General features: G+C 33.8%; 50 protein-coding genes, 1 tRNA gene and 1 pseudogene. 22 read left to right on the top strand and 30 right to left on the bottom strand.

The window, feature by feature from the left end; genetic code table 11:
• Window positions 1–382, top strand: a pseudogene (locus tag ACN4EE_RS02095) (peptidylprolyl isomerase); the annotation flags it as partial.
• A gap of 183 nt (window positions 383–565) precedes the next feature.
• Here the strand turns inward: ACN4EE_RS02095 and ACN4EE_RS02090 are convergent.
• Window positions 566–1768, bottom strand: a complete 1203-nt coding sequence (locus tag ACN4EE_RS02090) for a VWA domain-containing protein (protein ID WP_431704740.1) — start codon at window positions 1766–1768, stop codon at window positions 566–568.
• A 149-nt stretch (window positions 1769–1917) separates the two neighbouring features.
• Complete coding sequence (locus tag ACN4EE_RS02085; protein ID WP_431704739.1) at window positions 1918–3525, bottom strand: Na+/H+ antiporter; 1608 nt, start codon at window positions 3523–3525, stop codon at window positions 1918–1920.
• A 122-nt stretch (window positions 3526–3647) separates the two neighbouring features.
• Here ACN4EE_RS02085 and ACN4EE_RS02080 point away from each other — a divergent pair, with 122 nt between their 5' ends.
• On the top strand, window positions 3648–6530 hold the full coding sequence (locus ACN4EE_RS02080) for a DNA methyltransferase (RefSeq protein ID WP_431704738.1): 2883 nt from the start codon (window positions 3648–3650) through the stop codon (window positions 6528–6530).
• A gap of 65 nt (window positions 6531–6595) precedes the next feature.
• Here ACN4EE_RS02080 and purM read toward each other — a convergent pair whose 3' ends face one another.
• Window positions 6596–7618 (bottom strand): phosphoribosylformylglycinamidine cyclo-ligase, encoded by a 1023-nt coding sequence (purM, locus tag ACN4EE_RS02075; protein WP_431704737.1) that lies wholly within the window; start codon window positions 7616–7618, stop codon window positions 6596–6598.
• A gap of 196 nt (window positions 7619–7814) precedes the next feature.
• Here purM and ACN4EE_RS02070 point away from each other — a divergent pair, with 196 nt between their 5' ends.
• Both ACN4EE_RS02070 and ACN4EE_RS02065 read left to right on the top strand, forming a co-directional pair.
• Window positions 7815–7964 (top strand): hypothetical protein, encoded by a 150-nt coding sequence (locus ACN4EE_RS02070; RefSeq protein WP_431704736.1) that lies wholly within the window; start codon window positions 7815–7817, stop codon window positions 7962–7964.
• Between the two features lie 318 nt (window positions 7965–8282).
• A complete protein-coding gene (locus ACN4EE_RS02065) occupies window positions 8283–9191 on the top strand; it encodes a septal ring lytic transglycosylase RlpA family protein (RefSeq protein ID WP_431704735.1) in 909 nt (302 codons plus the stop codon).
• A 44-nt stretch (window positions 9192–9235) separates the two neighbouring features.
• Here ACN4EE_RS02065 and ACN4EE_RS02060 read toward each other — a convergent pair whose 3' ends face one another.
• The gene (locus tag ACN4EE_RS02060) at window positions 9236–10360 is read right to left on the bottom strand and encodes a beta-ketoacyl-ACP synthase (RefSeq protein WP_431704734.1); all 1125 of its coding nucleotides are present in this window, start codon (window positions 10358–10360) and stop codon (window positions 9236–9238) included.
• A 369-nt stretch (window positions 10361–10729) separates the two neighbouring features.
• A complete protein-coding gene (locus ACN4EE_RS02055) occupies window positions 10730–13504 on the bottom strand; it encodes an ATP-binding protein (protein ID WP_431704733.1) in 2775 nt (924 codons plus the stop codon).
• Window positions 13505–13699: 195 nt separating this feature from the next.
• Between ACN4EE_RS02055 and rlmD the strand changes: the two genes are divergently transcribed.
• The 6 genes from rlmD (at window position 13700) to ACN4EE_RS02025 (ending at window position 19159) form a co-directional block, all read left to right on the top strand.
• Window positions 13700–15049 carry a 23S rRNA (uracil(1939)-C(5))-methyltransferase RlmD gene (gene rlmD, locus ACN4EE_RS02050; RefSeq protein WP_431704743.1) on the top strand — a complete coding sequence of 450 codons (1350 nt, stop codon included), beginning with the start codon at window positions 13700–13702 and terminating at the stop codon, window positions 15047–15049.
• A 76-nt stretch (window positions 15050–15125) separates the two neighbouring features.
• Window positions 15126–15368, top strand: a complete 243-nt coding sequence (locus ACN4EE_RS02045) for a hypothetical protein (protein WP_431704732.1) — start codon at window positions 15126–15128, stop codon at window positions 15366–15368.
• Window positions 15355–15510: a hypothetical protein gene (locus ACN4EE_RS02040; RefSeq protein ID WP_431704731.1), complete on the top strand. Its 156-nt coding sequence runs from the start codon at window positions 15355–15357 to the stop codon at window positions 15508–15510. Before ACN4EE_RS02045 ends, ACN4EE_RS02040 begins: the two co-directional genes overlap by 14 nt.
• 16 nt (window positions 15511–15526) lie before the next feature.
• Window positions 15527–15649, top strand: coding sequence for a hypothetical protein (locus ACN4EE_RS02035; RefSeq protein WP_431704730.1), 123 nt, complete (start codon window positions 15527–15529; stop codon window positions 15647–15649).
• 624 nt (window positions 15650–16273) lie between these two features.
• Window positions 16274–17755: a DEAD/DEAH box helicase gene (locus ACN4EE_RS02030; RefSeq protein ID WP_431704729.1), complete on the top strand. Its 1482-nt coding sequence runs from the start codon at window positions 16274–16276 to the stop codon at window positions 17753–17755.
• Window positions 17756–17947: 192 nt separating this feature from the next.
• Window positions 17948–19159 (top strand): lipid-A-disaccharide synthase-related protein, encoded by a 1212-nt coding sequence (locus ACN4EE_RS02025; RefSeq protein WP_431704728.1) that lies wholly within the window; start codon window positions 17948–17950, stop codon window positions 19157–19159.
• Between the two features lie 81 nt (window positions 19160–19240).
• Here the strand turns inward: ACN4EE_RS02025 and ACN4EE_RS02020 are convergent, their stop codons facing one another.
• Window positions 19241–19669 (bottom strand): SufE family protein, encoded by a 429-nt coding sequence (locus ACN4EE_RS02020; protein WP_431704727.1) that lies wholly within the window; start codon window positions 19667–19669, stop codon window positions 19241–19243.
• Between the two features lie 80 nt (window positions 19670–19749).
• Here ACN4EE_RS02020 and ACN4EE_RS02015 point away from each other — a divergent pair, with 80 nt between their 5' ends.
• A complete protein-coding gene (locus tag ACN4EE_RS02015) occupies window positions 19750–20163 on the top strand; it encodes a hypothetical protein (protein WP_431704726.1) in 414 nt (137 codons plus the stop codon).
• Window positions 20164–20342: 179 nt separating this feature from the next.
• Here ACN4EE_RS02015 and psbM read toward each other — a convergent pair whose 3' ends face one another.
• Window positions 20343–20447 (bottom strand): photosystem II reaction center protein PsbM, encoded by a 105-nt coding sequence (gene psbM, locus ACN4EE_RS02010; RefSeq protein WP_015221999.1) that lies wholly within the window; start codon window positions 20445–20447, stop codon window positions 20343–20345.
• 302 nt (window positions 20448–20749) lie between these two features.
• Here psbM and acsF point away from each other — a divergent pair, with 302 nt between their 5' ends.
• Complete coding sequence (acsF, locus tag ACN4EE_RS02005) at window positions 20750–21826, top strand: magnesium-protoporphyrin IX monomethyl ester (oxidative) cyclase (RefSeq protein ID WP_431704725.1); 1077 nt, start codon at window positions 20750–20752, stop codon at window positions 21824–21826.
• Between the two features lie 169 nt (window positions 21827–21995).
• On the opposite strand, the gene ACN4EE_RS02000 is transcribed toward acsF, so the two are convergent.
• The 3 genes from ACN4EE_RS02000 to ACN4EE_RS01990 all read right to left on the bottom strand — a co-directional run bounded on the left by ACN4EE_RS02000 (window position 21996) and on the right by ACN4EE_RS01990 (window position 23999).
• Window positions 21996–22346: a HepT-like ribonuclease domain-containing protein gene (locus ACN4EE_RS02000; protein WP_431704724.1), complete on the bottom strand. Its 351-nt coding sequence runs from the start codon at window positions 22344–22346 to the stop codon at window positions 21996–21998.
• On the bottom strand, window positions 22336–22659 hold the full coding sequence (locus ACN4EE_RS01995) for a nucleotidyltransferase family protein (RefSeq protein ID WP_431704723.1): 324 nt from the start codon (window positions 22657–22659) through the stop codon (window positions 22336–22338). Before ACN4EE_RS01995 ends, ACN4EE_RS02000 begins: the two co-directional genes overlap by 11 nt.
• A gap of 221 nt (window positions 22660–22880) precedes the next feature.
• On the bottom strand, window positions 22881–23999 hold the full coding sequence (locus ACN4EE_RS01990; RefSeq protein ID WP_431704722.1) for a SpoIID/LytB domain-containing protein: 1119 nt from the start codon (window positions 23997–23999) through the stop codon (window positions 22881–22883).
• A gap of 296 nt (window positions 24000–24295) precedes the next feature.
• On the opposite strand from ACN4EE_RS01990, the gene ACN4EE_RS01985 reads away from it, so the two are divergent.
• A tRNA-Leu gene (locus tag ACN4EE_RS01985) sits at window positions 24296–24376 on the top strand.
• 218 nt (window positions 24377–24594) lie between these two features.
• Here ACN4EE_RS01985 and rsmG read toward each other — a convergent pair.
• On the bottom strand, window positions 24595–25320 hold the full coding sequence (gene rsmG, locus ACN4EE_RS01980; RefSeq protein WP_431704721.1) for a 16S rRNA (guanine(527)-N(7))-methyltransferase RsmG: 726 nt from the start codon (window positions 25318–25320) through the stop codon (window positions 24595–24597).
• Window positions 25321–25347: 27 nt separating this feature from the next.
• The gene (locus tag ACN4EE_RS01975) at window positions 25348–26022 is read right to left on the bottom strand and encodes a class I SAM-dependent methyltransferase (RefSeq protein WP_431704720.1); all 675 of its coding nucleotides are present in this window, start codon (window positions 26020–26022) and stop codon (window positions 25348–25350) included.
• Window positions 26023–26104: 82 nt separating this feature from the next.
• On the opposite strand from ACN4EE_RS01975, the gene ACN4EE_RS01970 reads away from it, so the two are divergent.
• The 5 genes from ACN4EE_RS01970 (at window position 26105) to ACN4EE_RS01950 (ending at window position 30357) form a co-directional block, all read left to right on the top strand.
• On the top strand, window positions 26105–27940 hold the full coding sequence (locus ACN4EE_RS01970; protein WP_431704719.1) for a bifunctional serine/threonine-protein kinase/formylglycine-generating enzyme family protein: 1836 nt from the start codon (window positions 26105–26107) through the stop codon (window positions 27938–27940).
• A gap of 192 nt (window positions 27941–28132) precedes the next feature.
• The gene (locus ACN4EE_RS01965; RefSeq protein ID WP_431704718.1) at window positions 28133–28771 is read left to right on the top strand and encodes a hypothetical protein; all 639 of its coding nucleotides are present in this window, start codon (window positions 28133–28135) and stop codon (window positions 28769–28771) included.
• 70 nt (window positions 28772–28841) lie between these two features.
• Complete coding sequence (locus ACN4EE_RS01960) at window positions 28842–29372, top strand: pentapeptide repeat-containing protein (RefSeq protein WP_431704717.1); 531 nt, start codon at window positions 28842–28844, stop codon at window positions 29370–29372.
• Between the two features lie 17 nt (window positions 29373–29389).
• Entirely contained in the window at window positions 29390–30082 is a 693-nt protein-coding gene (locus ACN4EE_RS01955; RefSeq protein ID WP_431704716.1) for a C40 family peptidase, read from the top strand.
• Window positions 30083–30162: 80 nt separating this feature from the next.
• Entirely contained in the window at window positions 30163–30357 is a 195-nt protein-coding gene (locus tag ACN4EE_RS01950; RefSeq protein ID WP_431704715.1) for a hypothetical protein, read from the top strand.
• A 75-nt stretch (window positions 30358–30432) separates the two neighbouring features.
• Here the strand turns inward: ACN4EE_RS01950 and ACN4EE_RS01945 are convergent, their stop codons facing one another.
• The 7 genes from ACN4EE_RS01945 to folB all read right to left on the bottom strand — a co-directional run bounded on the left by ACN4EE_RS01945 (window position 30433) and on the right by folB (window position 34182).
• Complete coding sequence (locus ACN4EE_RS01945; RefSeq protein WP_431704714.1) at window positions 30433–30819, bottom strand: RidA family protein; 387 nt, start codon at window positions 30817–30819, stop codon at window positions 30433–30435.
• Between the two features lie 79 nt (window positions 30820–30898).
• Window positions 30899–31273 (bottom strand): YccF domain-containing protein, encoded by a 375-nt coding sequence (locus ACN4EE_RS01940; RefSeq protein WP_431704713.1) that lies wholly within the window; start codon window positions 31271–31273, stop codon window positions 30899–30901.
• Window positions 31274–31352: 79 nt separating this feature from the next.
• Entirely contained in the window at window positions 31353–31775 is a 423-nt protein-coding gene (gene msrB, locus ACN4EE_RS01935; RefSeq protein ID WP_431704712.1) for a peptide-methionine (R)-S-oxide reductase MsrB, read from the bottom strand.
• Between the two features lie 124 nt (window positions 31776–31899).
• Window positions 31900–32469 (bottom strand): hypothetical protein, encoded by a 570-nt coding sequence (locus ACN4EE_RS01930; RefSeq protein ID WP_431704711.1) that lies wholly within the window; start codon window positions 32467–32469, stop codon window positions 31900–31902.
• 45 nt (window positions 32470–32514) lie between these two features.
• The gene (locus ACN4EE_RS01925) at window positions 32515–33084 is read right to left on the bottom strand and encodes a DUF3318 domain-containing protein (RefSeq protein WP_431704710.1); all 570 of its coding nucleotides are present in this window, start codon (window positions 33082–33084) and stop codon (window positions 32515–32517) included.
• Window positions 33062–33265, bottom strand: a complete 204-nt coding sequence (locus ACN4EE_RS01920; protein WP_431704709.1) for a hypothetical protein — start codon at window positions 33263–33265, stop codon at window positions 33062–33064. Before ACN4EE_RS01920 ends, ACN4EE_RS01925 begins: the two co-directional genes overlap by 23 nt.
• 560 nt (window positions 33266–33825) lie before the next feature.
• The gene (folB, locus tag ACN4EE_RS01915; protein WP_431704708.1) at window positions 33826–34182 is read right to left on the bottom strand and encodes a dihydroneopterin aldolase; all 357 of its coding nucleotides are present in this window, start codon (window positions 34180–34182) and stop codon (window positions 33826–33828) included.
• A 365-nt stretch (window positions 34183–34547) separates the two neighbouring features.
• On the opposite strand from folB, the gene ACN4EE_RS01910 reads away from it, so the two are divergent.
• Window positions 34548–36011 carry a M16 family metallopeptidase gene (locus ACN4EE_RS01910; protein ID WP_431704707.1) on the top strand — a complete coding sequence of 488 codons (1464 nt, stop codon included), beginning with the start codon at window positions 34548–34550 and terminating at the stop codon, window positions 36009–36011.
• A 471-nt stretch (window positions 36012–36482) separates the two neighbouring features.
• Here ACN4EE_RS01910 and ACN4EE_RS01905 read toward each other — a convergent pair whose 3' ends face one another.
• The 8 genes from ACN4EE_RS01905 to ACN4EE_RS01870 all read right to left on the bottom strand — a co-directional run bounded on the left by ACN4EE_RS01905 (window position 36483) and on the right by ACN4EE_RS01870 (window position 42459).
• Window positions 36483–36773 carry a hypothetical protein gene (locus ACN4EE_RS01905; RefSeq protein WP_431704706.1) on the bottom strand — a complete coding sequence of 97 codons (291 nt, stop codon included), beginning with the start codon at window positions 36771–36773 and terminating at the stop codon, window positions 36483–36485.
• A gap of 141 nt (window positions 36774–36914) precedes the next feature.
• Entirely contained in the window at window positions 36915–37610 is a 696-nt protein-coding gene (thyX, locus tag ACN4EE_RS01900) for an FAD-dependent thymidylate synthase (RefSeq protein WP_431704705.1), read from the bottom strand.
• A 64-nt stretch (window positions 37611–37674) separates the two neighbouring features.
• The gene (locus ACN4EE_RS01895; RefSeq protein ID WP_431704704.1) at window positions 37675–37995 is read right to left on the bottom strand and encodes a nucleoside triphosphate pyrophosphohydrolase family protein; all 321 of its coding nucleotides are present in this window, start codon (window positions 37993–37995) and stop codon (window positions 37675–37677) included.
• 114 nt (window positions 37996–38109) lie between these two features.
• Entirely contained in the window at window positions 38110–39390 is a 1281-nt protein-coding gene (gene ftsZ, locus ACN4EE_RS01890) for a cell division protein FtsZ (RefSeq protein WP_431704703.1), read from the bottom strand.
• A gap of 362 nt (window positions 39391–39752) precedes the next feature.
• Window positions 39753–40784 (bottom strand): anthranilate phosphoribosyltransferase, encoded by a 1032-nt coding sequence (gene trpD, locus ACN4EE_RS01885; RefSeq protein WP_431704702.1) that lies wholly within the window; start codon window positions 40782–40784, stop codon window positions 39753–39755.
• A 315-nt stretch (window positions 40785–41099) separates the two neighbouring features.
• Complete coding sequence (locus ACN4EE_RS01880) at window positions 41100–41468, bottom strand: 2Fe-2S iron-sulfur cluster-binding protein (RefSeq protein WP_431704701.1); 369 nt, start codon at window positions 41466–41468, stop codon at window positions 41100–41102.
• Window positions 41469–41597: 129 nt separating this feature from the next.
• Window positions 41598–42107, bottom strand: coding sequence for a ribonuclease toxin HepT-like protein (locus ACN4EE_RS01875; protein ID WP_431704700.1), 510 nt, complete (start codon window positions 42105–42107; stop codon window positions 41598–41600).
• A complete protein-coding gene (locus ACN4EE_RS01870; protein WP_431704699.1) occupies window positions 42091–42459 on the bottom strand; it encodes a nucleotidyltransferase family protein in 369 nt (122 codons plus the stop codon). Before ACN4EE_RS01870 ends, ACN4EE_RS01875 begins: the two co-directional genes overlap by 17 nt.
• A 403-nt stretch (window positions 42460–42862) precedes the next feature.
• Between ACN4EE_RS01870 and ACN4EE_RS01865 the strand changes: the two genes are divergently transcribed.
• From ACN4EE_RS01865 to dnaE, 3 genes are all read left to right on the top strand, one after another.
• Window positions 42863–43417 (top strand): hypothetical protein, encoded by a 555-nt coding sequence (locus tag ACN4EE_RS01865; RefSeq protein WP_431704698.1) that lies wholly within the window; start codon window positions 42863–42865, stop codon window positions 43415–43417.
• A 226-nt stretch (window positions 43418–43643) separates the two neighbouring features.
• Complete coding sequence (locus ACN4EE_RS01860) at window positions 43644–43904, top strand: hypothetical protein (RefSeq protein WP_431704697.1); 261 nt, start codon at window positions 43644–43646, stop codon at window positions 43902–43904.
• A gap of 141 nt (window positions 43905–44045) precedes the next feature.
• Window positions 44046–47867, top strand: coding sequence for a DNA polymerase III subunit alpha (gene dnaE / locus ACN4EE_RS01855; protein ID WP_431704696.1), 3822 nt, complete (start codon window positions 44046–44048; stop codon window positions 47865–47867).
• A 49-nt stretch (window positions 47868–47916) separates the two neighbouring features.
• Here dnaE and ACN4EE_RS01850 read toward each other — a convergent pair whose 3' ends face one another.
• From ACN4EE_RS01850 to ACN4EE_RS01840, 3 genes are all read right to left on the bottom strand, one after another.
• Window positions 47917–48276: a hypothetical protein gene (locus ACN4EE_RS01850; protein ID WP_431704695.1), complete on the bottom strand. Its 360-nt coding sequence runs from the start codon at window positions 48274–48276 to the stop codon at window positions 47917–47919.
• Between the two features lie 144 nt (window positions 48277–48420).
• Entirely contained in the window at window positions 48421–49323 is a 903-nt protein-coding gene (cdaA, locus tag ACN4EE_RS01845; protein WP_431704694.1) for a diadenylate cyclase CdaA, read from the bottom strand.
• Between the two features lie 202 nt (window positions 49324–49525).
• Window positions 49526–51295 carry a diguanylate cyclase domain-containing protein gene (locus ACN4EE_RS01840; RefSeq protein WP_431704693.1) on the bottom strand — a complete coding sequence of 590 codons (1770 nt, stop codon included), beginning with the start codon at window positions 51293–51295 and terminating at the stop codon, window positions 49526–49528.
• Window positions 51296–51400 lie beyond the last annotated feature (105 nt).

Here is a 51400-nt window from a genome sequence, read left to right as displayed (position 1 = left end):
GGAAGAAAAAGAATCTGTATTAACTAACTATAGTAATAACTTTGTAGAGGAGGGATTGGCTTTTTATGTTTCCCAGACAGAAAATGATGATTTAGTCGCCTTTAATCGTTTCCGTAATACTGATTTAATGGGGGGTTATATTTATGCAGGAGAGGCGGAAAGTGAGGCGATTCGATCGAACTATCCTCAGTTTATTGAGGAAGGTGTTGCCTTTTATGCCTACGGTGCAGGTTCACAAATGACTGATAGTATTACTCGTTTTCAAAGTAGTGGGGGAGGAGCGTATCTTTATACCGCACAACCAGAAACCCAAAGTGTAATTACTAATTATGCCAATAGTTTTAACCTTGAAGGTATCGCCTTTGAGGCTTGGTTAGCTTAGTTTTGATATTGAAAGGGTATTAGTAATTAACAATTAACAATTAACAATTCAAATCTTCCCCTATTCACTATTCACTATTCACTATTCACTATCAACTATTCACTATTCACTATTCACTATTCACTATCAACTATTCACTATCAACTATTCACTATCAACTATTCACTATCAACTATTCACTATTTACCGTTGAATTTGAAAACCTTTTGCTTCTAACTGTTTATATAAACTATCAATCATCAATCGATCGAGAGTAGCTTGTATATTATCTTTAGGAGTATTTTTAGCGATATAATCCAATCTTTTTTGGGCAAGTTCAGCAATTTTAGCTTTAATTTGCTCTCTTTTGAGCATCATTTCATCCACAATTTTTCTTATTTCAGCAGAGCTTAAAGAGCGTAAATTTTCAGGTAAAGTAGTTTTATCAACACTGTTTAAATCTACCCCATTTTCTGCCACTCCATCCACTAAATCCCAACTAGAATTACGATAACTACTTGTTGCTTTAGCTTCACTTCGAGCTAATCCAGCCGAAGGATTTGGGCTAGAAAAAGCATTCATATCTTGTGCTTGTTGCCTTTCAAAACTCGCCCTTCCTTGATTACCATAGGGGATATAAGTATCATTTAATTCTTGATTTAATCGAGCAATTTCCCCATCATAAGGAGTGGGAATTACGACAACTTTTTCATCTTGATTCAAATTAAAAAAATTCCCCTTGCCTTGACTCGCCCCCATTGCCCAAAGATTACTTTCTGTATTTTCTGATTCTCCACAATAAATAGTATTAACAATTATGTCTTTTTGAGTAGCAGAATTAATGGCTTTTTTCCAATCCACAGTACCTTGATCAAAAGGCTCATTTCCTGCGATAAAAATTACTCGAAAATCTTGGGGATTATTGCTCCATTTTAACTCATTAACTGCTGAATTAATAACCCATCCTGCGTATTCTTGTCCGCCATTAGTTTGGATACTAAACAAATTTTCTGAAACTTTATCCAAATCTGTAGAAAGTTCATTTAACATTCGATTAAAGCCTTCTGCTGATGGTAAACTATTATTGCCATAGTGATAAAGAGACACTTGAAAAACAGGAATTTTACCATTTTTTCTGACTTTAGAAACAGCGTTAATAACTGACCAAATTTGAGTGCGAGTTTGCTCAATTAAACCATCCATACTATTACTAGAATCTAGCAAAATTGCCACTTGAATTTTTGGTTGATTATCTGTGACATTATTTTGAATTTGGGCTATATTTTCTGGCAGTTTATTATCAATAATTTCGCCATTTTTAATATTGGCTTTCGCATAAATATTATTAGCTATAACAAAACAAAAATAAGCCCCTAATGTGATGAATAAAATATTAAATTTTTTCATGATGTAAATTCCTCTTTGAGAATTTTTGTTAAAAATAAAACGGCTCTTCTACAGTAGTTATGATAATGTGTACTTTTTGAAACAACAAAGCACTACTTTTAACGATCGAATCATCTAATATCTCTAGTGTACACAATATCTATAATTTTTTATTGTTCTTTGGCGATAATTTCCTGTAAAATGGGAGAGAGTTCCTTATTTAATTCCCCCTTTAAAATTAATTCTGCATAAGTATCCGCCTCAATATTAAGTAAATTTTCCTTTAATTTTTTTATAGAAATAGTTTTAAATTCGGGATTTTTTTGCTGTAAATCTACTATTTTTTCCTTGATATTTTCTAGTTGCCCTTCAATCAACTTTTGTTCATAACCATAAAATTCAGGATCAATTTCAGGAGTTTTATCAAGGGGAATAGATTTTAAATAATCCAAGACTTTATTTAAGGCAAATCTTCGGGCTAATAATTCAGAATACTCCTGTTTAAGGACTTGATTGCCAATTAAATTTAACTTCTCTAAAAATAATTTAGTGCTTAAACCTTGTACTAATAAAGTGAATAAAACTACCCCGAAAACTGTTTCAATTACTTCTTGACGTTGAGATAAAATTGTGGGTACACTTAAAGCCAATGCAATGGAAACTGAACCTCTTAAACCGCTCCACCAAAGAATAGTTTGTTCTCGTAAATTAACATCATTGACTGTGATTAAATTGCTAATATAAGATAAAGTAAAAATGGCAATAAATCTCGTGGTAACTAAAGCAATAATTGCCACAAAAATCACATCTAAATGAGTGATTAAATCAGCAAAATTAATCTGATCACCTATTAATAAAAAGATGATAGAATTAACTAAAAAGGCGAGAAATTCCCAAAACTCAGAAACGACTAAACGGGTGCGGGGATTCATGCCAATTCTTGAGCCAAAATTGCCCAAAATTAAGCCCACTACCACAACTCCAATTACCCCAGAACCTCCTAATTTTTCTGTTACTAAATATACCCCATAAGCGGAGACTAATGTTAATGATTGTTCTACTAAGGGTAAATCAAATCTTTGGGTTAAATAAGAAATTCCAAAGCCGATTAATAAGCCGACAGCAGTTCCAATGCCGACAAAAGTGGTAAATTGAATAATAGAATCAGTAAATGAAAATGTATCTTGTCCGAGGGGTATTCCTACCAGTAAAATGAAAGCAACAACGGCAACACCATCGTTTAATAAACTTTCCCCTTCTAACAAAGTTGTTAGTTTTTTACTAGCACCTAATTCCCTAAATAATGCTACCACAGCAACGGGATCACTTGCCGATAAACTTGCCCCTACCAAAAGTGCGATCGAAATGGGCATAGAAGTAAAATGACTTAGGGAAAAAGAAACCCCTATGATGCAAATAATTACCCCAATGGTAGCGAAAAGAATCACAGGGAGAAAATTCTTTTTTAACTCCTCCCATTTGATATTCCATGCCGCTTCAAATAATAATGGTGGTAAAAATATTTCTAAGATTAATTCAGGAGATAAATCGACTAATCTAATATTAACAAATGCCAATCCTAAACCCACTATTACTAAAAGTAAAGTGTAGGGAATTTGTCGAAACCAACTAGAAAAACGAGAGATAGTAGCAACGGATAAAGAAACAGATAAAACAATCAAAAACTGTTGCAAATTTTCTTCAATAGAAATCTCTGCGAAAAAAGTATTTAAAGTTAAATCACTGATAGTTAAGAGTTGATGAAGTGAAGAAGCCATATTAAGCCTATAACTTTAATTGAACCATTGCATTTTATCAAACTTTATGAAACTTTGAGAGTTTTGCACCTACGGATAAGTTATAATACAAAGTAGCTTACTTTATCATCGTTTTCTTTCCCATGACAAACAACCATCAAGATAACCTCGAAAAATTTATTGCCTTTTGTCAACAACACATTACAGGGCAAGAAAGGAAGGAAGCCCAAATATTTCTCGATCGATTCTTTCAGGCTTTCGGTTATGATGGTGCATTGGAAGCAGGTGCAAAATACGAAGAAGCCATAAAAAAGGGTAGTAAAAAGAAAAATACTGGCTTTGCGGATTTAGTCTGGAAACCCAAGCTACTGATTGAGATGAAAAAGCGAGGGGAAGACTTATCGAAACATTATGCCCAAGCCTTTGAATATTGGTCAAGACTTGTACCCGATCGACCTCGTTATGTGATATTATGCAACTTTGATGAATTTTGGATTTTTGACTTTGACTTACAATTAGATGAACCTGTAGATACAGTTTCGATCGAAGACTTAGGCAAACGCTACTCTGCCTTTAACTTCATGGCAAGGGTAGAAAGTAAACCCATCTTTAATAACAACCAAGTTGACGTTACCGAAAAAGCAGGAAGACGACTAGGGGAATTATTCCAAATCCTCCAACAAAGACTTAATTTTCGTACCCCTACCCCCAATTCTGGGGGAGAGACAACGGAAAAAGTCCCCACTCTTGGGGATTTAGGGGCAAACAATCTCTCCCATTCTCAAGGAAATCGCCCCCCTACCCCCAATTTTGGGGGAGAGACAACAGAAAAAGTCCCCACTCTTGGGGATTTAGGGGCAAATCCTATCCTCAAAATCCAACGCTTTATCCTCCAATGCGTCTTGGCAATGTTTGCCGAAGACAGAGGATTATTACCCGATAGCCTCTTTTTGCGTTGCGTAGAAGAATGCTTAGAAGGTGCGAGTAGTTACGATATATTAGGAGGTTTATTCCGTGAAATGAATCATCAGGGAGTCACTCCTGCCGGAAAATATCAAGGAGTGGAATACTTTAACGGTGGTTTATTTAGTATAGTGGATTCGATCGAACTTACCAAGCCAGAATTAGAGATATTGGCAACCGTTGCAAGGCAAGACTGGAGTAAAATTCGCCCTGCCATTTTTGGTAACATTTTTGAAGGTACAGTTAACGCTAAAGAGAGACATAGCTACGGGATGCACTACACTTCCGAAGCGGATATTATGAAAATTGTACGCCCGACTATTAGTAAATATTGGGAGGAATTAATCGACAGTGCAAATACCGTTAAAGAATTAACTAATTTACAACTTAAATTACAAGAATATAAAATACTCGATCCTGCCTGTGGTAGTGGAAATTTTCTCTACGTTGCCTATCAAGAATTAAAGAGAATTGAGCAATTATTATTAGACAAAATTAAGGAGAAAACTAAGGGTAAAAATCAACAAATTAATATCAGTTTTGTTACTCCAAATCAGTTTTATGGTATGGATATAAACCCCTTTGCGGTAGAGTTAGCAAAAGTTACTTTAATGATAGCTAGAAAAGTAGCTATTGACAAGTTTAATTTAACCGAACCTGCGTTACCTTTAGACAGTTTAGATAACAATATTATTTGTACAGATGCTTTATTTACAGACTGGATAAAAGCCGATGCAATTATCGGAAATCCTCCCTTTTTAGGCGGAAAACAGATAAGAAAAGAATTTGGAGATGATTATGCAGAGAAAGTTTATCGTAAATTTAAAGAAGTAAAAGGGCAACCTGATTTTTGTGTTTATTGGTTTAGAAAAAGTCATGATAATTTAGGTAAAAATCATAGAATTGGGTTAGTAGCAACTAATTCTATTTCTCAAAATATTGGACGTGATGCGAGTTTAGATTATATAGTAAATAATAATGGTTATATTTATGAAGCATTTACTCATCAAAAATGGTCAGGAGATGCAAAAGTTTATGTAAATATAGTCAATTGGTGTTATGAAAAACCAACAGAATATTATTTGAATAATCAATTAGTTAAACAGATAAATTCTTCCCTGACAATTTCTGTTGATGTGAGTCAAGCACAAAAATTAAATAGTAACAAAAATTTAGCTTTTAAGGGTGTTTCTCCTTGTGGAAAAGGTTTTATTATCACGGAAAAAGAGACTCAAAAATGGATTAATCAAAATAGTATTTATCAAAGAGTTATTAAGCCTTTTTTAGATGCCAAAGATTTAGCCAGAAATCCTAATGGAAAACCTAGCCGATGGATTATCGATTTTGATAATTTAACTTTAGAAGAAGCAAGTAACTATCCTTTAGCTTTTGAAAGAGTGAAAAAAACAATTCCCGAAGAAAGGAAAAATAATCGTAATGAAAAATTAAAAGTTAATTGGTGGCAATATGAAGGAAATCGCTTAAATATGAGAGATGTTATCAAAAATTTATCTTTTTATTTAGCTATTCCTAGAGTGTCTAAATGGTTTATTTTTTTACCCATTAATAGTGAGATATTACCTTCTGATTTAACGGTTATTGTTGCTTCGGATGATTTTTATATTTTAGGTATTTTAACATCAAATATCCATCGTCTTTGGGTTAAGGCTCAAAGTTCAACTTTAGGGGAAACTTTAAGATATACTAATACCACTTGTTTTGAAACATTCCCATTTCCCACTTGCCCCCATGCCCCCAATTCTGGGGGAGTCAGGAAAGAAAAAGTCCCCAATTTTGGGGATAAAGGGGCAGTAAAAATTATGCAACAAATAAGGGATAAAATGATAGAATTACACGATTATAGAACAGAACAAATGAATAAAAAATCATGGGGAATTACTCAGTTATATAATGCTTTTTTTAATGAGCCTAGTAGTAAATTATATCAACTCCATCAACAGTTAGATAAGTTAGTAATGAAAGCCTATAATTTCGATGAAAATGGGGATATTTTAGAGCAATTATTAAACTTAAATATAGCTATTTCTAAAAGAGAAAATTAATGATCCATTTTATTACAGAAAAAAACTAAGTAAAAAAAACCATCCTTCATTACCGTCATGAATTTTTAACAAAAAACGATCGAACTATCTCCTTCTATCACTCGACCGATCGAACTTGTTTCTATATTATAGTTAGTAAAATGATTTTGGACTGCGGTGACATCATCTTCTGAGACAATCACCACAAAACCTACCCCCATATTAAAGGTATTTAACATCGCCTCTTGATTGACATTGCCCGTTTTGGCTAACCATTGGAAAATTGGCGGAATCTTCCAACTATCTAATTTTACCTCGATCGAGAGGTTTTTGGGTAAACAACGGGGTAAATTTTCGGGAATACCGCCCCCCGTAATATGTGCCATTGCCTTAATTCCTAAACCCGATTGCAACGCCGATAACACGGGTTTGACATAAAGACGAGTGGGAGTTAAACACACCTCCCCTAAAGTTTGCCCTGCCAATTCTTCGGGTTTATCATGCCAACTAAAACCATTACTTTCAATAATTTTTCTCACGAGGGAAAAGCCATTACTATGGATACCACTGCTAGAAAGTGCGATCGCCACATCTCCTTTTTCCACTTTACTACCATCGAGGATTTTACTTTTTTCCACAATCCCCACGCAAAAACCAGCTAAATCATATTCTCCTAACTGATAAAACCCCGGCATTTCGGCAGTTTCTCCTCCTAACAAAGCACAACCACTTTCTTTACATCCTGAAACGATACCATTAATAACTTCTGCTAATTGATTACTCTCTAATTTGCCTGTAGCTAAATAATCGAGGAAAAATAAAGGCTCGGCGCCACTGGTTAAAATATCATTCACGCACATCGCCACTAAATCAATGCCTACCGTGTCATGGCGATTTAACTCATGGGCAATCTTTAACTTTGTACCCACTCCATCCGTGCCAGAAACTAAAACAGGCTGTTGATAACCTTGAGGAATTTCAAAACAACCACCAAAGCCACCTAATCCGCCTAAAACGCCTTTTCTATAAGTACTTTCTACATTGTCGGTGATTTTTTTAACAAATTCTCTCCCCGCTTCAACATCAACTCCTGCCTGTTTATAATCCATATTTTAGTTACTCTTTTTGATAATTTTTTACTATCGATTTCATCTTATCTGATGAACTGATCAATTTTTCTTATCGGATTTTTGTCCTAAAAATTGATACTTTCATTACAGATCATATCACCTTTATCTAGTTTTTTCCTAGAGAAAAATTCTTAATTTCGTCCTATTTTGTCTTGGTTGAATTTTTCTTCGTTAATTGCTTTTTTCGTCAATCTTTGCCCTTATCAGTCTAGCATACAGTCAAAAATGGCTCGATCGTCAAAGACGGCGCTGCGCGATCGAACCTGAGTTATTTTCCAGAAATTCTTTTGTGGACGAAAATTTGTGTTATGGCAATTTCCACTAACAGCTATTTCTTTGATTTTACATTTGACTAATACAATTATTCTATCTATTGATTAGTTTTTCAAAACATAAATTATCATTTTACAAAACAATAAACTTATAATTATACCTTACTTTTCTTTAAATATCAACAAAAATAACTAGATTAAATATTACAACTGCCTATAAATAAGAAATCGTAATCCCATGATGAAAAATCCTATGTTAATTTAGTTTAAGCAAACAAGCAAAAATACTTACTTTTATTAAATTTACGAGGAGTAAAGACACCGAAACACCTAACATTAAAGGTTTTTTGTATTCAATTACTAGAAAAATTATGCGTAACAAAACTTGGAAAAAGGCTGTCATTTCGGCTTTAACAACTATTTTAGGATTAGGAGCAACTGGATTTTTATTCGCTCCTAATGTCAAAGCTGATTCTCACCAAAATCAAGATAAAACAGCATTATCATCAGTAAATAACGTCGTTGCCAGAAACTCGACTTTCAACATCCCAGAATTTCTCACCGTTAAACTCTACCCCCATCAACACAAAAATACTAACGCCGTCACTCTACATTTTCAAAATATCCCTCTACTAACGTTTTTAGATAGTCCCGAACACAGTGCGATCGAACAAGCCACAAAATTAGCACAACGCCTTGATCAACTATCTAGCGAAAATATTGATGCCAACGAAATTAACGTTGCTTGGGAATCTACGACTAAAGATTATTCCCTAAAGTTCCGACAAGAAGAATTAATCCGCATCAATAATAATGTCATCTTACCAGATGCTACTAGAAACAAAACCCATGATGCTTTACAAGCAACTAATCGTCTTCGTCGTCTGATGGGTAATGGTTTACCCTTAACAGAAGTTCAAGGAAAGCAAATTGTAAAAGCTGACAGTAAAATTGATGAGTTGGCAGGTGCTGGAGTCAAAAGTCTCCGTAGAGCCGCTCAAGGTATTGCTTCTTGGTATGGCCCCGGATTTCATGGACGCAGAACCGCCAGTGGCGAAAAATTTAACCAAAACGCCCTCACTGCCGCTCATCGTAGCCTCCCTTTTGGCACTAGAGTTAAAGTAACCAATGTCAGAAATGGTCGTTCTGTAATCGTTCGCATTAACGATCGAGGACCCCATGTCAGAGGACGCATTATTGACTTATCTGCTGGTGCAGCCCGTGCCATCGGTTTAAAGGGTAGTGGTGTTGGTACTGTTTCTATGCAGGTACTCAATTAATAGGTAATAGGTAATAAGTAATAAGTGATAAGTAATAGTCTTGATCAATTAATTCCGATCGAGATTACTACATTTTGTCCACCAAAACCGAAGCTAAAACAAAGTATCTTCCTTAAAGGATGTTTTTGAGATTTAGTGCAAAAATTTAGCTCAAATTCTGAAGGTGAAAGACTTGTATTAGGTAAGAGAATTTGTCTATCTAAGGATAATAAACTTAATGCGGTACTTATCGCCCCTGATGCACCTAAAGTATGTCCTGTTACTCCTTTAGTTGAGCTAACTTGGGGATAATGAGGGAATAGCTGATTGATAATTTTCGCCTCTCGTTGGTCATTTAATATAGTACCAGTGCCGTGGGCATGGATATAATCGATTTCGTGGCGTTGTATTTGAGAGCGTTGCAAACACTGTTCGATCGAACTTATGGCGGTATAACCTTCTTTTTCGGGGGCTGTCATAGCTTGAGCATCACAACTCATCCCCCATGCCAAGATTTCACCGTAAATTTTAGCTTGACGACTTTTCGCTAAGGCTTCGCTTTCTAATACTAACAATGCACCTCCTTCCCCCAAGACAAAACCATTTCTCGCTTTGCCAAAAGGATCACATCCCATATTGCTAAGGGCTTTCATTTGCGTAAATCCTGTCATAGTCAATGGAGTAACGGGGGTTTCGATCGCACCGACAATGACTCTTTCACAGCGTTGTTGTTTAATTAATTCGTATCCTTGAGCTATAGTGACTAATCCCGTTGCACAAGCATTAGTGGGAGAAAGTACGATCGAGCTACTCTGAATATAACGAGCAATAATTGAGGATGGTTGACAGGGTAAAGTATTCAACCAAGGAGGTGAAAAACGGGATTTAGGGCAAGAAAGGAAATTTTCCCAATGACTTTGACAACCACGACTCGAACCCACGACAATACCTGTATCTTTTAAGGGTAACTCAAGGTTCGATCGAATTAGCAAATCTTGAATCAATGTCGTAGTGACATCATCAATCAAAGAAGGATGAGAATTAATTAAAGCGAGGGGTAAAGGGGGAAAATAATCAAAAGGCTGATGAAACTTAATACCAGAAATACCATTTATCACCCCTTCCCAAGTAGCTTGGGTATCTCCTAAACAGGATAAAATACTAATTCCTGTAACGACAATTTTAACCATTAATTAACAATTTACTAGATACAGGCACATAGACATCGATCGAATTTAGAAATTATGAGAAATTTAAACTAAATTCCCCTTAATAAGCTGGGCGTTTTGATTCTCGAAATTGTATTTAACTCAAAACTATAATTGATAAGAAATATAGCCATTTTTTTGGGTTAGAAAATCTATTATAGCAATCCTAAATCATTTATGAGAAATAATAGCGTGATAAGAAACATCTCTTAAAACCAACAATTAGACTAAACACTTTGATTTATAAGTATTTTACCTGACACCTGATACCTGATACCTACCTTTATGATATTACAACTCAAATAGGATCGCTATATTATTAAAAACCATGCTTATTAAGGGAGAGAGTTGTCAAGAGAGTAAATCAAGGATTTTTTCTGTTTCAAAATTACTTACTAATTGCCTTAATTTTTCCGTAATTTGATAGTGATTTGATGGTATTTGATTAATTAAAAATAACATTTTTTTCTCCTCTAATCTTAATACTGCTTGTTTTAATTCCTGATGCCATTGAGGAGGCATAATTTCCAATGATTCTGATGTTAATATTTCTGGAGGATTAACTTTTTGATGATGATTAATGTCAGAAGTTTTTTCATAGATGAATTTTAAATCTAAGTGTTTTTCTAACATCTCAAAAATAGTGCTATCTAAAAAGGGTTTACGCACATAGTCATCACAACCTGCATCAAGGATAATTTGTTGCTGATTTCCTAATACACTAGCTGTTAAGGCGATAACGATGGTAGCATTTCCTTGTATGGTACTTTTAATATATTTGATCGTCTCATAACCATCCATAACGGGCATTCTCATATCTAACAATATCAGATCAGGTTGCCAATTTTGCCATATCTCGATCGCATCTTTCCCATTTTCCGCTTCTTGTAACTCAAAGTCAAAAGGTTGCAATAATTTGATTAAAAGTTGACGATTTTCCCATTTATCGTCCACCACTAGGATACGATATTGGTGTTGATTTGGTGCAAGGGCAATAACACGGGATTTATGAGGAATTTGGGTGATACTATGGGGGTTTACTTCTTTAACTTTAATATTAAATTTGAAGGTTGAGCCGATGCCTTCTTCACTGGTAAGGGTTATATTTCCTCCCATTAATTCAATAAATTGTTTGGTGATGCTTAAGCCTAAACCCGTGCCTTCTGGGGTATATTTTCCTGTTTCACTCTGTTGAAAGGCTTTAAAAATTCTCGTTTCATCTTCTTTGTTGATACCGATACCAGTGTCTGTGATTTCAAACCATAAATCGTATTCGGGGAAAATAAGGGGTTTTGCTTCTAGGTTAACAGTGACACTGCCAGTGACGGTAAATTTAATGGCGTTACTGAGAAGGTTGATTAAAATTTGTCTTAGTTTAAGGGTGTCGGTGTTGATATAACGGAGGGGTAAATGTTGATAATTAATGGTGAGACTAAGGTTTTTTTCTTGGGCTTTAATGGTAAATATTTGGTTAATTTGGCTCAATAAATGGAATAAATCGATATTTTCTGCGTTTAATTCTATTTTTCCTGCTTCTATCTTCGCTAAATCTAAGATATTGTTAATTAATCCTAAAAGATGTTTGCCACTATTGTTGATTATTTCCAGATTCTCTTTGGTATTTTCTAATGCGTCACGGGAATTGAGCATTAACTGAGAAAATCCTAACACAATATTGAGGGGCGATCGAAGTTCATGACTCATATTAGCAAGAAAACTGCTTTTTGCATGGTTTGCGACTTCTGCTTTTTCTTTAGCTTCAGCTAACTCAAGGGTGCGTTGCTCTACTTTTTGTTCAAGGGTGCGGTTATAATCTTCTAATAATTGTTTTGCTTGTTGGAGATTTTGCTCATTTTCTTCAATTTTTTGAACATAATCTTCTAATTGCCCACTCATAATATTAAAAGATTGAGACAGATTATTTAATTCTTTTATGGGATTATTTACAGATATTTTTTGCCAGTTACCCTGAGCAATATTTTGAGAAGCTAGATTTAATTTAGCAATAGATTTCGCCATTAAATTGGCAATTAATAAACTTAAAATAATGGTGATAACTATAGAGGTGATAGTTAAGAGAATTGTTTTTTTATAATTAGCTTGAATTTCTGCTAAAAAATCTGTTTCAGGAATATTGATAATTAATAACCAATCTAAGCCATATTCATCTTTTAAATTACTTACTAATAAAAAGTATTTTTCATTATTAATGGTTACTTTTTTAAGGATAGATTGATTAATTTTACCAAAACTTTGGTATCGATCGAGTAAATATACACCAATAGCTTTATTGATATTATTTTCATGATTAGTAATAGAAATTAATTTGACTTGATCATTTTCTAAAACTGATAAATTATCTTGGGTAGAAGTAGCGATTAAATCTCCTTTATTATTAATTATAAGAGCTTTTCCTGTTTTGCCGATGGTTAAAGAATCGAGATATTCACTAATATAATTTAAGTCTAGTTGAACGGATAAAACTCCTTTTATCTCAGGAGAATTATCAAGATAAATCGGTTGAGAAAAATTAATGACTAAGGTTTGTTGATTAGATAATCGAGGAAATACATTAGTCCATGTTTTACTTTTTTGTGTGATTGCAGTTTGATACCAAGGACGTTGATGAGCAGAAAAATTGGGATAACTAAAAACAGGATTAGTTTTGCTTTGATAGTTTTGAATTGAGGTATAACCTTGATAGTTTTTCCCATCACTAACGGCAATTCCTTCAACTTTTTCCTTAGTTTTTTGATGTAATGTATAACCACTAACAACAAAATAATTTTCTAAATTAACGACTTTAATCGCCGCAATAAATTTATCTTTATTAGTCTTATATTCTTGCCACAGAAATGGCAACCAGTTATCCATATTTTCTGTGTCTAAATCTAAAATATTTGCAGTGATTAAGTTTTGATTCGTCTGGTTTATTTGTTGTGGTAACTCCAAAAATGTTTTAACATTATCCAAGATTCGATCGCTACTTTGACTCATCAACTGATAGGCTAGATTATCGATGGCTTTTTGACTAAACCAGAGAGAGACACTACTGACAGAAGTAGCAGTAATAACTACTGGGAATAAAAAAGAAGCTGATAAAATCGTTTTTAAGGAAAAACCCATACATTAATAATTATTTAGACAAAACGATTCACAAAATTAAGCTATAAAAAATTAAGCTATAATCTTTATATTATATTTATGATTAGAAATCACCTTAGTCAAGAAAAGGCATAGAAAAAATGTAACATCAGATTACGAGTTTGCAGGTATATTTCATAACTTATTTAACAATACAAACAGGTTTATTTATCAATGATACAACAGGGCGAATTAGTTACGATCGAAATCGAAGACGTTAGTAGTGAAGGTAACGGCATTGGAAAAGTTAATCAACAAGTAGTTTTTGTGCCTAATACCGTGACGGGCGATCGAATTTCTAGTCGTATAATGAGAGTTAAAAAGAAATATGCAGAAGGAAAACTAGACAGACTAGAAGAAAAATCCCCTTATCGTATTCGTTCTCGTTGTATTGTGGCGGACAAATGTGGCGGTTGTCAATGGCAACATATCGACTATGAGTATCAACTCAAAGTTAAACAAAACCAAGTCAAAGAAACCTTAACTCGCATTGGCGGTTTTAGTGACTTCACCCTCGAAAAAATATTATCCGATGATGATTTAGGCTATCGTAACAAGGTTAACTATCCCTTGGGAGTATCAGAAACAGGCACAATAAAAGCAGGATACTATCAACAGGGTAGCCATCAGATTGTTAATATTAATCAGTGTCCCATACAAGACGATCGACTTAACCCTCTCCTTAAAGAAATTAAACAGGATTTACAACAACTACAAATTCCGATTTACGATGAAAAGACGAGAAAAGGTGCATTGCGTCATCTTTGTTTTCGTATCGGCAAAAACACGGGAGAAATTTTGTTAACCCTCGTTAGCGCTCAAGTTAGTAATAATGTCATCGAAAAACAAGCCCAAATATGGTTACAACGTTATCCTGATTTAGTGGGAGTCTGTTTAAATCATAACCCTCAATCCACTAACGTTATTTTTGGTAAAGAAACAGATTTACTCGCAGGAAGGCTTTATATTAACGAAATTTTTGCTGGTTTAACCTTTCATTTGCGCCCCGAAACCTTCTTTCAAGTTAACACCACTGTTGCCGAAGCCTTATTTAATCAAGTCTTAACTCAACTCAATTTACAAGGCAACGAAATCGTTTTTGATCTTTACTGCGGAATTGGTACATTTACATTACCCATTGCTCAAAAGGTAAAGCAGGTTATCGGTATTGAATCCTATAACATTTCGATCGAACAGGCAAACCGTAACGCCCAAGTCAACGAAATAAACAATGTCAAATTTATTTTAGGAGACACAGAAACAATCCTTCCCGAAATAGACGAAATACCAGATATTGTTATTCTTGATCCTCCCCGTAAAGGTTGTCAACCCCAAGTCATCGAAACATTATTAGCCATCAAACCGAAGAAAATTGCCTATATCAGTTGTCATCCCGCCACCCTAGCAAGAGATTTAAAAATGTTATGTGAAAACGGAGATTATCAACTAACCTTTGTACAACCTGCGGATTTTTTCCCTCAAACACCCCATGTAGAAACCGCCGTCATTTTAATTCGGGAAAATTAGTAAACTTTCAGAAGTTTATGGCAATAAGGGAATAATTTTAAATACTGTAAAATAATTAGTTAAAAAACATAAAATTATGGTTCAAAAATTAATTAACATATCAGCTAATCAAGACATAAACTTAAAGAATTTAGCTAGTAATTTAGGTTTATCAGAAGATGAATTAATTGCCAATATTTTAAGTAAATTTTTACAAGAAAATATAGTTTTAAATGATCCCTTAGAAGATTTCTTAGCAGAAGCTGAGATTATTTCTCAAATTCATAAGTTACCCAAAGATTATAATTTTAATCGTCAAGAAATTTATGACTCAAATTAATCAATATCGTTATCTATTAGATACTAATATTCTCATTTATCCTTATGAACAAAAAACTAATAATGAGAAAAAAAAGAAGGCTTCTCAATTACTTCGTTTGTTAAAATCTCAAAATAATACTGCTTTACTTCTCTTATTATGATGCTCAAATTTGGGCAGTGGCGAAATTGTATCAGATTCCTATTATTTTAAGTGAAGATTTTAATACAGGCTCTACCATTGATGGTATTTATTTTTTGAATCCTTTTACCGAAGATTTTAACTTAGAATCTCTTGCTTAATACTTAACTCTTTCCTTTTCCCTCTTCCCTACCTTTATCAATATCTTTTATTTCCTTGTCGAGTATAAGAAAAAGATTTTTCAAAGAAAAGTGAACAACTTTGCCAATATTTGTTACAATTTGTTAAAAGGCATCAATTTACTCTCAGAGATGTGTTTACATTTCTAGCAAAATTACCTTAGTCGATGCCTATGATCTCTATGGTGAAATTGAGATAAATCAGTAAACCTTGTAAGTAATTTGTTTGTTAGGATATTCTCAAATATGAGCAGTTTCCTTAATAAATCGTTGTATCTAACTCTTGTGCTGATTCCTATTAGTAAAGGAAGATGATTTCCTGAAACCTTCTTAGTAAGGAAATGGAACATCTGAAGATCAAACAAAATTGCTTGAGCAAAAATTAACCCCGTTTACTAATACTTATCTCATCAGGAAGAGTATCCTTAGAAGTATGAACCGAAAAAGTAAGGACTAATGCCATAATTCTTTCAATTATGTATCTTTTAGTCAATTGTCTATCATTAATATCACTCCTTACCCTTACCAGTTTTGCTTCTCGTGATTGTTTTCCCCTTCATCTGTCGAGACATTTTTAGTTAAACAATTCATATTTAATCAATACAGATGACAACTTCTTTCGCAAGTTTAGGACTTTCAGAATCCCTCCTTAACCAATTAGAAAATATTGGTTTTACTACCCCGACAAAAATACAAACTTTAGCTATTCCTGAATTGATTTTAGGGCGTGATGTAGTGGGACAATCCCAAACTGGTACGGGTAAAACTGCCGCCTATTCTTTGCCTATCCTCGATCGAATCGATCGAACTTCTAAAGACGTTCAAGCCCTTATTTTAACCCCCACCAGAGAATTAGCCCAACAGGTGGCAGAATCCCTCAAGGATTTAATTGGGCGCGATCGAATCTATGTCTTAACCGTTTATGGTGGACAATCGATCGAACGTCAAATCCGCTTTTTAGAAAAAGGCGCACAAATCGTGGTGGGTACTCCCGGACGTATTATCGACTTATTGCACCGCAGAAACTTAAAACTAGATACCTTAAAGTATGTAGTGCTAGATGAAGCGGATGAAATGTTAAGCATGGGTTTCATTGACGATGTTAAAGAAATTTTATCCACTACTCCAGAAGGTCGTCAAACTACCTGTTTTTCTGCCACCATGCCTCGTGAAATTAAGCAATTAGTTAACGAGTTTATGAAAGAACCCGTTACCATTACGGGAGAAAAACCTCAAGACACTCCTTCCCGCATTGATCAAGTGGTTTATATGGTGCCTCGTGGTTGGTCAAAAGTCAAAGCGATTCAACCGATTTTAGAAATCGAAGATCCCCAAACCGCTATTATTTTCGTGCGTACCAAACGTACCGCTTCGGAAGTAACGGCAAAATTACAGGAAGCGGGGCAAAGTGTGGACGAGTATCATGGTGACTTGAGCCAACAACAACGGGAACGTTTAATTCAGCGTTGGCGCGAAGGCAAAATCAAAATTGTGGTAGCTACGGACATCGCCGCTCGTGGTTTAGATGTGTCGGACTTAACCCACGTTTTCAACTTCGATTTACCTGATAACAGTGAGACTTATATTCACCGTATCGGACGTACGGGTAGAGCTGGAAAAGAAGGTAAAGCCATTGCTTTAGTTGAACCTAGCGATCGTCGTTTATTACGTCAAATTGAGCGCCGTGTTAATCAAACTATCCGAGTTGAGCAAATTCCCAATCGATCGACTGTGGAAGCCAAACGCATGGAAAAACTCACAGAACAAATCAAGGAATCCCTTGCTGGTGAAAGGTTAGCCTCTTTCTTACCCTTAATCAAAGAGTTACATGGAGAGTATGAACCTAGTGCCATTGCGGCGGCGACATTACAAATTTTATACGATGCCAACTGCCCTGCATGGTTACAACAAGAGTGGGAAGTTCCCCCTCCTGCTACTCCTAAACCTAATTTAGCAGGTAAAGGCGGTTCTTCTGGTCGTAAATACGGCAGTCGTGGTAGTGGTAGTTTTGAACGTAAACAAGGCTACGGCGGAAGTGGAAGCGGTAAACCCAAACGTAATTTCGATCGACCCGTTAAGGTACGATAGGGATTGAGGAAACTAAGTAGATAGGCAAAATTAATTGTATGTTTACTTTGTGAAAGGCAAAAGGCAAAAGGCAACAAAGATTATAGGTTATTTTGCCCATTGCCCTACCCCCTCCTCAGACTTTTTGAGCAAACCCTACTTATATTCTCAAGATGAGTTTTCTCCAATCCCACATTTGACAGGTTTTCTTCAATGAATAATTTAACGGTTAAAATAAATAAAATATTGTTAATAAGTAATGGTCATGGAGAGGACTTAAATGGTAGTTTAATTGGTGAGGCTTTAAAGTCGATCGAACCTAATTTAACCGTAGATGCTTTTCCTATTGTGGGGGAGGGTAAATCCTATAAAAATAAACAAATATCTATAGTTTCCCCCCTTAAATCCATGCCTTCTGGTGGCATATTTTATCTCAATATTATTAACTTAATTAAAGACTTATTTTCAGGTTTAATTGGTTTAACTATTAAGCAAATAATCACCATAAATAAAATTAAAAATAACTACGATATAGCGGTAGCTGTTGGGGATATTGTTCCTCTTTTTTTTGCTTATTTAACAGGTAAAAAATACTATAGTTTTATCGTTTCTACTTCTAGTTATTATGAAGGAAAATTAAAGTTACCTTTCTTAACAAAATTACTAATTCGATCGAACCGTTGTCAAATAGTTTTCACTAGAGATCAATATACTGCGGATGACTTGCAAAATCAAGGATTGATGAAAGCAAAATTTGTCGGTTATCCCATCATGGATACCTTAAAAACCACAGGCAAAAATTTGCACTTATCCCCAGAAAAGCCCATGATTGCCTTATTGCCCGGTAGTCGTTTACCCGAAGCCTTGAGAAATTTGCAGTTATTATTACAAGTCTGTGAAACTTTAGTCAACATTTCCTCTGAAAATTGGCAATTTCGAGGTGCTTTAGTACCAAGCATTACAGAAGAAGATTTGAACAATATTGAAGGTTGGCAATATCACGAGGGAGTTTTAAGCAAACAAATTAACGATAATAAAGTGTCGGTGATGGTTTTCCATGATGCTTTTGCCGATATTTTATTACAATGTAATATATCGTTGGGAATGGCAGGAACTGCGGTAGAACAGGCAGTAGGCTTAGGCAAACCAGTAATACAAGTTTCAGGAAAAGGTCCTCAATTTACTTATCGCTTTGCTGAAGCACAAATGAGGTTATTAGGGAGTAGTACCATTACGATCGAGGACTCTCAAGATAATCAGATAATATGTGAGAAAACAGCCCATAAAATTATCGAAGTTTTAGGGAATAAAGAATTTTTAGCCCAATGTGTTATCAATGGCAAAGAAAGGGTTGGAAGTATGGGGGGATCATTAAATATCTCCAAAACAATACTAAGCTACAACGCATCCAAGTTAACTGATTAACACAGAAGATGTAACTTTACCTATAAACTTGCCACGATTAGAATTTAATTCTGATTTCAGAAATCAAAACCATTCATTAGTCTAGTCATTAGTCATTTTTCCCAAGGCTTGTTGTTGCATTTTTTTGAAAATATTAATAAAACCATTAGCACGAGAAGGGGTTAAACTGACTTGTAATCCTGTTTCTTCAATAAAATCTGGAGTTAAATTCACCACTTCTACAGGGGGTAATCCATTTAAACCTTCAATGAGAAATGCTACTAATCCCTTGACTAATTGTGCATCGGAGTCCCCCTGATAAAATATTTGATTATCTTCTAATGTTGAGGTGATATAAACTTGCGAAACGCACCCTAAAACTTTATTCTCTTCGGTTTTGGCTTCTTCAGGCATAGGTGCTAATTTTTTTGCATACCATAATAACTGTTCGTATTTTTGTTTCGGATTATCACGACGTTTGAATTTTTCGACTATTTTATCTAGGTTTTGAGGTCTGGAATTAGATACCATAAAATTAATAATAATGATCAGAACATTTTTTACTCTTTATCGTCTATTTTAATTAATAACTACACTAAAGTTGATTAATCATGTTTAATTTTTTTCTGTCGTTTACATCACTATGGTTTTTGGGTATAATCTCGATCGTACTGATACCCTTAAATTCTAAAGCTCAAATCCCCAATAATCAGGAAATTAGAGGCACGACAGGAGGAAATAATAATAGTGGCGATTGTGGTTATATTGCTAATGCACCTAATCATATTATTACTTTAAATCAACAGGTATATTCTTTAAATATAGTCGTGGAAGCAAATCAAGGAAAACCCAGTCTTTTAGTACTAGGACCTGGACAGAATGATCGATTTTGTATTCTTGGAGACTCCACTCCGAGTAAATATCCTAAAATGGGAGGAGTGTGGGCACCGGGTAAGTATTTTATTTATGTAGGAGATACTCAAGGAAGTCAAAACCCTTTTACTCTCAGAATCACAAGCAAATAAGCATTCAAAGTCTTGTCATGAAGGTAAGCAAGAATCTTTTGATGAAATAGAAAGAGAAAAACTAGGAAAAATAGTTTAAAAAAACTCAAATCAAAAATGATTTAATCCTAGTAATAATCTCTTATTTTCAGATAACAACTGCAAGAGTAAGTTATCTATTTTTTTGTTAAATAGGTTTATTAAGCCTCGTTTTTTCCAGTTTGAATATATAAAATCAAGAGAAAAACCGTAGGCACAAGCACAAATAAAAGGGTGGCAACAAAGCCTAAATCATTAACTTGCATTTTTTATTATTCTCAGAACTCAACTGACGATAACTAGAATATCATAATTTCGTATTTTAACTTTAATAATAGAAACTTTTGACTAATATAAATAATTGTAAACTTTTCTTGACTTTTTTTTCGAGATCAATATTTTTTCTCCATTAGACCTTTTCCATTCTTCATTCTTCATTCTTCATTTTCAACGTATTGTTACAACTCTTAATAAAATAGCTTCCTGAGATGGTGTAGAGTTTGCTAAACTTATATCTAACTTGAATTTTTCCCTTGCATTGCAATAAATATAGTTTTTTAAAAATATTATGGTAACAACAGTAAAAAAACCCGAATACGAAGAAATACGTCCGGGTGTGAAAGTACCCGCTAAAGAAACAATCCTTACACCTCGTTTCTATACAACGGATTTTGACGCTATGGCAAAAATGGATATTAGCGTTAACGAGGAAGAATTACAGGCAATTTTAGCTGAGTTTAAAGAAGACTATAATCGTCATCATTTTGTCCGTAATGCAGATTTTGACCAATCATGGGATCATATTGATGGTGAAACTCGTAAATTATTTGTAGAATTTCTTGAACGCTCTTGTACGGCTGAATTTTCTGGATTTCTATTATATAAAGAGTTGGGCAGACGTTTAAAAGATAAAAGTCCTGTATTAGCAGAGTGTTTTAACCTCATGTCTCGTGATGAAGCCCGTCACGCTGGTTTCTTGAATAAAGCAATGTCTGACTTTAACTTATCCTTAGATTTAGGGTTTTTAACCAAGAGTCGTGATTATACTTTCTTCCAGCCTAAATTTATTTTCTACGCTACCTATTTATCTGAAAAAATTGGTTATTGGCGCTATATCACCATTTATCGCCATTTAGAGCAAAATCCCGAAAACCGCATTTATCCTATCTTCAAGTTTTTTGAAAATTGGTGTCAAGATGAAAACCGTCACGGTGATTTCTTCGATGCTATTCTCAAAGCAAAACCTGAATATTTAAACGATTGGAAAGCGAAACTATGGTGTCGTTTCTTCCTTTTATCGGTATTTGCGACTATGTATCTCAATGATTTACAGCGTTCTGATTTTTACGCTTCCATCGGTTTAGATGCTAGAAGTTACGACAAACACGTCATTGAGAAAACTAATTACACTGCTGGACGAGTTTTTCCTGTCATTATTGATGTTAATAATCCAGCTTTTTACGACAGTTTAGAAATTTGTGTTAGTAATTGTGAGAAGTTACGAGCTATTGATGCTAGTAATTCGATCGCGCCTGTCAAATTCCTTCGTAAACTGCCTTTATTCTTATCTAACGCTAGTCAGTTTATCCGTTTATACTTTATTAAACCGATCGAAGCGGAATCTTTACAAGGCAACGTCCTTTAATATCTAGGTTATAGGGTGTTAGGTTTTAGGTGTGGGTTTTCTCAAATCCGTTATGAGTTATTTATTACCTATTACCTACTCCCTATCCCTCTCTTGTCTAATCATAGACTAATATTTCTTTATGTATAATCTAATCATATCAAGAAAATAGTTTTCTATGGTGAATGGCTTAAACGTCCAATGTTTCATTGTTGATAATTTCTTGGACACATAATTTTAAATCGTCTAGTTTTGTGTGAATGACATTCCAAACAATATTGATGTTAATAGAAAAATAAGCATGGACAATAAAATCTCTTAATCCTGCTATTTTTTGCCACTCGATATATGAATATTTGATTCTTATTTCTGGAGGAATTTTCTTTGTTGCTTCTCCTATAATCATTAAATTATATACGACAGATTCAAGGGTTTTTTCGTCTTCTAATAATTCTTCATAAGTTAAATTAAATATATATTTTTCTATCTTATTAATGCTGGTGATAATGTCTGTTAAGTAAATGGTTAAGCTACGAGACATAGAAAACGTCCTTCATTACTTCTTCTCTAATTACGGGTTTTAAATCTTGTTTTATCACTAAGTCGATCGATTTGTTAAATAATTTTTCTAAATAAAATTTTAAGTCCATATAATTATCAAATGTAGGGCTTGTATTAAACTCTACTAAAAAATCTAAATCGCTGTTTTCGGTGGCTTCATTTCTAGCGGTTGAACCAAATAAAGCAAGGGTTTTTATCTGATATTTATCAAAAAATTTTTCTTGATTTTTTATTATTTTTAAGACTTTCTCTTTATCTAGTATTTGAGATTTATTTTCTAAGGTAGTTATCATGGTTAATTTATAAAAAAAAGTTTAAAGAAAATCGTGATGATGATTGAACCATTAATTTTATTTTGGTTAATAACACTATGGTTAACAAATTCATCTCTATTATTACAAGGATTCAACAATTTACTATCCATAGTGCATCGATCGATCAAAACTATATTTTCCTACGGGATAATTTCTTTAATTTATAAATAGTTGATTCGGAGTTTGACAAAAGAGGCTAATTATCTTGTTCTCATGGTAGCAAGTCGAGCATTTTGATAATAATGTCCTAGAATTTGACGGTAATCAACGCCATTTTGGGCTAAATAAAATGTACCCCACTGGCTTAATCCGATACCATGCCCAAATCCTCTCCCTGATACTTGAATGGTATTGCCTGATGTGGATACTCTAAATAAAGTACTGCGCAAATCTAAAGCACTTCTTAACTCAGTTCCTGCCACATTTCTTGTACTTCGATCGCCAACTACTTGCATAGTAACAACTCTACCTTGAGGAGTGGTTTTTTGAGGTACGAAAGCACGAATATTTCCTACCCCTCCTGCGACACGACTCATGGCGGAAGGAGAAATCGTTTTATTCCATTGAAAAACAGGGGCGGTTTGATCATAATCAACAACACCTCTTAGATAGGGTAGAGGAGAAGTCCAAATATCTTCGACATTCTCTGTATGTCCTCCCGATGAAGAATGAAAAACCGCTAAAATTGGTTGATTGTTATAAGTCATTATTTGCCCATTCGTGGCTTTGACGGCTTGATGAGTCGTGGTATATTCACTATTTAATCCTTTATACACCTGTGTGGCGGTAGTAGTGTCGAGATCAAAAACGCTATTTCTACTGGTATTACGTTTATATAAAGCATAGGTTCGAGCGGCAACGGCTTGGGCTTTTAAGGCTTCTTGAGGCCAACTGGGAATTGCTTCTGCTCCCACTACACTGTATAAATAATCTTCTATATCAACATAATTAACGGCAGTCATTGCATTACCCTGACGAGTTAATAATACCCTGCCACGATACCATCGATCGCCAATCCATGTGAGTCCATCGCCACTAGGCTCTAACCATATATTTGTAGAATTCCACTGAGCAAGATTAATATTGCCCCCATTAACTCTAGCCACAAAAGAGTTCATTCCATCCACTTGTCCGAGAACACGTCCTGCTCCATCTTTAATTACTGCGGGGGTAGAACTTCCTATTTGTAAGTTATTGACACTTTTTCTGATGGCTACTCTTAATTCGAGGGATGCTTGAGCTGAAGTCGTGAAAATTAGCCAGAATAGACTCAATAAACCGAATTTTGTTGTTATTTTTAAGAAAAATTTGCTCCACATAGTTAGTTCAATATAATATATTTTCGTTTATCAGTATCAAAACTTACCATTAAATAGAACATTGATAAATTGTTTAAAGTTCCCATACCATGATGTTTTATTATTGGAACAGGGTAAGTTCTAAAGTATTTTAGATTTTCCACTATCAGGATATTATATTTTGTCGATCGAATTAAATTATTTCTATCGATCGAGGATAATTTGTTAATGGCAAAAATATCATGATTTTGTTTTTGATGTCAAAATGCTTGAATTATTTTAATAAGATTGTTATGATAGTAAATCATACTTATTAAGCGGACGTGGCGGAATTGGTAGACGCGCTAGATTTAGGTTCTAGTATCTTTGATGTGGGAGTTCGAGTCTCCCCGTCCGCATTCTCTCTATCCCTTACTAATCTTGCTGATTTTTTATATACTTCGTCATCATTCCGTTTTCCAATCAAGATAACTTCTACTAATTCTTCTAATTTTTTAACAGAATTAGACATTATTGACATTACTCGATCGAACCTCCTCTTTGTCATTGCGAGATATGAAGCAATTTCGATGGAATTTGCACAATTCATTTTATATTATACAATTACAGACTCTACTTATAAGGGTGATTTTGTCGGTTTACCTATTTCTCTAGGATATTTTTTTGCGGTTAGTTTGACTTTTTCGATATAAATACAGTGTCGAATATGATTTTGTAGGGGAGTATTTTGATTAGTTATTTTCATTAATTTGCCTCCTAATTTATGGCTTACCTCCTCAATTTTTAGCTTTTCTTCTTCCGTTATATTTCCACGATATAAAATGGCTATTCCTCCTATTTTTAATAATGGTAAACTATATTCTAAACAGACAGAAATTTCAGCTACAGCTCTAATTACGGCAAAATCATAATGTTTTCGATGGTTTTGATCTTGTCCTATGGCTTCGGCTCGATCGACTAAGGTGTTAATATTGGTTAAATTTAATTTTTTAGCGACTTCTTTAATAAAGTTAATTTTTTTGGCAACGGAATCCATTAAGGTTAATTCAGCGTCAGGAAATACGATCGAAATAGGGATACCGGGAAATCCTCCTCCAGTGCCAATATCAATAATTTTTTTGTGGTTAAAATCATATTCTAAAACAGGAGCTAAAGAATCCCATAAATTTTTTTCCCAAAATTCTTCAGGGGTTGTAATTCTAGTTAAATTAAGGTGTTGATTAATAGCTAATATTTCGTCATAAATTCCTTGCCATAACTGTAAATTTTCAGCAGAAGGTATCCAATTTGTGGTGCTTTTCCACAAGTCTTCATAGGTTGGTAAAAGATTATTTTCTGTCATAAATTATTAGTTTGAAATTGAGCATTTTTACTTAGTTTTAATTGTCCAATGACGGGGAGAAGATTGATACACTTCAACATTTTGCCAACCAATTTGAATAATAATATCTTGAATTTCTGCAAGAGTAAGCGCTGCGTGTAAAGAGTCTTTAAATAATTGTTTTTGACGAGGATTATAGTCTAAATCCGCTTGTTTAACGATTTCTTCTACATCATTTTCTGAGGATGGACGCAATAAATCCCTAATTAAAATACTACCATTAGGCTTGACGACTCGATCGATCTCCCGAAATAAATCCATGGGATTAGGAATATGATGCACCAAACTATTAGACATTACCAGATCAAAAATATTATCACCATAAGACATTTTTTTGCCGTCAAGGAGAGATAGTGTAATTTGTGAGGACTTTTGAGCTTTTTCAATGTTTGTTTGTGCTAACTTGAGCATAGACTCAGCTAAATCAACCGCTATAATGTGCCATTTTGGTTGTAAATCCGCTAAGATAATGGGTATTCTCGCTGTGCCAGTGCCAATATCTAAAACTTTTGCTGTTTCAGAAGCTAATGTACTTGCTAACAAGGCAAAATCGGTGTTAACTTCTGTAAAGTCCATTTGATCATATTCAAGGGCTTCTATATCATTATCCATCACTTCAGGCTCTAAAATTCGATCACAATAACTATAAGTTTTATTTTCCATAATTATTTTTTTCATCTAATATGATTCATTTTTGCTAAATTCTATTATGATTTTACCAGTGGTAAAAAAAGTTTTTATATAAATGAGTAATTGGAAAAAAGGATTAAAGTTAAATAATGGTCAATATGTTATTGAGTCTATTTTATTAAGAAGTGGCACTGGATTTTATTATCGAGCTAAAGATACCACTAATTCTCAATTAGTGACAATCAAGGCTATTGATATATTTTGGGCTTCTCGTGAAGATAAGACAGATTTTGAACAAAAGTTGATTAAACAAGCTCAAATGGTGGCTTCTAAATGTTCTAATCCTTATATTGTTAAGTTATACCCTCAAGTTTTTTTGGAAGATAATCGTGCTTATATGGTGATGGATTATCTCGATGGTGTGGATTTAGCTACCTATCTCGATCGAAATGGCAAGTTTTCCCCTGATTCTGCGTTAAAATTAGTTACCAAAATTGCTACGGCATTAAATGTTATTCACCAAAATAAATGTATTCATCAGGATATAAAACCCCAAAATATCATCTTTGATGAAGTCACAGAAGACCCAATTTTAACGGATTATGGACTAGCGGTGAAATTATTTGCCTTAGCCCCCAGAAAACCCCAAAATATGGACTGTTTTAGTCCTCCAGAATCTTCTAATAACAATAACATTAAACCTGCTACCGATATTTATTCTTTAACAGCAATATTATATGTTCTAGTAACAGGACAATTACCGACTCCTGCGAATTTCCGTACTTATAAAGACTTAATCCCACCACAACAGTTTACTCCAGAATTGAGCGATCGATTTAATCAAGGTATCATTAAGGGCATGGAATTAGACATCGAAAAACGCCCTCAAAATTTAAGAGATTGGTTTCAATTATTCAAAGAAAGTACTAATAATAACCCACCAAATACAGTACAAAAAACTCCTATTTCTACAGCAGAAAGTAGGCAAAAAATTCTCGATGCAGTGGTAGATAATGATGAAACTATTGTCCAAAAAGTATCCCCCATCAATGCACCACCTACCATTATTAAACCTAAAACTAATTATCCTAATATAGAAACTTTTGAATTTGAGACGATTTCGATCGAAACTGAGAAGAAATTATTTGGTTTAATGTCCAGTGTTAAGAAAAATCCTATCACCAAGAGCGGACAATTTTTCGTGGAATACTTAGGAGAAGGAGTAAACCTTGACATGGTATTTATTCCTGCTGGATCATTTATGATGGGATCAAACAACAATGAAGATGGTAGAGATAAAGACGAAAGCCCTTTACATTTAGTTAATCTCAACTCTTTTTATATCAGTAAATATCCCATTACTCAACTACAATGGCGCACAGTATCATCATTCCCTAAAGCCACAAGACCTGTCAAGACCAATCCTTCCGCTTTTAAAGGGGATAATTTACCCGTAGAAAAAGTATCATGGTTAGACGCTCAAGAATTTTGTAAACGTTTGAGTAAATATACTAACCGCACCTATCGACTTCCTACAGAATCAGAATGGGAATACGCTTGTCGAGGTAACACTAAAAGCGCTTTTTTCTTCGGAGATTCGATCGTGCCAGACATTGCCAATTATGATAGTAGAAATGATCATAAAAAGGGAAAATATGACAAAAAAACCTCCCCCGTAGATAGTTTTTACCCCAATCCCTTTGGCTTATACGATGTTCATGGTAACGTATGGGAATGGTGCGAAGATCATTATGCTAATAATTATATCCATAAACCTAAAGATGGAAGCGCTTATCATGCCCCGATGAGTAACCAACCCAGAGTAGTCAGAGGGGGATCATGGTCACTATCTTCGCAGTATTGTCGTAGTGCTAAAAGGAGTAGTTATGCTGCCGATTCTAACTATAACTTTGTTGGTTTTAGGGTAGTCTGCGTTATTGATAATGATTAGACTTTCCAGAAACAATTTTTAATTGGCTTGTAGAGGGATAATAATAATATATTATGCCCGTACAGGGCTTGTGCCTCTTATCTTCATCATTTTATAGTTCACTCAGGTGTAAACTTAGATGCGTTCTAGCTTAATAGGTAATAGGTGATATAATTTGTCTTTGATTTTACCATTGTACAAAAATATTCAAACATGAGTGTTGAACTCCGAAGTTACGTTTATTTAGACAGATTACAGCCTCAACACGCTTCCTATATTGGCACTGTTGCTTTAGGGTTTTTGCCCTTACCCGGGGATGCTTCTTTGTGGATTGAAATTTCTCCGGGTATCGAAATTAATCGCATTACCGATATAGCTTTAAAATCTGCCGTAGTTCGACCGGGGGTTCAATTTGTGGAAAGACTCTATGGATTGTTAGAGATTCATTCTAGTAACCAAGGGGAGACGAAAACCGCAGGAAAGGCTATTTTAGATGCTTTGGGAGTGAGTGAAAAGGATTGTTTGAAGCCTGAAGTAGTATCAAGCCAAATTATTCGTAATATTGATCCCTATCAAGCGCAAATTATTAACCGTAATCGGCGAGGGCAAATGTTGTTAGCAGGGCAAACTCTCTATGTTTTGGAGGTAAAACCTGCGGCTTATGCGGCTTTGGCAGCAAATGAAGCGGAAAAGGCAGCTTTAATTAATATTTTATCTGTTCAAGCGGTGGGAAGTTTTGGCAGACTATATTTAGGAGGGGCAGAAAGGGATATTAAGGCAGGGGCGGCGGCTGCTTTAGGTGCGATCGAAAATATTGGTGGTAGGATTATTAAAGATGATGTGAAAGAGTGATAAAGAGAGGCAAAAGGCAAAAGGTAAATAAAATAGGTAAGTCTGATAGGTATTTTAGAGAGATAAATTAATGAATAATCAAGAATATTGGCAAAATTTAATCAAAAATGTCGAAAAATGGAATCAATGGCGTATCTATAATGATGATGTTTCGATCGATCTATCGGGTATGAGTTTTAGTAGTTATAATCTGGAAGGAGTAAATTTCAGTAATTGTAACTTAACCGATACTAATTTTATAGGTGCTAACCTACGATTTGCAGATTTAAGCCATGCCGATTTAACGAGGGCTAATTTCATCGGTGTTAATTTAAGACTCGCTAATTTAAGAAACGCAACATTAATTAACACTTTGTTACATCGATCGAATTTAAGTGAAGCCAATTTGAATAATATTACTATGGTAGAATGTGATATTAGTAACGCTATTCTCTATGAAACAGAATTAGGAGAAGCCCTCATTTTTAAAAGTAATTTTAGCAATGCTCACCTAATTAATACTCATTTAATCAAAGCTAATTTAGTCCTAAATAATTTTGAGAATGCTATCATAAAAAATGCCGATTTTAGATGGTCAAAAAATGTCAAAAATAATCGATAATAATATTACTTAAAAATATGACTTTAGACTTATTACCTCCTTCCATCACAGGAGAATATTTAGCCCTTCAAAATATTAATTTATATGCCAAGCCAGACAGTGAAGAATTAGCAACCCAAATGGCAAAGGGAAGACAATTGAAAGTGATTTCTAACTCTACTGTAGAAGGTTCGATCGAAATTTGTTTATGTGAAGATAGTTATACAGCATGGCTTTCCCTTAAAGATTTACCATTACTAAAACCTGCCGAAAAAAAATATATTGCTCAACCTATATCAAGAGAAAAAATAGAAGCATTAATACCTCAAATTATCGAATTTACCTATCAAGCCATGAATACCCCTAACTATTATCTTTGGGGAGGCACAGTTGCTCCAAATTATGACTGTTCGGGATTGATACAATCAGCATTTGCTAGTGTCGGTATTTGGCTTCCTAGAGACTCTTATCAACAAGAAAATTTTGTTACTAAAATCGATCGAGAAACATTAAAAACAGGAGATTTAATCTTTTTTGGCACGAATAGAGTTACCCATGTTGCTTTATACTTAGGGGATAATAAATATATCCATAGTTCGGGCAAAGAAATAGGGAACAATGGTATTAAAATTAATGTCTTAAGGGATGACGAAGATCAAGTTAGTCGCAACTATTATCAACAATACTGGAGTTGTGGTAGAGTAACCGAGTCTTTTGTTAAGCAATTATAATGAAATTCTTAAGTTTTGTCATAAAAGTTAATATTTCTCTAATTTGTATTAGAATAGATAAAACCTTAGATTGTTAAGAAATGTTAATCCCGATTCTGATTTTCGATGTAGCACTTGTGGCTTGGTCATTACATTTAATGCAACAGGCTTTTGATCATCGTGAATTTTCTTTAATGTTAGCTGGTACATTAGTCGCTTTGTGTGCGGCTGCGATGATGGTAGTATATTTTTTAATTAATAACTGTTTGTCTCATTTTGCCCATAGTAGTTACTGATAATAAAAGGGGGGGAAAAGGAAAGAGGAAAGAGGGAAGAGTTATTTTTGAGAATTATCAAAAATGAGTTTGTGCTTATTTAACTGCAATACATTCAATTTCTACCAATACATCTTTCGGTAAACGAGCCACTTCGACACAGGCACGCGCTGGAGGGTTTTCAGTGAAATATTGAGCATAAACTTCATTCATCGGCACAAAATCCGCTAAATCCTTTAAAAATACCCCTGTTTTTACTACATTTGACCAATTAACTCCCGCTTCTGTCAAAATTGCTTCTATATTCTTCATTACTTGAGTGGTTTGAGCGGTAATATCTCCCTCTCCTATAATCTCCCCTGTTTCGGGATTTAAGGGAATTTGCCCTGCTATAAAGATTAATTCTCCCTGAGTTGCGATCGCCTGACTATATGGTCCTACAGGTGAAGGTGCGTTTTTAGTGTAAATTACTTTTTTGCTCATTTTGATATTAAATATAAAATAAATTAAATCAGTGAAATATTATTACATATTAGTTTATTAGGATTTTAACCTTTTTTCATTAAATATCTTTTAACTCTCTACCAAAGGGAAAAAGTGCCATCGGAATTAGCTTAAAATGTTGTCTAGCAAAAGGTAAACCGATAATAGTAATAGCTAAAATTGCTCCATGAAATAGGTGAGATAAGGCAATTTCCCAACCAAAAAAGATTACCCAAATGACGTTAAAAATCATCACAATCAAACTTGATGAATCTTCACTAACCACATTTATCTTGCCAAAAGGTGTCATGGTGGCTACTCCTATTTTAATGGTTTGAATGCCAAAGGGAATCCCCACGATTGTTAAACAGAGAGTTAAGCCTCCTAAAATGTATCCTAAACCGCTAATGAAACCTCCGAAAATTAACCAAATAATATTACCTAGTAAAGTCATAATCTTAATATTTGAATAGTAAGTCAACAAATCTCATCCTCCTATCCTTCTATCCTCCTATCCCCCTTGTCCACCTGTACTATTTTTCTTCTGACAACAAATTAGTTTCTTTAGGTTCAAATTTTAAGGCTACAGAGTTCATACAATAGCGTTTACCTGTGGGTTCGGGGCCATCATCAAAAACATGACCGAGATGAGCGTCACAAGCATTACATAAAACTTCGGTTCTTTTCATAAAAAAACTGAAATCGGTTTTATAGGCAACGCTATCTTCTCTTACGGGTTGCCAAAAACTAGGCCATCCTGTGCCTGAATTATATTTTGTGTCAGAAACAAACAATTCGTTACCACAGCATACACATTTATAGATACCTTTACCTTTATAATCGTGATATTCACCGGTAAAAGCTCTTTCTGTACCGTGTTTACGGGTTACTTGGAACTGTTCGGGGGTAAGGATTTCTTTCCATTCCGTCTCGGTTTTTTTGATTTTTTCTACCATGTTGGATTAACTCAAATAATTAAGATTTGTAAATAATTTCTTCTTTATTCTAACGTGATTGTAAATAAAGTTCATCAAAATACACTAAATGTTACGGTTTATAGATACAGGCAAGATGCCTGTTTTACGGCTTTTTTTTCCATAGTGCTAAACCGCCTCCCCTACCCCTAGCACCTATGAATTTATCTGTTACTAAAAAATAGCTAAAAAATGCCTGTTTACTAATATTTGTTTGATAAAAATTTGCTTCACTTTTTCTTCCATTTCTAATATTTGTTTGATAAATTTTTGTGCCTAAAATCTCCATAATTAGATAAGTAAAATCAAAAGCTATGATATTTTTTTTCTCTATAAATTTACAAGGTCCATCGATCGAAAACTTGACTAAACCAAATTTTACAGTATTTTCTACCCGCCCTTGATTGATATTTTCATTACTAAAATAAGAAATAATCACTTGAGTTAAAGAAGGAAGGTAAAAACCTGAACCGATAATATTTCCTAATTTTTTTTGACTGTTTTTTGTACCAGTAATAAAATGCAGTTGCCAATCACCCATAAATTGTTCAAAATCATATTGTGGTTTATGGTGATGACTATATTTTTCGGCGGATAGTAATGCTGATACCACTTCTTGAGGTTTCGATTTTTTGGTTTCGATCGAATCATTTAAAATAGAGAGAAAATCTGTCATAAAATCTCGTTAAAATTATTTGTATATAACATCGACTAGGATAAACTATAGTTTTTGATTCAAATTTTGTATTCTTAATAATTCTGTGACTGTCAAACTTCTACGGGATTCAATTTTCGGGGTGTTTTCGATCGAACTGATCAAAGATTGAGTAGCCGTAGTGGTAGAATAGCCTCGTCGGATAGCGACTTTTATTCCTCCTTCATCGGCTTCGATTTCCTTTTCTAAACTGCGATTTTGTTGCCAAATTTGATTAATAGCAAGAGATGCTAACGCGCCAGAAATTGCGATACCTACTATATCTTGGTTAATCAACTCAAAAGCTAATCCTCCCAAAGCAGACAAAGCAACCCCTTGATAAATGTCAAATTTAAGCCATTTTACCCCTAATAACTTTGCCACGGTTCGCAAAAAAAGTAAATCTCTGGAGGGCAAGGGTAACTGTTTCCATAACTCAAAATTGATATAGATAGGGCGATTTTTTGATTGCCATGGGAGAGAGGATGTAAAGGTGATAATTTCTTTTTGTTGAGGTTTACTGATAATTCGACAACATATTCTAGCGGATGCCGGCATTAAATCCTGTAATCGATTAATTTCCTGTTCTATACTCATCTTGACTTTCATGGAGAGGTACAAAAGATTCTTGTAACCAACAAGCCTCTAGGAATCTAATTTTATAAAGATACCAGAAACGACTCGGTTTCCACACAGATTCTTGTTCGATATTGGGGGTGACAGATTGATTAAGATACTCCCACACCGCATGACTCATTTTTCTAAAATTGTACATCATAGTTTTATCTCCCTAATAAGTGATCATTTTAAACAAAATAAATTCACTCCTCACAATTTGGGGCTTATACTAATAATTTGACAAATTTCTTCCCTTTTTATATCATGCCATAAAAGCTCGATCGATGGTGATTGAACCCGAAAAACCTCAAAATCTTGCCAAAAATAGTCGAATTTGCCCCCTCAAAAAATTAGTAATAATTGACAAACAGGTAAAGTTTTGTAAATTTTGTTTATTTAGACTCTCGTAGTTGAAATAAAGTTTACTTAAAAATTATCCTTTACTCCTTACTCCTTACTCATTACTCATTACTCCTTACTCCTTACTCATTACTCCTTACTCCTTACTCATTACTCATTACTCCTTACTCCTTACTCATTACTCCTTACTCCTTACTCATTACTCCTTACTGCTTACTCTTTACTCCTTACTCTTTACTCTTTACTCCTTACTCTTTACTCCTTACTCCTTACTGCTTACTCCTTACTCCTTACTCCTTACTCCTTACTCCTTACTCATTACTCATTACTCCTTACTCCTTACTCCTTACTCAATAAACTCTATTTTTGTCTGGTAATATCGATCGTAATTCTACCGCCAAAATCTGGGATAGGGGGAGAAGGTTTAGACAATTTCACTCTTACCTGAGAAATCGACTCAAATTTTAAGACATCTTCGGCGATTACCTCCGCCAATTTTTCGACTAAAGCAAATTTAGCAGTTTTAATAATGTGCTTAACCATGTCAATAGCGTGACGATAATCTACAGTGTCGTTAATATCATCACTTTTTCCCGATACTTGTAAATCTAACCATAAAGTTAAGTCCACTTCAAACCATTGTCCTAATGTTCTTTCTTCAGGCAATAAACCAGTATAACCATAACTGCGAATCCCTGTTACCTCAATACAATCCATATTTATCTAACAATTTAATTAATATTCATGGGTTCTATGATAAGTTAAAACACATCAATGAGTAGGGTTTGCTCAAAAAGTGTTTTGGTGAGGGTAGGTGTCAGGTGTCAGGTTTCAGGTGTCAGGTTTAAAAATCAAAAAAATTCAATTCATTGTTTTTTCTTTTGACTTAGTTTTTCGATTAAACTATGTAACATTTTGCCAATTTCTTCACATTTGTTCATCATAGAGTGCGTAACGTCAGTTAATATAAGCATCATAACGGGGATTTCATAGTGAGTTTTGTCGTTAACCCATTACGAGTAAAATCGATAAATGTCCATAAAATTAGTAACTATAAACACTGACATTCTAAATTATAAAATATGGTTTTAAAATTAAACAAAATTTGGCAATGGTGCGTCCTAACTATCATTACAATCTGCTTAATTATTGTTAATCGTCAAGGAGTTTTAGCCGATACCACTACGGGTTACAAAGCCTTGCAATTTCCGCCATTACCCTCCGTTGTCATTCCAGAATATGAACGGTATCAGTTAAAAAATGGTATGGTGATTTATCTCATGGAAGATCATCAATTACCCTTAATTAATGGTAGCGCCCTTATTCGTACTGGTTCTCGTTTTGAACCTTCCAATCAAGTGGGTTTAGCTTCCCTCACAGGGGATTTAATGCGTTTAGGGGGTACAAATAATCATAATCCTAATCAGTTAAACTCTATTCTCGAACAAAAAGCGGCAGCGATCGAAACATCTTTTGGCACAACCGTAGGAAGTGCCAGTTTTTCTGCTCTCAGTTATGATTTAGATAGCGTTTTACCTCTTTTTGCGGAGGTTTTACAATCCCCTGCTTTTGATAATCAACAATTTGAGCTACAAAAAACAAGAGTAAGAGGAAGTATTGCACGTCGTAATGATAACCCCGGACAAATTGCTAGACGAGAATTTCCTAAATTAATTTATGGTGCAAATAGTCCCTATGGGCGTACGATCGAAAATGAAACCCTGAATAATATCGATCGAAATGATTTAATCGATTTTTATAGTAAATATGTTCGTCCTGAAAATATTATTTTAGGCATTGTGGGAGATTTTGACTCGGAAACCATTAAGCCGATGATTGAGAAAACTTTTGGTAATTGGCAAGTAACCACCCCTTCTCCTCAATTTGCCATGACGACACCCCAACAACAAAATACTAACGGTATCTTTATCGTAGATCAACCGCAACTTACTCAGAGTAACATTTTATTGGGGCATTTAGGCGGTAAATTAAAAGACCCAAATTATCCTACTCTCACCGTGATTAATGGCATTTTAAACGGTTTTGGGGGCAGACTGCACAAAGAAGTCAGAGCTCGTCAAGGATTAGCTTATTCTGTTTATGGAATGTGGAATGCTAACTTTGATTTTCCGGGAGTATTTGTGGCAGGAGGGCAAACTAAAACAGAAACTACAGGACAATTCGTTAAATCTATCATTGAACAAATCGATCTTTTACGCAAGGATTCTATCAGCGAAGATGAGTTAAATTATGCTAAAAATTCTATTCTCAATTCCTTTGTTTTTCAATTCCAAAATCCTTCCCAAACGTTATCTCGATTGATGACTTATGAATATTATGATTATCCTTCTGACTTCATTTTTACCTATCAAAAAGCGGTAGAAAATACCACTATTAATAATGTCTTAAATGTTGCTAAAACTTATCTCACTCCTGATAAAATAGTGACTCTTATTGTCGGTAATCAAACCATAGTAAAAGAGGAATTTCAAGACTTTAATCAACCTATTAATAACGTTGATATAGCAATTAGGAATCATTTATAACCGTATTCCTTCTTCCCAAAGTAGGGGATGCTGAAAAAGTATTTTGATGAGGGGAGGTAATAGGTAATGGGTAATGGGTAATAGATAAAGTAATGAAAAATCAAGGTTTTGAGACTTTATATTAATATATAATACAAGATTGTTTTAAATAAAATTTAGTAAAAAATGCTCAGTTTTTCAGTAAAAATTGTGAAAACTGCACACTTTTTTATTAATTTAATGTGTTGAATCCCTTGATTTTCCTAGTCTTCCTATTTATTCAGCAAACCCTAATTTGGCATAAATACTGTAGAAGAGCCATAATTATTAATTATTCATGGTAGGTTTATGATGTGTAATTATCCAAGCCATAGCAGGGAGGATAATAATACTGGCAATGGTGATAATAGAAACTATCCAGATAAGGTTAATGTATTCATTAAACATAATTTAAACCTCATTAACTATTATTTAATTCCATTATATCAAAAATTAATTACTACGATACCAAACTTTTTGAATTTCATTAATGATTTCTGGAGTTGGACTTAATTTAACAGTAACAGAAGGATTAATTTCTACACCTTCAATATTTTGATTCCAAGGGCTTAAAGATTTTAATTCTAAATTATTTATTGGACGAAAACCATAGTTAGCAAAAATTATTTGTTGTTCATCTTTTGTTAAAAAGTCGATAAATTTTTGAGCTTTTTTTGCTTCAGAATTACTCACATTTTTCTGCCTATTATCATGGATATTTCCTTCAAAAACTTGGACAATCATGGTTCTTCACATAACAAGCCAAATAAGCTCAAACGCATTTAAGTTGCATTTTTTTTCAGTTATTGAAAATAACTAAAACTCTTGCCTATTCCCTATTCCCTCTTCCCTTTTCCCTACTCGTACTTTTTCAGCCGACTCTACTTAATCATAAGACCATGCTTCGATCGAATGAGGAACTATAGGGGTAATCAATTCGACAATGGCTTGAGCATAAGCACCGATTTCGCTTTGAGCGCCCTCTCCCAATCGCAAACTGATAAAATTTAATAAGGCTTGTAAGGAAACAGTCCACACCCAAGAAGTATAGACACTAGGAATTAAAACTCCCCTAGCTTGTTCTCTACCTACTCCCAAGGATAATAACTTAGAATAAGCCTCATAACTAGCCTCACACTGTTGTTGATAAATCTCAACGGCTAAATTATTGGTTTCGGTGTCTAAACTACCCTCCGTTGCCTGTTTATTGTTTTTAGACTGTTTACGAAACACAGTAGGAATATAAAACTCATTGCTGTCGTCGATCGAAACATATCGAAAACTTTTTTCATTCCATCCTAACTGTTCTTCATTATGATTACTTGCGATTACATGCTTCCACCATTGGCGACATACATAAAGAGGTGCTTTAATTTTAAACTTAAACACTACACCACGAAAAGGACTGGTATGATTATGAGTTATGAGATATTTAATGAGTTTAATATCTTTATCATTCAACTCTGAAGACGTTTTCTCAAAAGAAGCTCTAGCATCATTAACAATGCTAAGATCATTCCCCATAGAATCAATCAGTTCTATTCTACTTTTTCCATCCTTTAAAGGGTCTTGATAATTCATAAAAATTATTTATTTTCATCAGAATCATTGATAATTACCTATTACCTATTTATTACCTATTAATTTATCGATCGTCACCGTCACCTTGTAAAGTATTATTAGCCTGTCGATTCAGGAGTTTATTAATATTTTTTTCCATTACTTCTTCGGGATTTAAACCCAACTCATCACATAATCTCGCCCAATACCACATTACATCCCCTAATTCTTTGACAAGTTTTTCTTTTGCCGTCTCTAAATCATTATCTTTTCTGATATATTTTTTGACAACTCCGCTAACTTCTCCTGCTTCCGAAGCTAACCCTAAAGTCAGATATTCTAAAAAAGTTTCTTGAGGATAAATAGCTGTTTTTCTTGTTAATAATTGATATTCTTTGACGTTCATAAAATAATTTAAAATTGATGTGTAAAAGCAAATGCTATTGATGAGAATGGGTTGAACAATGTTCAACCCCTACAAAAATGTGTTATTGGTTTGTAGTGAGGGTTTTAACCCTTCTTAACGGCGAGGAAAACGACGACGTTGTAAAAATTCAGGAATATCTAACCCTTGTGTCACATTATTAGGATCAGGATTAGGGTTATTGGTGGCAGGATTAGTGGGATTAGGATTTGTTAAAGTATCTGTTTTGGGAGTGGTGACACTTTTTACTACAGGAGCAACTCTTGCTTCAGAAGAAAAGCCTGTAGCAATGACAGTAATTCTTATTTCTCCTTGCATGGTGTCATCAATCACCGCACCAAAGATAATATTAGCGTTGGGATCAACTATTTCATAAATGGTTTCGGCGGCAATATTCACTTCATGTAAGGTTAAATCGCTTCCTCCAGTAATGTTGATTACTACTCCCGTTGCCCCTTGAATGGAAGACTCTAGTAAAGGAGAAGAAATTGCCGACACAGCGCCTTCTTTTGCCCTTGATTTTCCTGAACCGACTCCAATACCCATTAAAGCTGATCCTGCATCCGCCATAACGGCTCTAACGTCTGCAAAATCAACGTTGACTAAACCGGGTATGGTAATAATATCAGAGATGCCTTGTACTCCTTGTCTTAAGGTATCATCCGCCATACGGAAGGATTCTTGTAAAGGAGTTTCTGCTGGAATTACCGATAATAATTTATTGTTAGGAATGACGATGAGGGTGTCAACTTTTCCCTCTAAGGCTTGAATGCCATCTTCCGCTTGGGTTGTGCGTCTTCTTCCTTCAAATGTAAAAGGACGAGTTACAACTCCTACGGTTAAACACCCCATTTCTTTGGCTATTTCAGCTACGATCGGGGCTGCGCCTGTACCTGTACCGCCTCCCATTCCTGCGGTGATAAATACTAAATCTGTATTTTCTAAGGTTTTGGCTATTTCGTCTCTGGATTCTTCGGCGGCTTTTTGCCCAATGGCTGGATTACCCCCTGCCCCTAAGCCTCTAGTGAGTTTTTGTCCGATTTGTAAGCAATTTGTCGCCATAGATTGAGCGAGGGCTTGAGCATCGGTATTGATTTGCCAAAATTCAACCCCTACCACATTACCCTGAATCATGCGATTAACTGCATTACAACCTCCTCCGCCCACACCAATAACTTTTATTTGTGCCACGTTACTAGGAATAATTTGATTAAAGTTCATATTTGTTTCTGGTGACTCATTTCCTTGTTTAACTCGTTTACCTTGGCGAGTAGTTGAATTGTTGTTACGATTAACTGGTTTTTTCGCCGTGGGTTCTAAATATTCATCAAGGTTTAAATCCGATTCATTCATTTGTGCTAGGTAATCATTTGTCATGGGTAGGTTATAGGTTGGGGATGAAATTTAATTTTTGATTGTTTTAAATTTCTCTAACTATAAGAGTTTATTATAAAAATAATTTTTGTTCTACAATACTCAGCAAAATTATAACTTAACTTGTTAGTATTTTTCTCTAATTAATTAAATAAAACTCTACTGATTATTTGTAAGAAGTTGTGAGATTTTGTGAGATTTTGTGAGATTGCAAAGAGAATTTAGAATGTAGAATGTAGAATGTAGAATTAACACCCAATTCTTTTTTATTTCTTAATTTTTAACTCATTATTTTTACTTAGATAATATTACTGATATTGCCTCACAATGAGGATATAGCATTACTTTGTGTATCTCTATATTTTTTAATTAAAAAAGTTAACTAATTCTGTTAGTTTATCCCAAGGTGTACCACTAGCCAGAATTTGACGACAAAGCTCGATCGAACTTTGATGATCTCCCATTGGTACTACTTCCCCCACTTGTAAGGCTAAAGAAGCGTTAAGAATCACCGCATCATTTTGAGCAGGTGTACCTTTACCTTGCAATACTTTTGTTAAAATTTCTGCATTTTCTGCTACATCTCCTCCTTTGAGGGCGCTTAGAGGCGCTACGGTTAAATTTAACTGCTCAGGATTTAAGGTAGTAATGGTAATTTCTCCCTCTTGAAATAGGGCTAAATCCGTGATGTCTCCTAATCCTGCCTCGTCTAGTTTTTCTCGCCCATGAAGTACGATCGCACGGTTAAGAGATAAAGATTTTAAAGCTGTCACCACTGGCTCAATAAATTTAGCATCATATACCCCAATTATTTGCCCTGTGGGGCGTAGGGGATTGACTAAAGGACCTAATAGGTTAAAGATGGTTCTTACCTTCAATTCTTTTCTCAAAGGTACAACAGCTTTCATTGCCGGATGCCATCCGGGGGCAAACAAAAAAGTGATCCCCACCTCGTTTAAGGCTTGTTTATATAAGGTTTCTTCACCGTTTAACTTGATCCCTAAATATTCTAATACATCGGCTGAACCGACTTTACTAGAAGCCGATCGATTTCCGTGTTTTGCCACTTTTACACCTGCAGCCGCCGCCACAAAAGCCACCGCCGTAGAAATATTAAAAGTAGAAGCTCCATCACCACCAGTACCACAAGTGTCAATAACAGGATAAGGATGATTGAGATTTTCGGAGTTACGAGATTGAGCTTGTAATACTTGAGCCATTCCTGCTAACTCTGTACCACTAACCCCTTTAGCTTGGATGGAGGCTAAAATTGCCCCCGATAAGACGGGAGGGATTTCTTCTTTTAACCATCCTTCCATTAAACGGGAGGCTTGGCTTTGGGTTAAAGATTGTTTATCGAGTAATTGGGTGAGTAAGTTTGACCAATCTTGAGTCATAAATCTAAATTTGATAAGATTATGTGGTTATCCTATCATCGACTTTAGCTCAATTCAACCTCATAGCCAAAATTTCTCATGGGTAGTGATGACCTAGAACACACTTTTTTGTTACAAAAGTTTTAAGCTAAGACGCATTTAACTTACATTTTTTTCTAATAGAAATATTCAAAAATACAGGCAAGATGCCTGTTCTACGGTGGTAAAATCATAATAATTGGAGAAGTCTAATAGTTAATAATACTGATAACTATTTACTGATATTAACTTTTGCCTTTTGCCTATCTCAATCAGACGACTTAAATACCAACTAGCTTAATCTTCCTCAATGGGGAAACCAAAACGAACTTTTCCTCTCCCAAAATAACGTCCAAATTGTAATTCATATACCTCATCTTCGTCCTGCGTTTCTACTACTAGGTTCGATCGAGGATAGGACACACATAATAGAGCATAACCCTGTTTTTGTAAATCGGGGGATAATCCCATAGCTTCGGGTTGATATACTTCTCCTTCAATAATTTTCACGGCACAAGTAGTACACGCACCATTACGACAAGAGAAAGGCGGTTCAACGTCTTGATGTTCTGCTGTGTTTAAAATGTATCTATCTTCAGGTACAATAACCGTTTCACTGGTGTTAGTTTGTCGATTATGAATAGTTACTTGATAAGTTTTAACCATTATTCATTAATAATTGCAAGGTTTTCAATTTATTATAACCGAAGATTATATCTTCTTTCCTAAGTTTCGTTCGCAATCCCTTAGAATTTTATGATTTTGAATTGTAAATATTTTTCTTTTCTTTTTCATCTAATCTAAATCTTCGATCGAATCTTTTAATTGATCAAGCCATGCTAAAAAATTGTTTATATCTTCCTTAAAATTATGCCAAACAATGAAATAATTATCAATTAGTATTTTTAATCTATTAGTATCTAATTCAAAACCATAAATATTTCTAACAATATGCCTAAATCCTAAATAGTCTTTTAACTGTTTTACTGTATCTATAGTTATTACACAAGGTCGATCGATTTGTTCATTTGCCATTCTTTCCAGTAAACGTCTATGCCAATCAAAACTAGATGGTTTTCCCCCATTTAACTCATCGGCAATGATTTGAAAAATACGTTCACAACCAGTGTAAAAATTGTGCAGTTTTAATGCTAAACTCTCATGGAGCATGGTGATTAATTCTGGATATTGTGGGATTTTTTCATAGGTTTCTTTGATTTCTTTTTCTAGTTGATCCATCCTCGATAATTCATTATTAATATCAGTAATTATTTCTAATATTTGGCTTTTATTTATTTTTCTCATAAATACATTCTCCTTTTTTTAATACCTTTGCTAAGAAATAAGGTTCTAAATCTTCCAATGGTTTTAAATCAATCATATATTTTCCTCCTAAGTCATTAACTACAGCAAAAGCTCGAAAATAATCACTTGTTTTAATACCCCCTACCGCTAAATCAATATCAGATTCATCATCAAATTTATCAGTTAATAAAGAACCAAATAAAATTATTTTATTCACATTAAAATCCTCAATTAATACCTGTTTTATTGTCTTTAAAACCTCTCTTGCTTTCCGTTTTTCTTCAATCTGGTTTTGTTTTTGTTGACTAATTTTATTTTTCCAATACTGAATATGACTATCTTCGGTATTCATTAGACTTCTCCAGAGAATATTTTTTATCTGTTTGTAGTTAGGGTTTTAACCCTTATTCTACTAATTTTTCCCAGATGTCTAATAACCTTAATCAAATTTATTGTACTAAAAATAGTTTTTATTGTACTGCAAAATATTTTTTAAAATACTTACCAAAATTGCCTCGATCGAGCATAATAGAAATAGAGCTAATCGATCGAATTTTTGAGACTGTAAAGTTTTGTTAAAATCTCATAGCTCATAACAACCATAATCTAAACCCAAGATTTTAATAACTAAAAACTCTGCTAAAGTTGTTAAATATTGGGGAAGTTTTCTTGTGAATATTTTTAGGAAAAAAACCGAGAAAATAAATGTAACTTTGATATTTTATCATTAATGATCAAGGATGTAATTATAACCTATGGTGACAACACTTATTCCCCTTAACTCCCTCATTAAAGAACATCTTTCTATTCCCTCTATGGACGATTGTTTAAGCCAAGTTACCCTTAATTTAGCTTCCGAAGATGTCCGCAATGTTTGTCAACAACAACACGAACAAGCCAATATTTTAACCACCAAATTAAATATATTATTCGTGGTAAATGGTGCTTTATTAACCAGTTTAAGTATTTCTCGTTTAATTTATATTCCTAGCTTTTTTAGTCTGTTAGAAGTGTTAGGATTTTTAATTAATTTTGTGCTTTTAATTAATGCCTTTTTACCTCGTCAAGTTATTATTAGTCCTAACTTGGAAGATAATAAATTTTTAGAACGTTATTTAGCCTTATCCCCCGAAGAATATCAATTACAAATGATGGCTAATTTAGTAGAAATTTATAAAGCAAATAAAAGAAGAATTGATGATATTTCTCAATGTTTAATTTATTCTGCTTATACCACTTTAGCTATTGCTATTTGCATTATGCTTCACATTTTAAGTACTTATTTTGTTCCTGTATTAGTAGTCAAATAAATTAACAATTTAGTTTTTTATTATTGTTAAAATAATATTGATAAAATTTAATATCGATCGAATTTTACAATTTAATAATTGAGATATTATAATTTAGAATGGTTTAATAAAACCACTAAAATTTTATTGATAATATTGCTATCATTTACAAAGGATTTAGAACGTTATATAATTCACAAATAAAAGAACTTAAAGCCATTTAATCGAAAATTATTGAGGAGAGGTTATGACTAATGATTCTAATTCTAATTCAATTTCTGAACACAATGACGATGAACCAAAAGTAAAATTACCAGAGCCAGATTTAGATAATATTACTGTATTAACCGAAAATTTGCCTAATAAGCCGATTCTCCCTTGGAATCGTTATGACTCCGACTGGGATGAAAACGTTAATCAAGATAATCCTTCAGACACAGACGATACAGAAGAATCTCCCCTTCCTAACAATCACGAACTCGATCGAGATCAACAACAGGTAGAATAAAGAATGTAGAATTAAAAATGCAGAATGTAGAATTAACAAGTTAAGTACTGATGCAAAATAGATTGTCGTAGTATTAATTCCTAATTCCTAATTCCTAATTCCTAATTCCTAATTCCTAATTCCTAATTCCTAATTCTTTAAATGTCTTTTGTTGGTTTACATATTCATACGGATTACAGTCTTCTCGATGGCGCTTCTCAAATCCCCGCCTTGATCGATCGTGCTACACAACTAAATATGCCAGCGATCGCCATTACAGATCATGGTGTGATGTATGGTGCGATACAACTGATTAAAAACTGTATGAATACGGGTATTAAGCCTATTATTGGTAATGAAATGTATGTAATTAATGGAGACATACAAGAACCCCATAAAAAAATCAAAAAATATCATCAAATAGTTTTAGCAAAAGACAAAAAAGGTTATCAAAATTTAGTTAAATTAACAACTATTTCTCATCTTCAAGGAATGCAAGGAAAAGGCATTTTTAGTCGCCCTTGTATCAATAAAGAATTATTAGAAGAATATCATGAAGGATTAATCGTCACCAGTGCCTGTTTAGGAGGAGAAATTCCCCAAGCAATTTTACAAGGAAATTATAAAAGAGCGAGGGAAGTTGCTAAGTGGTATAAAAAAGTTTTTGGGGATGATTTTTATTTAGAAATTCAAGATCATGGCTCACAAGAAGATAGAATAGTTAACACTGAAATTGTCAAAATCAGTGAGAAATTAGACATAAAAATAGTTGCTACTAATGATTCTCACTTTATTTCCTGTAATGATGTCGAAGCCCATGATGCCCTTTTATGTATTAATACTAAGACTAATATTGAGGAGTTAAAAAGACTACGTTATTCGGGAACAGAATACCTTAAATCGGAAGAAGAAATGAGGCTATTATTTCGGGATCATCTTGATAGTGAAACTATAGAAAAAGCGCTCAAAAATACTTTAGAAATAGCGGATAAAATTAAACCTTATAATGTATTAGGTGAACCTCGTATTCCTAATTATGAAGTACCAGCAGGACACACCGCCGAAAGTTTCTTAGAAGAAGTGACTTGGGAAGGACTTTTAAAGCGCTTAAAATGCTATAAACGCAGTGAGATTTCTCAAGAATATAGAGAAAGATTAGAGTATGAATTAAAGATGATGGAACAAATGGGTTTTTGTACCTATTTCTTAGTAGTTTGGGACTATATTAAATACGCAAGAGACAATAATATTCCAGTGGGACCTGGGCGAGGTTCGGCGGCTGGTTCGTTAGTGGCTTATGCTTTAGGAATTACAAATATTGATCCCGTTCATCACGGTTTATTATTTGAAAGATTTTTAAATCCTGAGCGTAAATCTATGCCCGATGTTGATACAGATTTCTGTATAGAAAAAAGAGATCAAATGATAAAATATGTCACAGAGAAATACGGTGAAGATAACGTTGCACAAATTATTACTTTTAACCGTTTAACTTCTAAATCAGTATTAAAAGATGTGGCTAGAGTTATTGGTATTCCTTACTCAGAAGCAGATTATATGGCAAAATTGATTCCCGTTTCCAGAGGAAAACCTACTAAGTTAAAAGTGATGATTTCTGAGGAAACACCAGCACCAGAATTTAAAGAAAAATATGATAACGAGCCTCATGTTAAGAAGTGGTTAGACATGGCAATTAGAATTGAAGGTACGAATAAAACTTTTGGAGTTCATGCGGCAGGAGTTGTCATTTCTAGTGAAAGATTAGATGAAATTGTGCCTTTACAAAAAAATAATGAAGGTGCTGTTATTACTCAGTATTTTATGGAAGATTTAGAGTCTTTAGGCTTATTAAAAATGGATTTTTTAGGCTTAAAAAACTTAACCACAATTCAAAAAACTGCGGAATTAATTAAGCAAAATCAAAACATAACTATTGATGTGGATGAGTTGCCTTTAGGGGAAAGAAAAGCCTTAGAAATTATTGCTAAGGGTACAAGTAAAAAGTTACCATACGATGTGGCACAAACTCACGCCCTTTTAGAAAGAGGAGATTTGGAAGGGGTTTTTCAGCTTGAGTCTGACGGCATGAAACAGATTGTTAAAGATTTAAAACCGTCTGGTATTGAGGATATTTCTTCGATTTTAGCTCTTTATCGTCCAGGTCCTCTGGATGCGGGGTTAATACCTATTTTTATCGATCGAAAACACGGTAGAGAAAAAATTGAGTTTCAGCATCCCTTATTAAAACCTATTTTAACAGAAACTTACGGCGTTTTATGTTTGGCGAAAGGTACTTTAATTAATAAACCTGATGGTGGTTACGAAAAAATTGAAAATATCCAAGCTGGAGAAGTTATTTTAACAGGTAATGGAGAGAAGGTTTGGGAGGCAACCGTTGCTAAAAAATGGAGTAGTGGTATTAAAGATGTTGTTAGGATTACTTTGTCCACTGGTACAGAAATTTACACGACTAAAAATCATCGTTTTCTTACTCCTGAAGGGGATAAATTTGTCTGGGAATTAAATGCAGAAAATAATCTTAAAAATGCTCATATTTATAATTCTGTGTTGTATGAAAAATGGTTAGTTAGTAAGAATAATATTAAACTGAGAAAAAATGAAGCCTATTTATTAGGATTATTGATCGGAGATGGTAATTTAGCAAGTTCGACACCTAATGTTACTTGCAGTGAAGAAGAAACTGCTCAATGGGTAGCTAATTTAATGGCGATGACTTGGGGAGGGGAAGCAAAATATTATTTTCACACTCGTTGTTGGTATGCTTATGTTAAATTTAATACTGCCCCTTTCCCTACTCCTTTAACACAATTCATGGATAATATTTATGGTAATAAAACATGGAAAGTTAGAGCAAAAAATAAACATTTACCTCCTCATTTTCTTGATTTTTCTGAGTTCGATCGAATAGAATTATTGAGAGGACTTTGGGATAGTGATGGTTGCTATGGTGATAAATTAATCTATTTTCGCAGTATTTCTCCTCAGTTATTACAACAGTTAGGAGACTTATTAAGTACTTTCAAAATTAGTTATTATCTGAAAGATAATGCTGTTTATATTCTTGATAAGACTAGATTTAAACAAATAGTAAAAGAATCGAAACTACCTCATAAAAAATATCAAATTAGTGAAAACTATTTACCTATTAATAGTCAAGAATTTAGTCAATTATTAGCTCATTCTCTCACAGAAACAGACTCAAAAACTAGAACAACTTTAAAACGCTCTTTAACAAAGTCAACCTTATTTAAGCCTAAAAAATCACAGTATAGTATTAAACTAGAAAACTGGGAAAAATTTTATCAATTTTTATACGAAAAAACCTATCTTCAAGATGTGCGTCCTGTTTATGTAATTAGTATCGAAGAAATAGGAAAACAGGAGTGTTTTGATATAGAAATGGAAGATCAAAATTCTCCTTATTTTCTCGCTAATAATATTGTTACTCATAATTGCTATCAGGAACAAATTATGAAAATGGCACAGGATTTAGCAGGTTATTCGTTAGGAGAAGCCGATTTATTGCGTCGCGCTATGGGTAAAAAGAAGGCTTCTGAGATGCAAAAACATCGAGAAATTTTTATTGATGGTGCTATTAAAAATGGTGTTAAACAAGAAATTGCTGAAAATTTATTTAAACAAATGGTTCAATTTGCTGAATATTGTTTAAGTTATGATACGGAAGTTTTGACGGTAGAAGTCGGGGCAATTCCTATCGGTAAAATCGTGGAAGAAAAGATTAATTGTCAAGTGTATAGTGTGGATAAAAATGGTTTTATTTATACTCAAAATATCGTTCAATGGCACGATCGAGGTGTGCAAGAAGTGTTTGAATATGAATTAGAAGATGGTAGAATAATTAGGGCAACTAAAGATCATAAAATGATGATCGAAAATGGTGAAATGGTAGAGATCGATCGAATTTTTGACGAAGAATTAGAACTTTTTGAAGTTAATATTTAATGTCTTTACTAACTGAAATGTTATCACAAAAAAACCTCGATCGAATTAATTAATAAGCACAAATAGTAAAATCATCACCTACCCAACAGGCTTTATCAGACGGAGAGCGTCTTGCTTCTCCCCAACGGGAGTTAATTCCCATTGTCGTCACTCCCCGAACATCAGCAACCCCCGGTCTAATAATTTGTACACTAATAGATATCCGATCCGCTATCAACCCAGATTTAGCTTGAATAGAAAAACTACCATCGCCACCATACTGCTGAAAATTACATTTATCCCGAAAATATATCTGATCAGAAGGTATTTTTACCACACACAACGCTTCTTTGGCTTCTGCTAAATTAGGGATTAGTAAGGGAGTGAATAATATTGTGCCTACAGATAAAATCTTTAACAGTTTACTCATGAGTTACAAATACTGTATTAATATAACTATGATAAGTGATTTTATTGAAAATAATCGAGATTCTCAATTAATGTATTAATAAGGCAATAAGGTATAGTAGTTATATCGATATCCCCCTCATCCTCCCTTGGTAGTTCACCAAACCTATTTACGACGAGATTTACTATAGTCTAATCTTAGGATACTTTTAAGCATATTTAAGCCTTGAAAACCAATTTTTTTGCTCAAACGAGTAACCCCTGTTACCACTTCTCCTTCCTTCGGCTTTGACAGTTTTTCTTCTAATAATTCTTTTAATTTATTAGCAGTTAAAGGGCGATTTAATACCCCTTTTTCTCCCAAGGAAATAGAGCCAGTTTCTTCAGAAACAACAACACAAATACAGTTTTCGACTCTTTCGGTAATACCCATAGCGGCACGATGACGAGTACCTAATTGACGGGATGCAGTTCGATCGGACAATGGTAAAATAACACTAGCAGATACAATTTGTGAACCTCTGATGAATACCGCACCATCATGAAGTAAAGTTTTGGTTTGAAAAATAGTTTGTAATAATTCTTTACTGATTTCAGCGTTAAGTTTCACCCCCGGATTGAGAAAAATTCTTTCTTCGATGGTGTTAAAAGTTTCAAGAATAATTAATGCCCCTGTACGATTTTGAGACAACTCTTTGACAGCATCCACTATTTCATCAATGACGCTATCCTCCTTTGGTAAGTGAGGATTTGATTCAAAAAATTGACTGAAATCACCTTTTCCTAATAACTCTAAAAAACGGCGGAAATCTGATTGAAATATAAGTGCCATAGCAAGAGAACAAATAATGACAAGTCTCTCTAAAAAAAAGCTAAATAATGTTAACTTAAAAATTCGATCGCTAACAAATAAAACAATGATTAGGATTAATAAACCCCGAATCATTCGCTGGGCGCGACGCTCTTTTATGAGGAGTGATATAAAATAAAAAGAAAAAAACAGTAATCCTATATCGAGCAATTGTCGCAATATAACATATAAATTGTCAGGTAAACCCGACCAAAACATCAAATTCTAACTCACTATTAATAATTTTTCTAAAACATTAAAGCACTACTAAAAAGTATAAACAATAATTCGTCATATTTTTTTGTAGTTACTGATAAGTTGGTGTGATCATAACATATTTAGGGTTTGCTGAAAAAGTATTTTGATGAAGGCTGGGAAGAGGGAAGAGGAAAGAGTTTTAATGTTTTGCCTTAGAATCAAGTTATAAATAAATGGTATAACCATTTCTACCACTTTCTTTTGTTTTGTATAAGGCTTCATCGGCTTTTTTTAATAAAGAATCGATGTCTTCTCCATGTTTGGGATAAATGGCAACTCCGATACTGGTAGAACTTCTTACGGTAACATTATTGCATAAAAAAGGACTGCGTATAGTTGAGATAATTCGATCGAGTATAATAATTAAGTCATCTTGAGAAGATATATCAGGCAATAAAGCCACAAATTCATCACCGCCCCAACGGGCTAAAGAATCAGTTTCCCGTAAAGAATGCTGTAACCGTTGGGCAAATTGTTGAAGTAATAAATCCCCAATATCATGACCATAATTATCATTAATTTGTTTAAAATAATCAACATCTAAAAACATGAGAGCAATTACTGTTTGATGGCGTTTTGCCCTTGCTAAATGTTTTTGAAAACAATGAATAAAAAAATTGCGTTTATATAAACCAGTTAAACTGTCATGGTAAGCGATATATTTAAGTTTATTTTCTAATTGTTTTCTTTCGCTAATATCTCTAAAAACAGAACAATAAACTAATTTATTTTGATAGTTAATGAGGCTAACACTTAATTCTATTTCTAAAGATTCATCATTTTTTACTTTTAATTTTAGTTCTTGATGAAAACTAATTTTTGTCAGTTTTAAATTTTCTAAATTTTTTTTAAATTCTTCGTGTTTAGTATCGATCAAATCTTCTATATTTTTGTGGATTAACTCCTGTAGAGAATATCTTAAAATATTATTAGCATAAGCATTAACTTCAATAATTAAAAAGTCATCGGCAGTAAAAAGAATAATTCCTTCTGACATTTGCTCAATAACTGCTCTATATTTTGCCTCACTATCTTTTAACTTCGCCTCCATCTGTTTTCTTTCTGTAAAATCAAATATATAACTTCTAATTAATTTTAAATCAGGTAAATAATGGATATATTGTTCAAAAATCTTATTCTTAAAATGTAGCTCTCTTACAAATAAATTTCCGTGAATTTTATGATCAGCTTTTAAAAGATTAGATAACACGGGATGACTCATGGATTCATCGGCTAACTTAGGAAATAATAAACTAGCGGCTTGATTATAATAAGTCAATTTTCCTTGTAGATTAATTTCAATTATTGGATAAGGACTTAATTCAGCAAAAGAGCTAAGTTTTGATATATATTCTGTTATATTTTCATTTTCTAAATTAACATCATTTCTGCCATAAAAAGTATAACGATCGAGAGTTTTTTTTGCGTAACTTTCTAAGTCTCGATCGATCAATATTTCCCGTTCATTATCAGAATTAATAATGTTAAAAATATCCTTAATTTCAGAATCTTTATCGATGACAAAAAATCGAGCTTTTGCCTTTTTACTAAACTGAATTAAATCACCATGTTCTAAATATTTACTTTTGTAAGTTTTATTATTAATAATTAATCCATTAGTGCTTTTTTTTCCTGAAACACTACCATCTAAAATTTTATAAAAAAAGAGATTTTCTTCGGGATTATATTCTTTAATTATAGTAGCATGATCCCTTGATACTGCTTGATCATGAAAGATAACTTCAGCATCATGGCGGCGCCCCATTTCATACATTTCATCAGTTAAATAAATCAAACGTTTTTCCGTATCATCTTCAACGATTAATAAATATAAATATTGTCCTTCTTCTCTATTTTCATCCCTTAATTTTTTTTGATGATCTAACAAAGTTTCCCGAAGATTAGATGAAAAATTTTCACTTTGACTATTCACATTATTATTAAAATTATTTGTATTTAGTTATATAGCAATCAGGAATGATTTGTGAGAAATAAATTATTAACAAAAAATATTGAAGATGCCATTACTCTTCCCTTT

Source organism: Geminocystis sp. CENA526, from assembly GCF_050753365.1.
Lineage (GTDB): Bacteria > Cyanobacteriota > Cyanobacteriia > Cyanobacteriales > Cyanobacteriaceae > Geminocystis.
Note: the sequence above shows the minus strand (reverse complement) of the source record. Positions and strands in the feature narration are given on the sequence as shown.

Coding starts and splice junctions, on each gene's coding strand:
- ACN4EE_RS02030 (WP_431704729.1), top strand. CDS start 16,274: ATGACAACTTCTTTCGCAAGTTTAGGACTTTCAGAATCCCTCCTTAAC.
- ACN4EE_RS02085 (WP_431704739.1), bottom strand. CDS start 3,525: ATGGCTTCTTCACTTCATCAACTCTTAACTATCAGTGATTTAACTTTA.
- ACN4EE_RS02080 (WP_431704738.1), top strand. CDS start 3,648: ATGACAAACAACCATCAAGATAACCTCGAAAAATTTATTGCCTTTTGT.
- ACN4EE_RS01860 (WP_431704697.1), top strand. CDS start 43,644: ATGACTAATGATTCTAATTCTAATTCAATTTCTGAACACAATGACGAT.
- dnaE (WP_431704696.1), top strand. CDS start 44,046: ATGTCTTTTGTTGGTTTACATATTCATACGGATTACAGTCTTCTCGAT.
- ACN4EE_RS01920 (WP_431704709.1), bottom strand. CDS start 33,265: ATGATGTACAATTTTAGAAAAATGAGTCATGCGGTGTGGGAGTATCTT.
- ACN4EE_RS01870 (WP_431704699.1), bottom strand. CDS start 42,459: ATGAATACCGAAGATAGTCATATTCAGTATTGGAAAAATAAAATTAGT.
- ACN4EE_RS01960 (WP_431704717.1), top strand. CDS start 28,842: ATGAATAATCAAGAATATTGGCAAAATTTAATCAAAAATGTCGAAAAA.
- purM (WP_431704737.1), bottom strand. CDS start 7,618: ATGGATTATAAACAGGCAGGAGTTGATGTTGAAGCGGGGAGAGAATTT.
- ACN4EE_RS01930 (WP_431704711.1), bottom strand. CDS start 32,469: ATGACAGATTTTCTCTCTATTTTAAATGATTCGATCGAAACCAAAAAA.
- ACN4EE_RS01995 (WP_431704723.1), bottom strand. CDS start 22,659: ATGATAACTACCTTAGAAAATAAATCTCAAATACTAGATAAAGAGAAA.
- msrB (WP_431704712.1), bottom strand. CDS start 31,775: ATGGTAGAAAAAATCAAAAAAACCGAGACGGAATGGAAAGAAATCCTT.
- ACN4EE_RS02015 (WP_431704726.1), top strand. CDS start 19,750: ATGTTTAATTTTTTTCTGTCGTTTACATCACTATGGTTTTTGGGTATA.
- cdaA (WP_431704694.1), bottom strand. CDS start 49,323: ATGTTTTGGTCGGGTTTACCTGACAATTTATATGTTATATTGCGACAA.
- ACN4EE_RS02000 (WP_431704724.1), bottom strand. CDS start 22,346: ATGTCTCGTAGCTTAACCATTTACTTAACAGACATTATCACCAGCATT.
- ACN4EE_RS01940 (WP_431704713.1), bottom strand. CDS start 31,273: ATGACTTTACTAGGTAATATTATTTGGTTAATTTTCGGAGGTTTCATT.
- ACN4EE_RS02090 (WP_431704740.1), bottom strand. CDS start 1,768: ATGAAAAAATTTAATATTTTATTCATCACATTAGGGGCTTATTTTTGT.
- rsmG (WP_431704721.1), bottom strand. CDS start 25,320: ATGACAGAAAATAATCTTTTACCAACCTATGAAGACTTGTGGAAAAGC.
- ACN4EE_RS01925 (WP_431704710.1), bottom strand. CDS start 33,084: ATGAGTATAGAACAGGAAATTAATCGATTACAGGATTTAATGCCGGCA.
- thyX (WP_431704705.1), bottom strand. CDS start 37,610: ATGAATTATCAAGACCCTTTAAAGGATGGAAAAAGTAGAATAGAACTG.
- ACN4EE_RS01850 (WP_431704695.1), bottom strand. CDS start 48,276: ATGAGTAAACTGTTAAAGATTTTATCTGTAGGCACAATATTATTCACT.
- folB (WP_431704708.1), bottom strand. CDS start 34,182: ATGGATTGTATTGAGGTAACAGGGATTCGCAGTTATGGTTATACTGGT.
- ACN4EE_RS01975 (WP_431704720.1), bottom strand. CDS start 26,022: ATGGAAAATAAAACTTATAGTTATTGTGATCGAATTTTAGAGCCTGAA.
- ACN4EE_RS01950 (WP_431704715.1), top strand. CDS start 30,163: ATGTTAATCCCGATTCTGATTTTCGATGTAGCACTTGTGGCTTGGTCA.
- ftsZ (WP_431704703.1), bottom strand. CDS start 39,390: ATGACAAATGATTACCTAGCACAAATGAATGAATCGGATTTAAACCTT.
- ACN4EE_RS01970 (WP_431704719.1), top strand. CDS start 26,105: ATGAGTAATTGGAAAAAAGGATTAAAGTTAAATAATGGTCAATATGTT.
- ACN4EE_RS02040 (WP_431704731.1), top strand. CDS start 15,355: ATGACTCAAATTAATCAATATCGTTATCTATTAGATACTAATATTCTC.
- ACN4EE_RS02055 (WP_431704733.1), bottom strand. CDS start 13,504: ATGGGTTTTTCCTTAAAAACGATTTTATCAGCTTCTTTTTTATTCCCA.
- ACN4EE_RS01910 (WP_431704707.1), top strand. CDS start 34,548: ATGGTTTTAAAATTAAACAAAATTTGGCAATGGTGCGTCCTAACTATC.
- ACN4EE_RS02025 (WP_431704728.1), top strand. CDS start 17,948: ATGAATAATTTAACGGTTAAAATAAATAAAATATTGTTAATAAGTAAT.
- ACN4EE_RS01955 (WP_431704716.1), top strand. CDS start 29,390: ATGACTTTAGACTTATTACCTCCTTCCATCACAGGAGAATATTTAGCC.
- acsF (WP_431704725.1), top strand. CDS start 20,750: ATGGTAACAACAGTAAAAAAACCCGAATACGAAGAAATACGTCCGGGT.
- ACN4EE_RS01990 (WP_431704722.1), bottom strand. CDS start 23,999: ATGTGGAGCAAATTTTTCTTAAAAATAACAACAAAATTCGGTTTATTG.
- psbM (WP_015221999.1), bottom strand. CDS start 20,447: ATGCAAGTTAATGATTTAGGCTTTGTTGCCACCCTTTTATTTGTGCTT.
- ACN4EE_RS01945 (WP_431704714.1), bottom strand. CDS start 30,819: ATGAGCAAAAAAGTAATTTACACTAAAAACGCACCTTCACCTGTAGGA.
- ACN4EE_RS01865 (WP_431704698.1), top strand. CDS start 42,863: ATGGTGACAACACTTATTCCCCTTAACTCCCTCATTAAAGAACATCTT.
- ACN4EE_RS02060 (WP_431704734.1), bottom strand. CDS start 10,360: ATGGTTAAAATTGTCGTTACAGGAATTAGTATTTTATCCTGTTTAGGA.
- ACN4EE_RS01875 (WP_431704700.1), bottom strand. CDS start 42,107: ATGAGAAAAATAAATAAAAGCCAAATATTAGAAATAATTACTGATATT.
- ACN4EE_RS01905 (WP_431704706.1), bottom strand. CDS start 36,773: ATGATTGTCCAAGTTTTTGAAGGAAATATCCATGATAATAGGCAGAAA.
- trpD (WP_431704702.1), bottom strand. CDS start 40,784: ATGACTCAAGATTGGTCAAACTTACTCACCCAATTACTCGATAAACAA.
- ACN4EE_RS02045 (WP_431704732.1), top strand. CDS start 15,126: ATGGTTCAAAAATTAATTAACATATCAGCTAATCAAGACATAAACTTA.
- ACN4EE_RS02065 (WP_431704735.1), top strand. CDS start 8,283: ATGCGTAACAAAACTTGGAAAAAGGCTGTCATTTCGGCTTTAACAACT.
- ACN4EE_RS01880 (WP_431704701.1), bottom strand. CDS start 41,468: ATGGTTAAAACTTATCAAGTAACTATTCATAATCGACAAACTAACACC.
- ACN4EE_RS01895 (WP_431704704.1), bottom strand. CDS start 37,995: ATGAACGTCAAAGAATATCAATTATTAACAAGAAAAACAGCTATTTAT.
- ACN4EE_RS02020 (WP_431704727.1), bottom strand. CDS start 19,669: ATGGTATCTAATTCCAGACCTCAAAACCTAGATAAAATAGTCGAAAAA.
- ACN4EE_RS01965 (WP_431704718.1), top strand. CDS start 28,133: ATGAGTGTTGAACTCCGAAGTTACGTTTATTTAGACAGATTACAGCCT.